Consider the following 57,671-nt stretch of genomic DNA (forward strand, 5'->3'; position numbering starts at 1 on the left):
CGAAATTGGCCAGCTCGCGCTTCATGTCGGTGTTGTGCAGGGTGGCGTAGCCTTCGCGGCCGCCCCAGAACACGTAGTGCTCGCCGCCCAGTTCGACCACCGCGTCGAGCACGGCCTTGACCTGCACCGCGGCGCGGGCAACGACGTTGAAGTCGGGGTTGGTGCCGGCGCCGTTCATGTAGCGCGGGTGCGAGAACAGGTTGGCGGTGCCCCACAGCAGCTTGACGCCGGTCGCCTGCTGGCGCTCCTTGGCCAGGCCGACCAGGTGCTTGAGGTTCTTCTCGTACTGGCCGATGTCCTCGGCGTCCGGAGCCATGTCCACGTCATGGAAGCAGTAGTACGGCACGTCGAGCTTGGTGAAGAACTCGAACGCGGCGTCGACCTTGGCTTCGGCGCTGGCCATCGCGCTGTCCTTTTCCCACGGGAAGCGGCGCGTGCCCGGGCCGAACGGGTCGGCGCCGGCGTTGCAGAAGGTGTGCCAGTAGCAGACCGCGAAGCGCAGGTGCTCGCGCATGGTCTTGCCGCCGATGACCTTGTTGGCGTCGTAGTGCTTGAACGCCAGCTGGTTGTCAGAACCGATGCCCTCGAAGGGGATCGAGCCGATGCCCGGGAAATACTCCTTGGCGCCGATGAATGCCTTGGTGCTCATGTGCGGATTCCGTCAGTGAAGTGGTGAGTCGGGAGGCGATGCGGTCAGGCAGCGTACAACGGCCGGATCGCGTCGAGGTGGGAAAGGAAACGCTGGTACTGCGCCGCGTAGGCGGCAGTCGCCTCGGCGTTGGGGTGTGCGGACAGGCGCGGGTCCAGGCGCACGTGCGCGGCGGCCAGGGCGGCCAGGTCGGTGCCCGGGTCGTTGGCACGCTGGTCGGCCCACAGTGCCTGCAGGGCGGCACCGAAGGCGGCGCCCTCGGCCTGTTCGGGCACGTCGACCGGCAGCCCGAACACATCGGCCACCATCTGCCGCCACACCGCGCTGTGGCTGCCGCCGCCGGTCAGGCGGATGGCCTCGAAACGCATGCCCGCGTCGACGAAGGCGTCGTAGCCGTTCTTCAGGCTGTATACCGCGCCTTCCATCGCCGCCCGGTACAGGTTGGCCGGGGTGAGGTTGGTGGCGGTCATGCCGAACAGGCTGCCCTTGCCGTTGGGCAGGTCCGGGGTGCGCTCGCCATTTAGGAACGGCAGCATCAGCAGGCCGCCGGCGCCGGGCCGGGTCCCGGCCAGCAGGGCGTCGCCCTCCTTGGTCGAGAAGCTGCACAGCTTGGCGACGGCTTCGGTGGCCACGGTGCAGTTCATGGTGCAGATCAGCGGCAGCCAGCCGCCGGTGGAATCGCAGAACGCGGCCCAGCGGCCCTGCGCGTCGACCATGGGCCGGTCCGAATACGCGAACAGGGTGCCGGAGGTGCCCAGGCTCATGCTCAGCACGCCCGGCGAGACGTTGCCGGTGCCGATGGCCGCCATCATGTTGTCGCCACCACCTGCCGAGACGCGCACCTCGCTGGACAGGCCCAGCTCGGCGGCGATGGCCGGGGCGATCGCGAACATGGTGTCGGCGTCCACCAGTGGCGGCAGGCACGGACGCAGGTCGCGGTCCTTGTCGGTGGCGGCGATCATCTGGTCGGACCAGCGACGGTTGCGCACGTCCAGCCAGCCGGTGCCGGAGGCGTCGCCGTGTTCCATCCACTTCTCGCCGGTGAGCCAGAAGTTCACGTAATCGTGCGGCAGCAGGATGGTGGCCAGTTGCGCATACACCTGCGAGCGATGGCGCCGGGTCCAGGGCAGCTTGGAGGCGGTGTAGCCCACCAGGATCGGGTTGCCGGCCACCTCGATGCTGCGCTGCGCGCCGCCGACCGCATCCATGATCTGTCCGCACTCGGCCGAGGTGCTGGTGTCGCACCACAGCTTGGCCGGCGCCAGCACGTTGCCGGCGCGGTCCAGCGGCACGAAGCCGTGCTGCTGGCCGGACACGCCGATGGCGCGGATCCTCGCCCGCACGCCCGGGTCCAGCGCGGCAAAGCTGGCGCGGATGGCCTCGATCCACCATTCGGCGCGCTGCTCGCGGCTGCCGTCGTCGCCGGCGGCAAGATCCAGCGGATGGCCGGTCGTGGCCACCACCTGGCGGGTATCGGGGTCGTAGGCGACCAGCTTGACGCTCTGGGTGCCCACGTCCAGGCCGGCGTACAGGCTCATGCGCCGCACTCCTCACGGCCGCATGCGGCGAAGGAACGGTTGGCAGACACGGTCATATGGATTCCCCTTGCGCGAAATGCTTGTGGACAAGTTTTCGGCCCGCCGGCTTGCTGCGCCGCAACAAACCCTTCAGCCACAACGACTTCCGACCAGGGTTCACTCCCGGGCCGGGAAAAGTTAGCGGTACCATACGGCTTTTCTAGCACGTAAGTCCCCCGGATGCATGTTGCGTAGCGCCATGCCTGCCAGCCCCGGACCCCGGGCGCGCGCGGCCGGCCTGCCGGACCGATCCGGACCCCGAAGCTTACCCATCCGCAGCCCGCGTCGCGAATGCACCGCGCAAGGCAGGCCGCTCGGCGGCGCACGGATGCGGGAAGTCGCGCCCGTGCGAGCCGCTACACTGGCGCACCTCCATCATTCCGGTCCACGCATGCGTCTTACCGCCTCCCGTGCCCCCCTGCCGGCCCGTGCTGCCGCCCCGAGCCGGCGTGCAAGCGCAGCGCGCGTCCGGGTGATTGCGTGCGGCGTACGGGAGTCGACGCCGTGAGCCGGCCGCCGCTGCAACTGACCGACACCGAGCGGCTGATCTTTGCCCTGGACGTGCCCGACCGGGCGCAGGCGCTGGCCTGGATCGACCGCCTGGGCCAGACCGTGCAGTTCTACAAGATCGGCATGGAACTGCTGGCCTCGGGCGAATACTTCCAGGTGCTGGACGCGCTGGCCGCACGCGGCAAGAAGGTGTTCGTGGACCTGAAGTTCTTCGATATCCCCGCCACCGTGGCCGGCGTGGTCGCCGGGCTGGGGCGCTGGCCGGTGAGCTACTGCACCATCCACGGCTGGCACCCGGCGATGATGCAGGCCGCCGCCGCGGCCAATGGCGGCGACATGCGCCTGCTTGCGGTCACCGTGCTCACCTCGATGGACGGCAGCGACCTGCGCTCGATGGGCATCGACGCCGACCCGGAGCGGATCGTGGTCGAACGTGCGCTGGCCGCCCAGGCGGCCGGCGTGGACGGCGTGATCGCATCCGGGCTGGAGGCCGGCCCGATCCGGCGGGCCACCGGTGCCGGCTTCTCCATCGTGTGCCCGGGCATCCGTCCCGCAGGCCCGGTCGGCGACGACCAGAAACGCAGCGTCGGCGTGGCCCGCGCGCTGGCCGATGGCGCCGACGCCCTGGTGATTGGCCGGCCGATCCGCAATGCCCCCGACCCGGCGGCGGCGGCGGCGGCGATCCAGGCCGAAATTGCACTGGCTATGTCTGAAAAATCAAAGGCTTGATGGCTGCAACCTCATGTGTTGCCTAAAGTTCTGCCCGGCGTTAGCATGACCCCGTCCGGCCCGGCCGGAGCCATGCCACAACACGATGTCCTCCAGCTTCGGCTGGTTTTCGGGGAGGCCAGGCGCCTCCCCTTTTTGTGCCTGGGGTCCGGACGGGCCCTGTCGTGCCCGCCCCCGGCGCGGGTTGCCCGGCCCGGCACCAGCGGCCACACTCGGGCCGGGAACCCGACCCGGGGAACGGCTGCATGCATCCACCGCGCTTCCACGCGCCCGCGCAAGGCCGATCGAGGCTGGGCGCGGGCCTGCTGCTGCTGGCCATGCTGGGCGGTTGCGGCAAACCTGCCGCGCCGGAACTGCCCGGCGCTGCCAGCGAGCCGGCCGGCGCGGTCCGCCAGCTGGTCACCCACCTGGGCAACAACGACCTGGCCGCCTTCGCCCGCGACGCCCTGCCGCCCGATATGCATGCCGGCCTGGCCCAGGCCTGGCGCGACGACCGCAGCCGCTGGCCGCTGTCGGAGTTGCCGCTGGACAGCCAGTTGCAGCCAGCCCTGGCGGCGCTGGCCAGGCCCGGCGCCGAGCAGGCACTCGGGCAAGCGTACGACCGCCAGTTCGCCGGCCAGGGGGTGGCCCTGCGCGATGCCGCCCGCTCCCTGGCCCTGTTCGGCGCCCAGTACCTGGAACAACAGGGGCACTACAGCGCCGAGGAACGCGGCCACTACACCCAGGTCGTTGCCGCGCTCGGGGCCTGGGCCGTGCGGGCGCCACTGGGTGACCGCAAGCGCGCCCATGCGGCGATCGGCCAGCTGACGGCTGCCGCACGCGCCACCGGCCTGGACGCCGAGGACAGCCTGCGCGAGGCCGGCATGGAAGAAAGCCTGCGCAGGCTGGGGCCATTCCTGGCCGCGACAAAAGCGGTGATCGCCGGGTACGGGCTGGACCTGGATGCCAGCCTGGCCGAACTGCGCACCGGCCTGGTGCAGGAGGATGGCGACCAGGCCAGCGTGCGCATCCAGTACGCATTGGGCAGCACCGAGATCGACACCGTGGTCAGCCTGACCCGGCGTGGCGGCCACTGGTACCTCAGCGATTACCTGGCCCAGGCCGATGCCCTGCTGGCCGCTGCCGCCGCGCAGGCCATCGCCGAGTTGCCGGGGCTGCCGGAGCCGCCACCGGCCCCGGAACAGGATCCACCGGCACCTGCGCGATAATCGCCCCATGCCCGAACAGAATCCCCTGCCGTTCCCGGAGCCCGCGCCGGGCGATCCTTCGGCGTCCCCGGCTCCGGACCAGGCCACTTCCGCGCCGGCACCCGCCGTTGCGGGCGACGGCGCTGTCCCCCCGGAGTCCGCTGTCCCCCCGGAGTCCGCTGGCGCTGCGGCCCCGACGACGGCCACCGCCCGGCCCCCGGCGCAGGCCAAGCGCCCGCTGTGGGCGCGGCTGCTGGGCTGGCTGTCCGATCCGTGGCTGGACCTGAAGCTGGAGCCGGGTGACCGGCCGCTGGACGACGGCGACCCGCGCCCGCTGTGCTACGTGCTGGAAGACTACGGCCTGTCCAACGCGCTGATCCTGGACAAGGCCTGCCGCCAGGCCGGCCTGCCCTCGCCGCTGGTGCCGCTGGCCGGCGATCCCACCGGCCGCAAGCGCGCCTACCTGGCGCTGTCGCGACGCAACGCCGCGCCGCTGATCCCCGACCAGCGCCCGGCCGCACGCACCCATTCGGACTCGCTGGCGCGGCTGCTGCAGGCCCATCGCGCCGACCCGGCGCTGGACGTGCGCCTGGTGCCGGTATCGATCTTCGTCGGCCGCGCCCCGGACCGGCACAGTGGCTGGTTCTCGGTGCTGTTCTCGGAAAACTGGGCCATCGTCGGCCGCTTCCGCCGGCTGCTGGCGATCCTGCTCAATGGCCGCGACACCCTGGTCCGCTTCGCCACACCGGTGTCGCTACGCGAAACCGTGGCCGAAGGGCTGCCGCCGGAACGCACCGTGCGCAAGCTGCAGCGCGTGCTGCGCGCCCACTTCCGCCGTATCCGCGCGGCGATCATCGGCCCGGACCTGTCCACTCGGCGGCTGCTGGTTAACAAGGTGCTGGCCGCCGAGAGCGTGCGCGAGACCATCGCCAACCAGGCCCGCCGCGATGGCAGCAAGACCGCCGAGGCGTGGCGCAAGGCGCATGCCTACGCCTGGGAAATCGCCGCCGACTACTCGCACCCGGTGGTGCGCTCGGCCAGCTTCGTCCTGACTCCCATCTGGAACCGGATCTACCGCGGCGTGCTGGTCCATCACCTGGACAGGCTGAAGGAGGCCGCGCCCGGCCACGAGGTGGTCTACGTGCCCTGCCATCGCAGCCACATGGACTACCTGCTGTTGTCCTACCTGCTGTACGAGCGCGGCATCGTGCCGCCGCATATTGCAGCCGGCATCAACCTCAACCTGCCGGTGGTGGGCACGATCCTGCGCAAGGGCGGTGCGTTCTTCATGCGCCGCAGCTTCCGCGGCAACCCGCTGTATTCGGCGGTGTTCACCGAGTACGTGGCCCAACTGGTCTCCGGCGGCTACTCGCTGGAGTACTTCATCGAGGGCGGGCGCTCGCGCACCGGCCGGCTGCTGCAGCCCAAGGGCGGCATGATCGCCATGACCGTGCGCGCGTACCTGCGCCAGCCCACCCGCCCGGTGCTGTTCCAGCCGGTGTACATCGGCTACGAAAAGCTGATGGAGGGCAACAGCTACCTGGACGAGCTGTCGGGCAAGCCCAAGGAAAAGGAATCGATCTGGTCGCTGCTGTGGGGGATTCCCAAGGTGCTGCGCAGCAACTACGGCCAGGTGGTGGTCAATTTCGGCGAACCGATCCGGCTGGACGACATGCTGGCCGAGCGCGCCCCGGGCTGGGACGGACGTCCGCTCGGCGAAGAGGAGAAGCCGGCCTGGCTGGCCGACGCGGTCGACGCCCTGGCCCAGAAGATCCAGGTCCAGATCAACTGCGCCGCGGACGTCAACCCGATCAACCTGCTGGCCCTGGCCCTGCTGTCCACGCCCAAGCACGCCATGGGCGAGGGCGACCTGCGCGCGCAGATCTGGCTGTCCAAGACCCTGCTGGAGGAGCTGCCGTACTCGGACCGCTGCACGGTCACCCCGCATGCGCCGGAGGAGATCATCGCCCACGGCGAGGAGATCGGCGTGCTCAACCGCACCCCGCACCCGCTGGGCGACGTGCTCAGCGTGCATGGCGATACCGCGGTGCTGCTGTCGTACTTCCGCAACAACGTGGTGCACCTGTTCACCGCATCGTCGTGGATCGCCTGCTGCTTCCAGCACAACCGGCGCATGAGCCGGCGCACCCTGGTGCGGCTGGGGCGCACGCTGTACCCGTTCCTGCAGGCCGAGCTGTTCCTGCCCTGGAGCGAGGACGAATTCGCCCAGCGGGTGGAGCGCAACGCGGATGTGTTCGTGCGCGAGGGACTGCTGCTGCAGGAAGGCGAGGACGAGGACCGCATCCTGTACCGCAACCAGGGCCAGAGCGACGAGGTGTTCCGCCTGCGCGCCATCGGCCACACCCTGCAGCAGGCATTCGAGCGCTACTACATCGCCATCTCGGTGCTGGTGAAGAACGGGCCGGGCACCTTGGGCACGGCCGAGCTGGAAAGCCTTTGCCAACTGGCCGCCCAGCGCCTGAGCCTGCTGTATGCCCCGGCTGCACCGGAGTTCTTCGACAAGAGCCTGTTCCGCGGCTTCATCCAGAAGCTGCGCGAGATGCGCGTGGTCTGGCCGGACCAGAACAGCAAGCTGATGTTCGACGACCGCCTGGACGTGTGGGCCAAGGACGCCAAGCTGATCCTCGGGCGCGAGCTGCGGCACACGATCGAGCGGGTCAGCCCGGAGGCGGCCAAGCCCGTGCAGGAACCCGCGCCGGCCGACTGACCCGCGCCGGCCTGCTCAGGCCGGCTCGTCCGGGATCAGCAGGCTCTCCAGCTGGGCGATGCAGTCCTTGAGCTGCAGCTTGCGCCGCTTCAGGCGCTTGGCCTCCAGATCGTCCACCGGATTGGCTGCCAGCAGATGGATGCGCGCGTCCAGCGCGCGGTGCTCGGCGCGCAGCGCGTGCAGGCGCTCGGTGATGGCAGCGGGGTCGGAGGCTTCCACGCCGGCCAGCTTACACCGGCCCCGGTGCGCGCCGACATGCGCGGCCGTGCGCGGCCGTGCATCAGCCGGCCCCGGTAGAATGCGCGATCCATGAGTGTCGTCCTGCCATTGCCCGAACCCGTCTCCCGCCGCATCGGCCCGCGCGCGGTCCAGCGCGGGCAGGTGAAACTGGCCAGGCGGTTGCGCCGCCAGGTCGGCCAGGCCATCGCCGACTTCGGCATGATCGAGGCTGGCGACAAGGTCATGGTGTGCCTGTCCGGCGGCAAGGACAGCTACACCCTGCTGCACATCCTGCTGCAGTTGCAGCGCAAGGCGCCGGTGCCGTTCGAGCTGGTGGCGGTGAACCTGGACCAGAAGCAGCCCGGCTTCCCGGAGCACGTGCTGCCCGACTACCTGCGCCGGCTGGGCGTGCCGTTCCACATCATCGAGCAGGACACCTACTCGGTGGTCACCCGCGTGGTGCCGGAGGGCAAGACCATGTGCTCGCTGTGCTCGCGCATGCGCCGCGGCGCGCTGTACACCTACGCGGCCGAGCACGGCTTCACCAAGATCGCGCTGGGCCACCACCGCGACGACATGGTGGCCACGTTCTTCCTCAACCTGTTCCACCACGCCAAGCTGTCGGGCATGCCGCCCAAGCTGCTGTCCGACGACGGCCGCCACGTGGTGATCCGGCCACTGGCCTACGTGCGCGAGGCCGACATCGTCGAGTACGCGACGGCGATGGAGTTCCCGATCATCCCGTGCAACCTGTGCGGCAGCCAGGAGAACCTGCAGCGCAAGCAGGTCGGGCTGATGATGCAGCAGTGGGAACGCCAGTGGCCCGGACGGATCGAGACCATCGCCCGCGCCCTGGGCGACATCCGTCCCTCGCAGCTGGCCGACCCGGCGCTGTTCGACTTCCAGGCCCTGGGCCACCGCGAGGGCGCGACCACTGCCGACGCCCACGACTGGCTGGCCGGGGAGCCGGCCGGCGAAGGCGCCTGAACGCAACCCGGCATCGGCAGTGGCGGGCCGCGCACCGCAGCGCGGCAAGGTCATCCCCGATCAGGGATGACCCGCGGGCCGCAGCCTGGCGCACTCTGGTGCCGCCGGCGAGGCGCTAGGAGGAACCTGGATGGAGCTGCAGAAGGCCGTGTTGCTGGTCGCCATCAGCCTGAGCGGGTGGAGCGTGCTGGCCCTGCTGGTGGACCGCCGCGGCCACCCGGGCATCCATCGCGCGTTCGCCCTGCTGCTGGCTTCGATGTGCGTGACCCTGGGCTACTTCTACTCGCGGCTGGTGGTGCCCGGCGGCGTGCCGCTGCTCGGTGCCGGCGCGCAGGCAGCGCTGTGGCTCAAGGGTCCGCTGCTGTGGTGGATGGTCCGGCTGGCCGCCGGCCGGCCACCGGCCAGGCCGGGCCTGCACCTGGTGCCGTTCGCCGTGGTCCTGACCACGCTGCTCGCGCGCCCGTCCACCGGCCTGGTCCTGCAAGCGCTGGGATGCCTGCATGCACTGGGCTACCTGGTGGCATCCGGCCGTGGCCTGGCTGCTGCGCGCCCGCGCCTGGCGCGGATCTGGCGCGGCCATCCCAATACGGCCTACTACTGGCTGCTGTGGCTGCTGGCCGGGGTGGTGGCCATGGTGGCGGCCGACCTAGCCTTGATCGTGCCGGGCCTGTTCCGGGGCCAGGTGCCGATCGCGGCGCTGGAACGGGTCGCCTGGCCGATCAGCGCCTGGCTGCTGGCCGTGGCCTGGGCGCTGCTGTACCGCCCTCCGCGTTTCCGTGGCGGGGCCGCGACGACCAATGCCGGGCCCGGGGACGAGGCTGCCGGCACGGTGCCGGACGATGCGGGGCCAACCGCCACGGGCCCGGCCAACTGGCGCGAGCTGGACGAAGGCCTGGCCTGCGCCCTGGCCGGTCAGTTGGACCGGCTGATGGACGAACAACAGCTCTACCGCGACGGCGACCTGTCGCTGCCGCGCCTGGCCGGCCAGCTGGGAATCAGCACGCACCAGACTTCCGAGCTGCTGAACGTGCACCTGGGCATCGGCTTCTACGAGTACCTGGCCCGGCAGCGCCTGGCCCACGCCTGCCGCCTGCTGCGCGACCCGGACTGCGAGTGGCGGGTGATCGACATCGCCTTCGAGTCCGGGTTCGGCAACAAGAACTCGTTCTACCGCCAGTTCCGCGAGGCGCTGGACATGACCCCGGTCCAGTACCGGCAACGGCACCAGGCCGGGGCCACCACGGCCTGAACTCAGTCCCAGGCGCCGAGGCGGTACCACTCCAGCCGTTCCACGCCCTGCTGGAAATCCTCCTGCCGGGCAAGGAACTGCGCATCGCCCGGATACTGGTCGATGGCCTCACGCGAGGCCCAGCGCACCAGCACCACCAGGTCCGGCGGCCGGACCTCGCCGTCGGTGAGCGTCTCGTACCGGTGCGCCGGCAGCATCAGCACCGTGCGTGCGCCCAGGCGCTCGCGCAATGCCGCGGTCCCGGCGTAGTAGCGGTCGTAGGCAGCCCGGTCGCGCAGCCACAGCAGGGCCAGGGTATGTGGCTGGCCGCGGTCGATGTCGATGGCCTGCGGCGCGGCCACATCCATCTCCACGGCCTGGAGCTGCTCCCACCCTGCGCTTCGCAGTGGGCCGTAGTCGGCCAGGTAGCGGGGATTGGCGCGGGCCCCTGCCGCCGCCTCCCTGCCCGGCCATGCGTACAAGCCCACGCCTTGCGGCGCGCCATCCCCCAGCAGCACTTTCTCCACCCGCAGGCTCGCGAGCTCGCGCATCCCGGCCTCCTGCGAAAGCGGGAACGCGCCCTGGAAGTAGGTGGCGCGGGCGTCCTCGCCGCCGGCCCGTTCCTCGGCCAGCACCAGGGTCAGCACCTGGCCTGCCGCGACGGGGGTGGCGGCCAGGGCCTGGGAACATGCGCACAGCAGGGCAATGGCCAGCAGGCCACGCAGTGATCGACGGGTCGGGTCCATGGCGTCCTCCGGTGGTAAGGCCGCCAGTGGAGCGCACGGGTGCGGTCCGGGCGTCCCTCCCGAACGGGAATGACCACCGCCGGCGCGCCCACCGTCCCCGTGCACGGGGACACCCGCGGGCCGACTTGTTACCCTGAGCATCCTGCGTCGCCTTCGTCGGCCCGGCCATCCCGGCATGCCGCGCGGCCGCGCCTCCCAGCTGCCCTTCCCGCTGCCGACCGCCCGCGCCGGCCGGTCGCGGCCGCGTCCATCCTGCCATCGACACCGACATGTTCTTCCGCAACCTCACTTTCTTCCGCTTCCCCGCTTCGCATGACTTCTCCACGCTCGACGACCTGCTTCCCGAAGCCGCACTCAAGCCGGTTGGCCCGCTCGAGCTGTCATCCAGCGGCTTCATCGCGCCGTTCGGCCGCGGCGAGGAAGCGCTCTCGCACCGCGTCGGCGCTGCGGTCTGGCTGACGGTCGGCAGCGAGAACAAGATCCTGCCCGGCTCGGTGGTCAATGACCTGCTGGCGCAGAAGGTGCTGGAAATCGAGGACAAGGAAGGACGCAAGCTTGGCGGCCGCGCACGCAAGCGGCTCAAGGACGACCTGCTGCACGAGCTGTTGCCGCGCGCCTTCGTCAAGAGCGGGCGCACCGATGCGCTGCTGGACCTGGAGCACGGCTTCCTGGCCGTGGACACGTCCTCGCGCAAGAACGGCGAGGCCGTCGCTTCGGAAATCCGGCGCGCGATGGGCAGCTTCCCGGCGATCCCGCCGAATGCGGAAGTGGCCCCGCGCAGCGTCCTGACCGGCTGGATCGCCGGCGAGCCGCTGCCGGAGGGGCTGTCGCTGGGCGAGGAATGCGAACTGAAGGACGCGATGGATGGCGGCGCCGTGGTCAAGGCGCAGAACCAGGAACTGCTCAGCGACGAGATCGCCAAGCACCTGGAGGCCGGCAAGCAGGTGACCAGGCTGGCACTGGTGCTGGATGACCACGTCTCCTTCGTCCTGGGCGAGGACCTGGTGGTGCGCAAGCTCAAGTTCCTGGAAGGCGCGGTGGACCAGCTGGAAAGCACCGAGCGCGACGACCTGCGCGCCGAACTGGACGCGCGTTTCGCCCTGCTGGCCGGCGAAGTGCGGCGCCTGTTCCTGGTACTGGAATCGGCACTGAAGCTGAGCAAGGCCGATGCCTGACCGGCACGGCGGCCAGGCGCCGCATCGGCAGGCCGCCACATCGACGATCCGGCCGTTCCGCGTGCAGGAGCACGCGCGGCGCCGGCAGCCGCAACCGGCATCCGATCCGGCCTAGAATCGGCGCATGTCCTCGCCGCTCCACCGCCTGGTCTCACGCACGCCGCAGCGCGTGCAACGCGACACCCTGGAGCTGGCGCTGGACGATGGCCGCCAGATCACCGTGCAGCGCGTGCGCGACCCGCGGGCGCTGCGGATCAAGCTCAGCGTGGACGAACGCGGCGCGCGCCTGACCCTGCCGCTGCGCGCCAGCCTGGTTTCCGGCGAGCGCTTCCTGCACGAACACCGCGGCTGGCTGGCGGCGCAGATCGAGCGCCACCTGCCCACCGATGGCGCCCCCGAAGCCCTGGTGCCCTGGACCAGCACCCAGCTTCCCCTGCGCGGCGCACTGCTGCCGCTGCAGTGGCAGGAAGGCCGCTACCTGCGGATCGAGCGCGACCCGGCAGAAGGCGTGCGCGTGCAATGGCCGGTGCGTGCCGGCGATGCCGCGCTGCGGCGTGCGCTGCGCACCTTCTACGAAGCCGAAGCGCGCGCCGACATCGGCCGCTGGCTGCCGGCCTACCTGCCCGGCCTGCCGCGCCCGCCACGCTGCGTGCGCCTGAAGACGATGTCCTCGCAATGGGGCTCGCTGGCACCGGACAGCAGCATGTCGCTGGACCTGGCGCTGGTGCTGGCCCGGCCATCGGCCTTCGAGTACGTGCTGGTCCACGAGCTGTGCCACCTGCTGCAGGCCAACCATTCGCCTGCATTCTGGCGCGAGGTGGAAGCGCGGATGCCCGCATGGCGCGCCGAACGCGAGTACTTCCACCGCGAGGGACGCCCGCTCAAGGCCACGCTGCGCGCACTGCTGGCGAACTGAGCCGGCCGTGCACCATGCGCCCGCGTTCCGGCTGTGCACCGCGGCACGCTAGGATGGCGCCCGACCCATCACCGGAACCTGCCGATGCGCCTCTCGACCCGTACCCTCCTGTCCACCGCCGTGCTCGCGGTCCTGCTGGCCGCTTGCCAGGGCGATGCCGACGCACCGGTCGCCACCGATGACGCAGCGGCCGTTGCGCCGGCTGGTGACGACAACGTGGCCGATCCCGTCGCCCAGGCATTCGCCTGCCCGGCCGATCCGGGCACCGCGCCCAGTGGCGAGCTGACCGCCACGCGCATCCCCGCCGCAGACGGTGACGGTGCCGGCGGCCTGTACGAGGGTCCGGTATGGACCGGTGGCGCGCTGTACTTCTCCGATTTCCGTTTCAGCGAGGGCTTCCCGTCCAGGATCCGCCGGCTCACCGCCGATGGCGTGCTGGAAACGGCGATCGATCCGGGCGGCAGCAACGGCCTGGCCCTGGGCCGCGACGGCGCACTGGTCGCCGCGACCCACGACCGCAAGGAACTGTCGCGCTACGACCTGGTGGATGGTTCGCGCATGCGCATCGTGGGTGAGTACGAGGGGCTGCCGTTCAATTCGCCCAATGACCTGGTGGTGTCTGCCGACGGCACGATCTGGTTCACCGACCCGGACTTCCAGCGCGGCGACGCGCAGGGGCAGGAAAAGACCCGGGTGTACCGCGTCGGCACCGACGGCACGGTCAGCGTGGTCGACGACACCATCGCCAATCCCAACGGCATTGCCCTGTCCCCGACCGGCGACGTGCTGTACGTGGCCGGCGGCGGCGAGGAGGGCGTGCTGCGCGCCTATCCGCTGGTCGACGGCCAGGCCCAGGCCGGGCGCGACCTCACCTCCACCACCGTCCCGGACGGCCTGGCGGTCGACTGCCTGGGCAACATCTACCTCACCGAACACACGCGTCGGCGCGTGCGGGTGGTGTCGCCGGAGGGCCAGGACGTGGCCCTCATCACGGTCGATGCCAACATCACCAACGCCACCTTCGGCGGGCCGCAGCGGCGCACGCTGTACCTGACCGGTGCCGGCTCGGTGTGGTCGCTTGACCTGGACGTGACCGGCCTGCCGTACTGACCTTGCCGGCAGCCCCGGCGCACCGGGCCTGCTGCATCGCGCACCCGCGCAAAAGGAAAGGCCCCGCAATGCGGGGCCTTTCCGTGTCGCGGACCGGCTGGACTCAGAACCGGTACTGCGCGGCGATACCGAAGATGTCCACGCCGCCGTCGTAGACGCCGGTCAGGCGCGAGCGGCTGGACGAGAGCAGGTCGACCTGCGGGTCGTCGGCCAGGTCCACCCGCACGTAGCTGGCGCTGATCTCCAGGTTCGGGGTCGCCGCCCAGGTGGCACCGATCGAGTACCAGTTGCGGTCCTGGTCGGGCATGCGCGGGGTGCGGTGCGCGTAGCTCACCGGCGACTCGTCGCGGGCCACGCCGGCGCGCAGGGTGAACCGGTCGTTGAGCGCATACTCGCCGCCGACCGTGTAGAACCAGCTCTCTCCCCAGCTGTAGTCCTCGGCCGAATCGGCCTGCACCGGGTTGTCGAACTGGATGCGGATCTCCTTGAGCGAGCGCCAGTCGGTGCGCGAGGCCTCGGCCATCAGGGCCAAGCGGTCGCTGGCCTGCCAGGTGGCGCTGAAGGTGTCCACGCTGGGCGTGGTCAGCTTGGCCAGCGCGCCGGTATCCACGTACTGGCCGGTGGCCGACAGCACCGTGGCCACGTTGCCCGGCACGCTGAAGTCGGCGGTGCCGGTCAGCTCATGGTCGATTTCCGAGCGGTGCATGTAGCCCAGCGACAGGGTGTCGGTCGGCCGCCAGTTCAGGCCGACGATCCAGCCCAGGCTGTTGTCGGTGCCGTGCACGCTCACCGTGCCGTCGTTCTTCTGCGGGCCGAACGGGCCGGTCACCGGGTTGGGCATGAAGCACAGCGCCTGGGTCTGCGGATTGGCGCACAGCGCCGAACCGAAGTCGATCGCGTTGGACAGGGTGACGTCGGCATGCTCGTAGATCGCGCCCAGGCCCACCGAGAAGCGGTCGCCCAGGTCGATCGAAGCAGCCAGGGTGAGGTCGATGATCTGCACGTCCGAGTTCAGGGCGTGGTAGCGGCCCTCCCAGCCATCGTCGTAGTCGGTCTTCAGGCCGAACGGGGCGCTGACCATGGCACCGAGGGTGACGTACTCGAAGCGGTCGCTGAGCGGCATCACGAACGACATCGCCGGCACCGCGGCCAGGGCGCCGGCGTCACCGCCGTCGCCGCCGGTCAGCGGCTGCTGCAGGGGGGTGCCGGCGGCGGCCGAGCCACCGCCCTCGAACCGGAACGACAGGTCGATGGCACTGACGTCGGCCTGCACCGTGGTGCGCTCGAACGTGGACATCAATGCGGGATTGTTCACCACCACGGAGGTGTCGCCCTTGGCCGATGCCGAGCCGGCCATCGCGCGACCCTGGGCCTTGATGCTGTTCTCCTTCAACTGGAAGGCGGCGGCGGCCGCATGGCCGCTGGCCAGCACCCCGGCAATGCCGAGAACCAGGGCGGAGACACGGATGAGGGTAGGGGTGTAATGCATGTTGCGGTTCTCCATGACGATTGAGGGGACGCCAGCGCCCGGCGGGCGCCCGCCCGGCCGCCCGCCGCCGTCGGACTCCCCTCCCGACATACGACGCCGTATGTAGTATGACCGCTCTGGTTTAACGGGACAATAACGGGGGTACGGACACCGCCGGTCCCGCCTTCCTTCGCACCGGTGGCAGACGCAGCCAGCGTGTTCGGCGATAGTGGCGGCATGTTCGTCTCACTCCCGTCACGCCGGAAGCCGTCGCTGCGCTGGGCCACCCCGTTGCTGTTCGCGGCGCTGTGGCTGGCCTTCATGTGGATGCTGGGGCGCCCGGACGAGGCCCGGACCAGCCTGTGGCTGGCCTGGGGTGCGCTGGGGCGCGGCCTGGCCGGCGGTGAGACCTGGCTGGCCGTGCTGCGCGATGGCAGCGCGTTGCGCCTGTTCACCGCGCTGTTCCTGCACGCGGACTGGGCGCACCTGCTGGGCAACCTGGTGTTCCTGCTGATCTTCGGCCTGCCCGCCGAGCGGGCGATGGGGCCATGGCGGTTCCTGCTGCTGTTCCTGTGTGGCGGCGCGATGGCCAACCTGGTGGCGGTGATCGCCATCGCCAGCCCGGACCGGGTGGTGATCGGCGCCAGTGGCGCGGTGTCGGCGGTGATCGGCGCCTACCTGGCGCTGTTTCCCGGTGCGCGCCTGGGCGTGGTGCTGCCGCTGGGGCTGTTCCTGGAATTCGTGCGCGCCCCGGCGTTCCTGCTGATCGGCATCTGGGCCGCGCTGCAGGTGGTGTTCGCCTACATCGGCCCGGCCTTCGGTGCGGTGGCCTGGGCCGCGCACGTGGCAGGGTTCCTGTTCGGAGTGGCGTTCGCACTGGTGCTGCGCGCCGGAATCGCGCGCAGGCTGCGCCGGCAGAAGGGATACTGAGCCGGCCGCAGCGCCCCGCCCACCCTTGGAAACCGATCCTGCGCGCCCCATCCTTGGGCAACACGCATGCGCGCGAAAACACCATGGCAAAGCCGCTCTACAAGGTCACGTTCCTCAACCACGGCAAGATCTACGAGCTGTACGCCCGGCACGTGGGCGGCAGTTCGCTGTGGGGTTTCACCGAAGTGGGCGAGTTGGTATTCGACCTCCACGAAGGCCTGGTGGTCGACCCCACCGAGGAACGCCTGCGCGACGAATTCGGCACCACGCGCATGCTGCACCTGCCGATGCAGAGCATCGTCCGGGTCGAGGAGGTGGAGCGGAAGGGCCAGTCGGCCATCCGCGATGCGACCACCGGCGAGAAAGTGGTGACGCCGTTCCCGATGCCTGCCAAGCCGCCGCGCTGAACGCACCGGCCCCGACTGACCGACCCCAATGCCACGGCCGCGCCGCACCGTAACGCGATGCGCAGCAGCGCTGCCTACTCGGCGGCGGCCGGCGCTGCCGTCACCAGTGACTTAAGTTCGGCCAGCGCCGCAGTGATGGGCTTGTCTCCCGGCAGCGCAGACCCGGCACGGTAGTCGCGCCCCTCTTCATCCCCCCGCAGGTGCCCTGGCAATACCGCCTCGGTGATGCTGGCCGCACCGGCCGGGGCATCGGGATGGAGCAGTGCCGGGTCCGGCTGCAGTTCGACGTCGGGCACGATGCCGCTGGCCTGGATCGAGCGCCCGCTGGGCGTGTAGTAGCGCGCGGTGGTCAGCTTCACCGAATCACCGTTGTCCAGCGGCAACACGGTCTGCACCGACCCCTTGCCAAAGGTGCGGCTGCCGACCAGGCGCGCGCGGCCATTGTCGTGCAGGGCCCCTGCCAGAACTTCCGAGGCGCTGGCCGAGCCTGCATCCACCAGCACCACGATCGGCGCGCCCTGCAGGCGGTCACCCGGGGTGGCATCGAAGCGGGTGTCGCTGACCGGGATGCGCCCGCGGGTGGAGACGATGCCGCCGCGCTCGAGCAGTTCGTCGGCCACCTGCACCGCCGAGGTCAGCAGTCCGCCGGGATTGCTGCGCAGGTCCAGCACCAGGCCGTGGACGCGCCCGCCGGCGCGCTCCTGCAATTGCTCCACATGGCGCCGGAAGTCGTTGCCGGTATCGGCCTGGAAGGTGCTGATCCGCACGTATGCATAACCGGGCTCGAGCATGCGGCTGCGCACGCTGGTGATGCGGATGGTCTCGCGGACCAGCGCCACGTCGAACGGCTTGTCCCGGCCTGCACGCACAAGGGTGACGGTGACCGTGCTGCCGGGCGCGCCGCGCAGCGGCTCCATGCCCTCCACCTGGGCGATCGGCTTGCCGTCGATGGCCACGATGGTGTCGCCGGCCAGCACGCCGCCGCGCGCGGCCGGAGTGCCATCGATCGGCGCGATCACCTTGAGCGTGTTGTCCGGCTGCTGCAGCAGTTCCACGCCGATGCCGTCATAGGCGCCGCTGGTCTGCTGCTCGAAGGTTTCGCTCTGCTTCTTGTCCAGATAGGCGCTGTGCGGATCCAGGTCCAGCAGCAGGCCTTCGATCGCCGATTGCATCAGGGTGCGATCATCCACCGGGTCGACGTAGGCCTCCTTGATCGCCCTGTACACCGCCACGTAGCGACGGATCTCGGCCAGCGGCACCTTGGAGTCGTGCACGTCGGTCGCGTCGGGATCGTCGCTGGCCGCAACCGGTGCATCGATATCATCGGTGACCTGCTCGTCGGCCTGCTCGTCAGTGTGTTCGTCGGTCGCGTCCTGCACGGGTTCGGCCGGAGGATCGACCGGTGCCTGCATCGGCGGCCCGGCGCCGTCGGATTGCGCGGACGCGGACAACGGCGCCACGGCCAGCAGGACCGACAGCAGCAGGATCGTGGACGGGCGGCGCATCGCTGACTCCGGGGCGCGCGGACGCGCGAGGCTCGATTATGCGATGGTCCGGCCGATGCCGCTTGGTCGCCGTGGCCTCAACGCCGCTGCAGCCAGGACGCCGGATCCACCGGCTGGCCACTGCGGCGCAACTCGAAATAGAGCGCCGCCCGCCCGTGCCCGCCGGAACTGCCGACCCGGGCGATGGCGTCGCCGCGGCGCACCCTCTCCCCGGCATCGCGCAACAAGGTGTCGTTGTGCGCGTACAGGCTCATGTAGCCATTGCCATGGTCCACGATCAGGATCAGCCCGTAGCCGGTCATCCAGTCGGAAAACACGACCATGCCGTCCGCGACCGCGGTCACCGGGCTGCCGACCGCCGCGCCGATCAGCACGCCGTCGCTGCGTCGCCCGTCCGGAAGCCGCCCGCCGAACTGGGCCAGCAGGTCGCCGCTGGCCGGCCAGCCCAAACCTCCGACCTTCGGTGCTGGCGCGGCCGCGGCCACCCGCGGCGGCACCTTGCCGCCGGCCGATGGCGCGGAATCGGCGGGCTGCCGGGCCGCCCGGCGGGCCGCGGCGCGGCGCTCGGCCTCGGCCCGTGCCGCAGCGGCGCGCAACCGCGACAGCAGCGCCTCGAGGGACTTGGCGTCCTGGCCCAATGCAGTCTCGCGCTGCTTGCGGTCCTGGTAGCGCTGGTCCAGGTCGCCCACCAGGGCGGCGCGCTGCCGGCGATCGCGCTGGGTGGCCTCCAGCCGCTGCCGCTGTTCGTCACGCAGCGCTGCCAATGTGCGGGTGCGCTCGCCAATCCGGGTTTCGGTGACCTCCAGCTCGCGCAGCGAGCCGCTCATCTCGGCAACCTGCCGGGCATGGGCCTGCTGGGCATAGCGGTAGTAGGCAAGCGTGCGCTGTGCATCGGACATGCGGTCCTGCGCCAGCAACAGCTTCAGCGGTACCTGCGGACCCAGGGCATACGAGGCGCGCAACAATCCGGCCAGGCGTTCACGCCGTTGCTGCAGGTCGCGCTGGATCCGCACGCGCTGCACGCGCAGGTCGTCGAGCGCCCGTTGCTCGCGCAGCAGCGCCGCCTCGGTCTGGGCCAGCTCCCGGGTCGTGCGCCCGAGTTGCTCGTCGGCCCTGCGCAGGCGCACGGCGGCATCCCCGCGCTGGGATTCCAGGCGGCGGCGCTCGCGCGCGATCTCCTGCAGCTCGACTTTGACCTTGCGCAGTTCACGCTCGGTGCTGCCGGCATCGCGCCGGTCCTGGGCGGCCGCAGCGATCGCCATGGCCATGGCCGTGGCCCCCAGCAACAAGGCGCACGCCGCACGCCGGCACCGGACGGGCCAGCGGGGCGGGCAGCATTCGCGCGGATCGGGCACGCCGGAGCTCCCGGTGACTTCAGACAGATGCGGATTGTAGCCAGCCGTGCTCCGATACAGGCTTACCGGCATTCGCCTGGAGGTCGCCCATGTCCCATTCCGTCCGCTTGTCCGTGTTCATGCTGTGCCTGGCCCTCGCCGCACCGGCATGGGCCGCGGAGGATGTCAGCAAGGTCAACGGCAGCATCGAGGCCAGGGCAGGCAGCCCATACGGCGACCTGGACACGGTCAATGGCGCCATCCACATCGATGATACGGCGCAGGTGGGGGCGGCCAGCACGGTGAACGGCAACATCGCCCTGGGCCAGGGTGCCCATGCCCGGAGCCTTGAGACCGTCAACGGCTCGATCAGGGTCGAGCGCGAGGCCCAGGTCACCGGCGGTGTGGCGACGGTCAATGGCGGCGTGTTCGTCGACCGTGGCAGCCAGATCGGCGGCGATGTCGAGACGGTCAACGGCGCCATCGGACTGGTGGACACCCGCGTGGCCGGCCACGTGCGCACCGTCAATGGCGACATCACCGTTGGCGTCGGCTCACACGTCCGCGGAGGAGTCACGGTCGAGCGCTCCAACAGCTGGTTCCAGGCCGTGCCGCGGCGGCGTCTCCGCGTGGTGATCGGCCCGGATGCGGTGGTGGAAGGGCCTTTGGTGTTCAAGCGCGAGGTCGACCTGCTGGTTCATCGCAGCGCGCGCCTGGGCCCCGTCACCGGCGCCGAGGCGGTGGTTTTCGATTCCAGGAAGGCGCCGCGAGACTGAGATCCGGGCCGCACTTGCCGTGCGGATCGACATGGCGAGCCGGCAATGCCTGCCGGTGCGGCTAGAATCAGCCCAACCTCGTCGATACCGGAGCTTCGATGTCACGCGAGATCCTGGTTGGCATCGTTGCCGCCACGCTGGCCATGGCCGGCTGCGTACAGCAGGCCCCGCCCGCCGCCGGTCCCGGTGACGGTGCGGCTTCGGCAGTCCCTGCACCGGCTTCCACTCACCAGTTCCAGCCGGCGATCGATGCCGACGATTTCGCGGAGATGGTCCGCACGCTGGCGTCCGATGAGTTCGAAGGCCGCGCGCCCGGGTCGGTGGGCGAGGAGCTCACCATCGAGTACATCCGCGCGCAGATGCAGCGGATAGGCCTGCAGCCAGGCAATGGCGACAGCTATTTCCAGGACGTGCCGATGGTGGAGACCACGGCCACCACCGCCACCGTGGCCATCGCTGCCGATGGCCCGCCGATGGAACTGACCCTGGGCACCGACGTGGTCATCGGCACCCGTAGCGGGCAGCCCGAGGTGAACGTGGAAGCCAGCCAGATGGTGTTCGTCGGCTACGGCGTGGATGCACCCGAGCGCGGCTGGAACGATTACGCCGGCCAGGACTGGACCGGCAAGACCGTGGTCATGTTCGTCAACGACCCGGGCTTCCATGGCAATGACGAAAGCCTGTTCGACGGCCGCAAGATGACCTATTACGGCCGCTGGACCTACAAGTTCGAGGAAGCCGCGCGCAAGGGCGCCGCTGCCGCACTGATCGTCCATGACACCGCTGGCGCCAGTTACGGCTGGGACGTGGTGAAGAATTCCTGGTCCGGCCCGCAGTACGACCTGCCGGCAGCCGACGATCCCGAACCGCGGCTGCCGGTGCAGGGCTGGATCAGCGCCGACGTGGCCACGCAATTGTTCGCCAGCGCAGGACTGGAACTGGACGAGGCCTACCGCATGGCCGGGACACCCGGGTTCGTGCCAATGCCGCTGCAGGCGACGCTCTCGGTGGAACTGTCCAGCACGATCGCGCACAAGGCCTCGCGCAACGTGGTGGGCGTGCTGCCCGGTGCCAGCCGCGCCGACGAGGCGGTGCTGTACATGGCGCACTGGGACCACCTGGGCAACCATGAGGGCGAGGGCGACCAGATCTACAACGGCGCGGTGGACAACGCGACCGGCGTGGCCGGGATCCTGGAGATTGCCGAAGCGTTTGCACACCAGCCGCAGCGACCCGACCGGTCGGTGGTGTTCCTGGCGGTGACCCTGGAAGAGTCCGGGCTGCTGGGATCCAGGTATTACGTGACCCACCCCACCTTCCCGCTGGAGAAGATCGCAGGCGTGGTCAATCTGGATGCCATGTCGGTGGCCGGGCGCTCCCGCGACATGGTGGTCACCGGCATCGGCAACTCGCAGCTGGAGGACATCCTGGCGCCGATCGCCGCCGAGCAGGGGCGCCGGCTGGCAGGCGAGACAGCGGTGGAAAGCGGCTTCTACTTCCGCTCGGACCATTTCAATTTCGCCAAGGCAGGCGTGCCCGCACTCTATGCCAAGGGCGGGAGTGACCTGGTCGACGGCGGAACCCAGGCTGGCAAGATCGCAAGTGCCGAATATGCCAGCCGCTACCACCGCCCCAGCGACGAGATCCACGACGGCTGGCGCTACGACGGAATCGTCGAAGACCTGCAGGCGCTCTACCAGGTCGGACAGGCCCTGTCGGCCGAAGGAACCTGGCCGGACTGGTACGAAGGCAATCCCTTCAAGGCCGCGCGCGAAGCGCAGCGGGCGGGACAGCCCTGAGCGGGTGACCGCGAGGAGCGGAAGGCCACCCAAGGACGGGAGCAGAAGGGCGCCCAAGGGCAGGACTCCTTCACCCAAGTGTGCGGAAGATCCGGGCGCAATGCTGCGGCGCTTCGCGCGTGCTGCGCCGTTGCAGGAGCGCCCTTGGGTGCCCTGTACCTGTGTAGGAGCCGGTCTTGCCGGCGACCGGCCCGCATGCATGGGGCCCCGGTCGCCGGCAAGACCGGGGCTCCTACACATGCGGCGGCCGATGACCGGGGACGATGTGGTGCGATCCCGCGACGAAACCTCCCGTTCACCGGTTCCGCGTCAAGGCGGCGCCCCTTCACCGGGGGAGAAGAGCCAAAAGAAAGAACCCCCAGCCTGACGGCTGGGGGTTCCGGATAAAGACCCTGACGATGACCTACTCTCGCATGGGAAACCCACACTACCATCGGCGCTGTTGCGTTTCACTTCCGAGTTCGGGATGGGATCGGGTGGTTCCACAACGCTAATTTCATCAGGGAGACGGTTGGAGCGTGCTGGTGAACAAGATCGCCCGCAAGGGACCGACCGTGCATACCGCACCGTCTCGCATAGTTCTTGGGATGTAGTGAGCGGCGGATGGCTATCGACGTCATCGTCGAGTCCAAGGCCACTTGAGGTTATATGGTCAAGCCACACGGATCATTAGTATCAGTTAGCTCAACGCATTGCTGCGCTTACACACCTGACCTATCAACCACCTAGTCTTGATGGTTCCTTCAGGGGACTTGTGTCCCGGGAGATCTCATCTTGAGGCGCGCTTCCCGCTTAGATGCTTTCAGCGGTTATCGCTTCCGAACGTAGCTACCCGGCAATGCCACTGGCGTGACAACCGGAACACCAGAGGTTCGTCCACTCCGGTCCTCTCGTACTAGGAGCAGCCCCTCTCAAATCTCCAACGCCCATGGCAGATAGGGACCGAACTGTCTCACGACGTTCTGAACCCAGCTCGCGTACCACTTTAAATGGCGAACAGCCATACCCTTGGGACCGACTACAGCCCCAGGATGTGATGAGCCGACATCGAGGTGCCAAACACCGCCGTCGATATGAACTCTTGGGCGGTATCAGCCTGTTATCCCCGGAGTACCTTTTATCCGTTGAGCGATGGCCCTTCCATACAGAACCACCGGATCACTAAGTCCTAGTTTCCTACCTGCTTGATCCGTCGATCTTGCAGTCAAGCACGCTTATGCCTTTGCACACAGTGCGCGATGTCCGACCGCGCTGAGCGTACCTTCGAGCTCCTCCGTTACTCTTTAGGAGGAGACCGCCCCAGTCAAACTACCCACCACACACGGTCCCCGACCCGGATTACGGGCCTAGGTTAGAACGTCAAGCACGACAGGGTGGTATTTCAAGGATGGCTCCACCCCAGCTAGCGCCAGGGTTTCACAGCCTCCCACCTATCCTACACAGACGAACTCAACGTTCAGTGTGAAGCTATAGTAAAGGTTCACGGGGTCTTTCCGTCTTGCCACGGGAACGCTGCATCTTCACAGCGATTTCAATTTCACTGAGTCTCGGGTGGAGACAGCGCCGCTGTCGTTACGCCATTCGTGCAGGTCGGAACTTACCCGACAAGGAATTTCGCTACCTTAGGACCGTTATAGTTACGGCCGCCGTTTACCGGGGCTTCGATCAAGAGCTTCGCCTTGCGGTTGACCCCATCAATTAACCTTCCGGCACCGGGCAGGCGTCACACCCTATACGTCCACTTTCGTGTTTGCAGAGTGCTGTGTTTTTGATAAACAGTCGCAGCGGCCTGGTTACTGCGGCCCTCTTCAGCTATAGCTCGCATGAGCCACCAAAAAGGGCGCACCTTCTCCCGAAGTTACGGTGCCATGTTGCCTAGTTCCTTCACCCGAGTTCTCTCAAGCGCCTGAGAATTCTCATCCTACCCACCTGTGTCGGTTTACGGTACGGTCTGCGTGAGCTGAAGCTTAGGGGCTTTTCCTGGAAGCGTGGTATCAGTCACTTCGCCCTAATGGGCTCGTCTCGGTGCTCGGTGTTGACCTCCCGGATTTGCCTAAGAGATCCACCTACCGCCTTTCCCCGGGACAACCAACGCCCGGTAGACCTAACCTTCTCCGTCCCCCCATCGCACTCACGCGAGGTGCTGGAATATTAACCAGCTTCCCATCGACTACGGCTTTCGCCCTCGCCTTAGGGGCCGACTCACCCTGCGCCGATTAACGTTGCGCAAGGAAACCTTGGGCTTTCGGCGTGCGGGTTTTTCACCCGCATTATCGTTACTCATGTCAGCATTCGCACTTCCGATACCTCCAGCAGACTTCTCAATCCACCTTCGCAGGCTTACGGAACGCTCCTCTACCGCGCATCACAAAGTGATGCACCCCAAGCTTCGGTTTACCGCTTAGCCCCGTTAAATCTTCCGCGCAGACCGACTCGACCAGTGAGCTATTACGCTTTCTTTAAAGGGTGGCTGCTTCTAAGCCAACCTCCTGGCTGTCTGTGCCTTTCCACCTCGTTTCCCACTTAGCGGTAATTTGGGACCTTAGCTGTGGGTCTGGGTTGTTTCCCTTTTCACGACGGACGTTAGCACCCGCCGTGTGTCTCCCATACAGTCCGTCTCGGTATTCGGAGTTTGCAATGGTTTGGTAAGTCGCGATGACCCCCTAGCCATAACAGTGCTCTACCCCCGAGAGGATACATATGAGGCGCTACCTAAATAGCTTTCGAGGAGAACCAGCTATCTCCGGGTTCGATTAGCTTTTCACTCCTAATCACACCTCATCCCCTACCTTTGCAACGGGAGTGGGTTCGGGCCTCCAGTACCTGTTACGGTACCTTCACCCTGGGCATGACTAGATCACCCGGTTTCGGGTCTACAGCCCGCGACTATGCGCCCTATTCAGACTCGGTTTCCCTTCGCCTCCCCTATACGGTTAAGCTTGCCACGAACTGTAAGTCGCTGACCCATTATACAAAAGGTACGCAGTCACCCTTGCGGGCTCCTACTGCTTGTACGCACACGGTTTCAGGGTCTATTTCACTCCCCTCTCCGGGGTTCTTTTCGCCTTTCCCTCACGGTACTGGTTCACTATCGGTCGGTCAGGAGTATTTAGCCTTGGAGGATGGTCCCCCCATGTTCAGACAGGGTTTCACGTGCCCCGCCCTACTCGTCTTCACTGGAATGGCCCTTTCGAATACAGGGCTATCACCTTCTATGGCCAACCTTTCCAGGTTGTTTTTCTAAAGCCATACCAGCTTAAGGGCTAGTCCCCGTTCGCTCGTCGCTACTTAGGGAATCTCGGTTGATTTCTTTTCCTCCGGTTACTTAGATATTTCAGTTCACCGGGTTCGCCTCCAGCAGCTATGTATTCACTGCAGGATACTGCCGAAGCAGTGGGTTTCCCCATTCGGACATCGCGGGATCAAAGCATATTGCCAGCTCCCCCGCGCTTTTCGCAGGCTGTCACGTCCTTCATCGCCTCTGACCGCCAAGGCATCCACCGTGTGCGCTTATTCGCTTGACCATATAACCCCAAGTCGCCTCGGAGCTAGATGACGTGCTGCCGGGGTACAAAGCCGGCAACGCGAACATACGACTCAATTTTTAGGGGCTCGAAGCCCCCGCCTTAGCCTCAACGACACGTCGAGATAGACATCTCAAACGCTCGCTACATCCCAAGTTTTAAAAGAGCACGGACCAGGCCTCATCGCCTGATGCGTAAATTGAAAATGTGTGCGCTTGCTTACATTCAGAGTGGTGGGTCTGGGAGGACTCGAACCACCGACCTCACCCTTATCAGGGGTGCGCTCTAACCACCTGAGCTACAGACCCAAAAGTCAAACTCAATTGGTGGAGCCTGTCGGGATCGAACCGACGACCCCCTGCTTGCAAAGCAGGTGCTCTCCCAGCTGAGCTAAGGCCCCGCGTAGGGACTTGCCTGACGCGGCTTGGCCGGATCAGGAACTCTGAATGCAGGTCACTTGTGAGGACGCCCGACAGGACGATGCTGTCATGCTCAAAAGGAGGTGATCCAGCCGCACCTTCCGATACGGCTACCTTGTTACGACTTCACCCCAGTCATTGGCCACACCGTGGCAAGCGCCCTCCCGAAGGTTAAGCTACCTGCTTCTGGTGCAACAAACTCCCATGGTGTGACGGGCGGTGTGTACAAGGCCCGGGAACGTATTCACCGCAGCAATGCTGATCTGCGATTACTAGCGATTCCGACTTCACGGAGTCGAGTTGCAGACTCCGATCCGGACTGAGATGGGGTTTCTGGGATTGGCTTGCCCTCGCGGGTTTGCAGCCCTCTGTCCCCACCATTGTAGTACGTGTGTAGCCCTGGTCGTAAGGGCCATGATGACTTGACGTCATCCCCACCTTCCTCCGGTTTGTCACCGGCGGTCTCCTTAGAGTTCCCACCATTACGTGCTGGCAACTAAGGACAAGGGTTGCGCTCGTTGCGGGACTTAACCCAACATCTCACGACACGAGCTGACGACAGCCATGCAGCACCTGTCTCACGGTTCCCGAAGGCACCAATCCATCTCTGGAAAGTTCCGTGGATGTCAAGACCAGGTAAGGTTCTTCGCGTTGCATCGAATTAAACCACATACTCCACCGCTTGTGCGGGCCCCCGTCAATTCCTTTGAGTTTCAGTCTTGCGACCGTACTCCCCAGGCGGCGAACTTAACGCGTTAGCTTCGATACTGGGTTCCAAGTTGAACCCAACATCCAGTTCGCATCGTTTAGGGCGTGGACTACCAGGGTATCTAATCCTGTTTGCTCCCCACGCTTTCGTGCCTCAGTGTCAGTGTTGGCCCAGGTGGCCGCCTTCGCCACGGATGTTCCTCCCGATCTCTACGCATTTCACTGCTACACCGGGAATTCCGCCACCCTCTACCACACTCTAGTGATCCAGTATCCACTGCAATTCCCAGGTTGAGCCCAGGGCTTTCACAACAGACTTAAACCACCACCTACGCACGCTTTACGCCCAGTAATTCCGAGTAACGCTTGCACCCTTCGTATTACCGCGGCTGCTGGCACGAAGTTAGCCGGTGCTTATTCTTTGGGTACCGTCATCCCTGCCGAGTATTAATCAACAGGATTTCTTTCCCAACAAAAGGGCTTTACAACCCGAAGGCCTTCTTCACCCACGCGGTATGGCTGGATCAGGCTTGCGCCCATTGTCCAATATTCCCCACTGCTGCCTCCCGTAGGAGTCTGGACCGTGTCTCAGTTCCAGTGTGGCTGATCATCCTCTCAGACCAGCTACGGATCGTCGCCTTGGTGGGCCTTTACCCCGCCAACTAGCTAATCCGACATCGGCTCATTCAGTCGCGTGAGGCCCGAAGGTCCCCCACTTTCACCCGTAGGTCGTATGCGGTATTAGCGTAAGTTTCCCTACGTTATCCCCCACGACAGAGTAGATTCCGATGTATTCCTCACCCGTCCGCCACTCGCCACCCAGAGAGCAAGCTCTCCTGTGCTGCCGTTCGACTTGCATGTGTTAGGCCTACCGCCAGCGTTCACTCTGAGCCAGGATCAAACTCTTCACTTAAAACTGCAATGCCCGAAGGCATAAAGCTTTTAGCTGCAGAAGTTCTACCCAGCCACGTATCGCTTGCTTAAAGCATTTGACTTGTTGCTGTTAAAACGTCTGCAAGATGGACAGTCATCCTTCCTGCAGGCGTCCGCACAAGTTACCTGCGCACACTTTCAAAGAGCGTCGGAATCGGCCTCAGCGCCTTCATCCGTGTCCCGACGTTTCCGTCGAGTCGAGCCGCACATTGTGCCGGCTCGTTTTGGAAGTGTCAACCCCGCATCGCAGGATTTTCATCTTCCCCTCATCGTTGGCGGCGGACCGCTTCCGGTGAGGTGAGCCGCGCATTGTGCCGGCTCGTTTCGGTTCCGTCAACACTTCGTGAAGAAGTTGTTTTCCGAACCGCCCTGGCTGGCACCGGATCAAATCCGTTCCCGCCGAGGGAGCCGCCCATTATAGGGGGCTTCCGGGGAACTGCAACACCTTTGTTGAAGGAGTTTTGGTTCCCGGCCCTTGCCGCGCGTTGCTGCCTGATGGCGCGCCGCCGCTGCAAGGGGGGCGCATTGTGCATGGTCCCGGCCGGCTTGGGAAGCCCCTGTTGGCTACGCCCGATCCAACCCCACCGAAGGCACGTCGCGGCAGCTGATGGAAGCCTGCCCGCAGGCCGCCAGGATGCGGGCGCAGGCCCCTTTGGCCGACGCCGTGCCGGCGTGCATGTAGACGACGCGTTCACCCGCGCGGGCGCGCTCCAGCACCCGGGCGTCCTCGTCTCCGGGCAGCGCGGTGACATGGGTCGCGTCGCGGCGGGCGGGCTCGAGCGCGTCGCGCGCGACATCCGGCGCCAGGACGATCACATCGGCCTCGTTGAGTATGCGCAGTGCACGCAGGGTATAGAGGTCCGGTGCGGCGGCCGCAGCGACCAGCGCGACCGTGCCTGGCGCCGGTCGTGATGCCCAGTCCGGGGCGTGATCGAGTTCTCCCAGGAACGCAGTCTCCAACCCGGCGCTGCCAGCGCCGGCCTGCGCCTGCTCCAGCCGGCCGTCGAGCATGCGCTCGAACCAGCGCCGCCGCAGCTTCATTTCGGGCAGGGCCGCGCGGATGCGCTCGCGGTGGCGCCCGAACATCGCCGCCAGCGGCCCCAGCCCCGGATCGAGCATCGTTTCAAGGCGCTCACGGATGCGCCGCGCCAGCATCGGCGCCATGCCGCCGGAGGAAATGGCGACCACCAGCGGCGAGCGGTCCACTACCGCCGGCACCTGGAACGTGGACAGTGCGGCGTCGTCGACCACATTGATCAGGCGCCTGCGCCTGCCCGCCTCGGCAGCCAGCTGCGCATTGAATGCATTGTCATCGGTGGCGGCGACCACCAGCCAGGCCGCGTCCAGCCAGGCCGGGTCGAACTCGCCGGACAGGCGCTCGAGGCGATCGTCCGCCAACGCCTGGGCCACGTCCGCATGCAGGATCTCGCGCGCGTACAGGCGAACCTGCGCGCGCGCTTTGAGCAGGGCGGCGATCTTGCGTGCGGCCACTTCGCCACCGCCGACCACGAGCACCTCCCGACCTTCCAGGTCGGCAAACAATGGATACAGCGCCATGCCAATCGGTCTCCGCGAGCAATGCAGCCTCAATCGTGTCGCCTGCAGTGCCGGTTGTCGACGCCGGGCGCGGCCCGGCGGCGATGCGGCGGCTCAGTCGCTCCCGGCCGCGCAACGGGCCAGGCGCGCGAGCGCCTCGGCGTGTGCATCCGAATCGTTGAGGCAGGGGACGTAGCGCAAGGTGCCGCCCTTGGCGCGAAAGTGCTCGGCCAGGGCCAGCTCCACTTCCTCCAGGGTCTCGATGCAGTCCACCGCGAATCCGGGGCAGACCACGTCGATCCGGCGCACGCCGGCGGCGGCCAGGCGGTCGAGTTCGCCAAGGGTGGCCGGCTCGAGCCAGCGCTCGCGGCCAAACCGGGACTGGTAGGACAACGACCAGGCGGCCGGCTCCAGGCCCAGCCTGGCCACCACCGCGGCGGCGCTGTCCTGGCAGCGCCGCGGATACGGGTCGCCGGCGTCGGCCACGCGCTGCGGCAAGCCATGGAACGAAAACAGCAGGTGCTCGCCCTGGCCATGCTCGCGCCGGAAGGCGACGATCGAGTCGGCCACTGCCGCCACCCAGCCGGCGTCGGTGGAGTAGTCCTCGATCAGGGTCACATCCATGCCCTGGGTTTCCTCGGCCACCAGGTCGGCCACCGAGGCGGTGGTGGTGGTGGAGTACTGCGGGTACAGCGGCAGCACCACCAGCCGGCGCACGCCGTCCTCGCGCAACGTGCGCAGCGCGGCGCGCAGCGCTGGCTGGCCGTAGCGCATGGCAGTCAGCACCCGCCAGTCGGGCAGCTTGACCTGCAGTGCGGCACCCAGGCGCCGGGTATGGACCAGCAGGGGCGAGCCTTCGTCCATCCACACCTTGGCGTAGTTGGCGGCCGAACGCGGCGCACGCAACGGGAGGATCACCCCGTGCAGCAGCGGCTTCCACAGCAATGGCGGGATCGACACCACCCGCGGGTCGCCGAGGAACTCGGCCAGGTAGCGGCGCACGGCCGGCGCGGTCGGTGCCTCGGGGGTCCCCAGGTTGACCGCAAGCAGCGCGGTATCGGCAGTTGGATGCATGCCGCCATTCTGACAGACCACGCCGGCCGCTTGCGCCGCGCGCGGGCGCCGCGCGCCGGCCTCAGGCCCGATTCATCGCCGCGCCACTAAGTTCGGGGACACCTGCGGTCGCGCGGCCGCCATCCCCGTACGTGTACTGGAGTTCGAGCATGTCGATGTGGCGCCTGTCGAAGATCCTGCTGCCGCTGGCCCTGCTGGCCACGGCCGGGCACGCAATCGCCGGTCCCGAGGAGGACGAGCGCGCCCGCAACGCGGTGCGGGTGCTGGACGAGATCCAGCAGATCCCCGAGCAGGCCATCCCGGACAAGCTGCTGGACGAGGCGCTCGGGATCGTGGTGATTCCCGACACGATCAAGGCCGGCCTGGTGCTGGGCGGGCGCCGTGGACACGGGCTGATGTCGGTCAAGACTGCCGACGGCACCTGGTCCAACCCGGTGTTCATCAAGCTCACCGGTGCCAGCATCGGCTTCCAGGTCGGGGTGCAGTCCTCCGATGTGGTGCTGGTGTTCCGCAACGACCGCAGCCTGGACAATATCGTCAACGGCAAGTTCACCCTGGGCGCCGATGCCAGCGTGGCCGCCGGCCCGGTGGGCCGCAATGCGGCGGCCGCTACCGACGGCCAGCTCAAGGCCGAGATCTGGTCCTGGTCACGGGCCCGCGGCCTGTTCGCCGGCGTGGCCCTGGACGGCGCGGCACTGCAGATCGACCGCGAGGCCCAGGCCGCTGTCTATGGCAGCAGCACGACCCCGCGCATGGTCTTGGAAGGCCGTCAGGACACCGCCCCGTCGGCTCCGATCGTAGCCTTCCGCGACCAGCTCGAGGAAGCCACCCACGGGGCCCGGGTCAACCGTGGCACCGCCACCACCGTGAGCGCCCCGGTCTCCGGGCCGGTGTTGGCCCAGCCTGCCAATACGGTCACCTCGCCGACGGCAGCCGAGCCGGTCGGCCCGGCGCCGAGCCAGGGCTTCGAGCCAGTGGACAACACCGTGCACAGCGAACCTCTGCCCTGAGCCGGCAGACGCGGGCATGCATGCCCGCGTCGCCCAGGCCCACCTGCGCTATCCTGTGGGCTTGTTCATCAATCGAGTGAGTGTGCCATGGGCGGTCTGAGCATCTGGCATTGGATTATCGTGCTGGTGGTGGTGCTGCTGGTTTTCGGCACCAAGCGCCTGCGCAGTGCCGGCCGAGACCTGGGCGAGGCCGTGAAGGGCTTCAAGGAAGGCATGCACGACCCGGACAAGGACAAGCCGGCCGGCCAGCTCGGCAACGAGCGCAGCGCCGAATCGTCGCAGAACGAGTCCGAGCGCGATCGCGCCCAACGCTGATCCCGCGGCGACTGCACGCGGATGTTCGATATCGGCTTCGGCGAGTTGCTGCTGATCGCAGTGCTCGCACTGGTGGTGCTTGGTCCGGAGCGGTTGCCCAAGGCAGCCCGCTTCGTCGGGCTGTGGGTGCGGCGCGCGCGCGCGCAGTGGCATTCGGTCAAGGCCGAACTGGAGCGCGAACTGCAGGCCGATGAACTCAAGCGCAGCCTGGAAGAAACCCAGGCCCAGCTGCGCCAGGCCCATGCCGCGCTGCGCGAGGAGGCCGACGGCGTCCGCGAGGGCCTGTACACGATGCGCCACGAGATCGAGGACGTCGACGGGCAGGCGGCTGGCGATGCGCCGCCGCAGGGCGTGATCCCGCCGCAAGGCACGGAAGGCGAGGACGGTCATGACCAGCGCCAGCCCTGAGCCTGAAACCGAAAGCAGCCTGATCGAGCACTTGCTGGAGCTGCGCACGCGGCTGATGTGGGCGCTGGCCGGGATGGTGGTGGTGCTGCTGGCGCTGCTGCCGTTTGCCAACCGCCTCTACGCCTGGCTGGCTGCGCCGCTGCTGGACAAGCTGCCTGCCGGTGGCCAGCTGATTGCGGTGGAAGTGGCCTCTCCGTTTTTCACCCCGATCAAGCTCGCCTTCTTCGCCACCCTGCTGGTGTCGGCGCCCTGGCTCCTGTACCAGGCCTGGTCATTCGTGGCCCCCGGGTTGTACCGGCGCGAGAAGCGGCTGGCGATGCCGCTGCTGGTGTCGGCCGTGGCGCTGTTCTACATCGGCTGCGCGTTCGCCTTTTTCGTGGTGCTGCCGTCGGTGTTCGGCTTCCTGGCCGCGATCAAGCCCGAAGGCGTGGCGATCATGACCGACATCAACGCCTACCTGGACTTCGTGCTGGTGATCTTCCTGGCCTTCGGGGTCAGCTTCGAACTGCCGGTGGCGCTGGTGATCCTGGTCCTGCTGGGCTGGGTGACACCGGCCCAGCTCAGGGCCGGGCGCGGTTACGCGGTCGTCGGGATCTTCGTGCTGGCCGCCATCATCACGCCGCCGGACGTGATCTCGCAGCTGTTGCTGGCGATTCCGATGTGCCTGCTGTACGAGGCGGGCATCCTGGTCGCCAAGCTGGTGGTGCCGAAGGACGAGTGAGCCGCCCGGCTCAGGCCTCGAGGCGGCCCGAAACGTCCACCCCTGCGGGCTGCGCGGGGTGAGTGCCGCCGAACAGCTGGCTCCAGGCGGTGAGTACCGCGCCGGCCAGCAGCGGCATGACCCCGGCCATCAGCAACAACTGCGCAAGCCAGGCCGCCAGCAGCGGCCCGGCCAGCGCCTGGATCACCAGCACCACCAGCATCACCGCGAAATAGATCGCCATCAGCGCAATCCAGGCGAGCAGGAAGAACACCAGCATCGCCGGCAGGTTGAGCATGCACGCACGCAGGCTGTCGCCCATCGCCGCCAGCCCGCCACGGCCATCGAACACGATCCGCGGCACCGACACGAACACGGTCATCGCCACCAGGATCGCGGTGGCCACGCCCAGCAGCAGCCACAGCAGGATGCGGCCTGCAGGCAGCCCGGACACCAGCGCCTGGACCTGCTCGGGCGAGGGCTGGGCACCGGAACTGGCCAGGGCGTTGAGCTCCTCGCTGGCGGCATACAGGGCCTGCAGCTGCTGCGGCCCGACCATCACCAGCAGCAACACGCCCAGCACCAGGCCGGCAGCCAGTTGCGGCAGCAGGGTGACCAGCAGCCGCGGCGCACGATCGGCCTGCAGGCCCTGCAGCAGGTGCGCCGGTTGCGCAGGCCGCGTTTGCGCCACCTCGCGCACCGCCCACACCAGGCCGGCGAACAGCAGCGGCCCGGCCAGCGCCAGCAGGAACTGCAGCGCGGCGGCCAGCGCCGGGACCGCCAGCGCCACGCCCAGCACCAGCGAGCCGAGCAGGCCCCACAGCGCACCCAGCATGCCCAGCGCCAGGGGTGCCTGCCGCAACAGGGCGAAGCCGCCCAGCAGCCATTCCGCGCCGGCCGAAGCCGGCAGCCTGCGAATCGTGTCCATTCCGGTTCCGGGTGGTGCGCCGCTGATCCAGGCGCGAGGGGTTGTGGAGGCGTGCCGGCACCGGCCGGCTGCGGGATTATCGGCGATCCATGCCGGCAGCGTTCACGTCACCTCGGCTGCTGTGGATGTGTGCGCGCATGCTGGACGAAACGGCGCAGCAACTGGCGCGCCTGCGGGGCGGCACTGACCTCGCGCGCCACCGTGCGCGGGCAGCGCCCGTGGCGGCGCAGGCAATCCGCGCGCGCATTGACGTAGCCGCGCATGTGGTGGGTGGCGAACTCCGGATGGAACTGCATGCCCCATGCATTGGCACCCCAGCGGAAGGCGTGGCACTGGTCCTGCTCGGAACGGGCCAGCACGGTGGCGCCGGCCGGCGGCCGCAGCACCGTCTGCAGGTGGGTGGCATGGGCCGCGAACCGCGCCGGCATGGCCGCGAACAGCGGATCCTCGAACGCCGGCGGGTGCAGGTCGATGAACACCGTGCCCGACTCGCGGCCGGCCGGGTTGTAGTCCACCTGCCCGCCCAGGGCATGGGCCAGCAACTGGTGGCCGTAGCAGATGCCCAGCAGTGGCGTGCCTTCCTCGGCCGCCTGGCGCAGCCAGTCGGCGGTGCGCTCGCTCCAGGGCGCGCGGTCGGTGACGAACGCCGCCGAGCCGGTGACGATCACCCCGGCCAGCCCTTGGGCGGCCGGCAGCAGCTGGCCACCCTCGGCATTGACCTCCACCACCTCGCGCGCGGACAGCCCGGCGGCCACCCGGATCCAGTGCGGGAAACGGCCGTAGCGCTTGAGGCTGTCCACCGGCTGGCCGGTCTCGACGATCAGGAAAGGCGCGCGGCGGGCGGCGTTCACGGGGCGGTGCAGAACCTGCAGTAGGGCGGAAACCCGCATGGCGCGGGGCTGCGTCCTATACTAGCCCGCTTTTCCGCACTGCAAAAACACCATGACAGGTCCGACCTTCCAGGGATTGATCCAGGCGCTCAACAGCTACTGGGCCGAGCAGGGCTGCGTGCTGATCCAGCCGCTGGACCTGGAGGTCGGGGCCGGCACCTTCCATCCGGCCACGTTCCTGCGCGCGCTCGGCCCCGAGCCGTGGAACGCAGCCTACGTGCAGCCATCGCGCCGTCCCACCGACGGCCGCTACGGCGACAACCCCAACCGCCTGCAGCGCTACTACCAGTACCAGGTGGTGATGAAGCCCAATCCGGACAACATCCAGGAGCTGTACCTGGGTTCGCTGGAAGCGCTGGGCATCGACCCGCGCGTGCACGACCTGCGCTTCGTCGAGGACAACTGGGAATCGCCGACCCTGGGCGCCTGGGGCCTGGGCTGGGAGGTGTGGCTCAACGGCATGGAGGTGACCCAGTTCACCTACTTCCAGCAGGCCGGCGGCCTGGAGTGCCGCCCGGTGCTGGGCGAGATCACCTACGGCCTGGAACGGCTGTGCATGTACCTGCAGAACGTGGACAACGTGTACGACCTCATCTGGACGGTCGGCCCGCAGGGTCCGGTGACCTACGGCGACGTGTACCACCAGAACGAAGTGGAGCAGAGCACCTACAACTTCGAGCATGCCGACGTGGCCGAACTGTTCCATCGCTTCGACGCCTGCGAAGCCGAGGCGGTGAAGCTGGTCGAGGCCGGCCTGCCGCTGCCGGCGTACGAGCAGGTGTGCAAGGCCAGCCACAGCTTCAACCTGCTCGATGCCCGGCGCGCGATCTCGGTGACCGAACGCCAGCGCTACATCCTGCGCGTGCGCGCCCTGGCCCAGGCCGTGGCCCAGGCCTACCACGCCCAGCGCGAGAAGCTTGGCTTCCCGGGCCTGAAGTCCGGCGCATGAGTGCGCCCTGGACCCCGGCAGCCGCACCACACACAGGAACATCCATGAGCACGCAACTCCCCCTGCTGATCGAACTTGGTACCGAAGAGCTGCCGGTCAAGGCGCTGCCGGGCCTGGCCCGGGCCTTCTTCGATGGCGTGGTGGCCGCACTGGAAAAGCGCGGCGTGGCCCTGCAGGTTGGCGACGCGCACCCGCTGTACACGCCGCGACGGCTGGTGGTGCTGCTGCCGGGGGTCGCCACCGAACAGCCGGAGCAGCGAGCGGAAGTGCTGGGGCCTTACCTGAACATTGCGCTGGACGCCGACGGCAAGCCCACCCGCGCGCTGGAAGGCTTCGCCGCCAAGGCCGGGGTGGCGTGGACCGCCCTGGAGCGCACCAGCGACGCCAAGGGCGAGCGCTTCGTGCACCGCTCGGTGAAGCCGGGCGCGCGCACCGCCGAGTTGTTGCCGGAGGTGCTGGCCGAGGCCATTGCCGGCATGCCCGTACCCAAGCCCATGCGCTGGGGCGACCACGACTACGCGTTCGCGCGGCCGGTGCACTGGCTGGTGCTGCTGCTGGGCGATGAGGTGGTGCCGGCGCAGGTGCTGGGCGTGGCGTCGGGCCGCAGCAGCCGCGGCCATCGTTTCGAACACCACCAGCCGGTGCAGATCGACTCGCCCAGCCACTACGTGGACGCGCTGCGCGCGGCGCGGGTGCTGGTCGATCCGGCCGAACGCCGCGAGCGCATCGTCGCCCAGGCCGGGGAGGCCGCGCGCCAGGCCGGCGGCAGCGCGCGCATCACCGAGGACAACCTCGAACAGGTGGTGTGCCTGACCGAATGGCCGGCGGCGGTCCTGTGCAGCTTCGAGCGCGACTTCCTGGCGGTGCCGCAGGAAGCGCTGATCGAGACCATGGAGATCAACCAGAAGTTCTTCCCGGTGCTGGACGCGGCCGGCACGTTGACCGAGCACTTCATCGGCATCGCCAACATCGAGTCACGCGACGTGGCCGAGGTCAGCAAGGGCTACGAGCGGGTGATTCGTCCGCGCTTCGCCGACGCGCGCTTCTTCTTCGACGAGGACCTCAAGCAGGGCCTGGTGTCGATGGGCGAGGGCCTGCGCACGGTGACCTACCAGGCCAGGCTGGGCACCGTAGCCGACAAGGTGGCGCGGGTCGCGGCCCTGGCCGAGGCCGTCGCCCAGCAGGCCGGGGTCGATCCGGCGCAGGCGCGGCGCGCGGCTGAGCTGTCCAAGAACGACCTGCAGTCGCGCATGGTCAACGAGTTCCCCGAACTGCAGGGCATCGCCGGCCGGCACTACGCGCTGGCCGCCGGCGAGCCGCAGGACGTGGCCTTGGCGATCGACGAGGCCTACCGCCCACGCTTCGCACGCGACGCCATCGCCTCCTCGCCGCTGGGCCAGGTGCTGGCCGTGGCCGAGCGCCTGGACACCCTGGCCGGTGGTTTTGCCGCAGGCCTCAAGCCCACCGGCAACAAGGACCCGTTCGCGCTGCGGCGCAATGCGCTGGGGCTTGCGCGCACGATGATCGAGAGCGGCCTGGACCTTGCGCTGGACGACCTGCTGGCCCGCGCGATTGCCCGGGTCGGCGCGCTGCCGGCGGGCAAGGCCGGCGCCACCGCCACCGCCGACGCCGACGACCTGTACGACTTCATCCTCGACCGCCTGCGCGGCTACTACGCCGACAAGGGCGTGCCGGCCGCGCATTTCACCGCGGTGGCGGAGCTGCGCCCGTCGTCGCTGGCCGATTTCGACACCCGCATCGCCGCGATCGGCACCTTCGCCGCGCTGCCGGAGGCCGAGGCACTGGCCGCGGCCAACAAGCGCATCGGCAACATCCTGAAAAAGGCCGACATCGCGATCCCGGCGCAAGCCGACCCGGCGCTGTTCTCCGAACCGGCCGAACGCGCGCTGGGCGAGGCGGTGGCTGCAGCGCTGGCCGACACCAGCGGGCCGCTCCAGCAGCACGATTACGTGCAGGTGCTCGAGCGCCTGTCCCGGGTGCGGCCGCAGGTGGACGCGTTCTTCGACCAGGTGATGGTCAACGCCGACGACCCGGCGGTGCGCGCAAACCGCCTGGCCCTGATTGGATGCCTGGCCGACCGCTTCCGCGCGGTGGCGGCAGTGGAGCACCTGTCGGGCTGACGCCTGCCACTCAGGCGGCCGCCGAGACCCCTTGCAACGGCAACAGGATCCGGAACGTGGCGCCCTGCCCCGGGGCGCTGTCCGCCTCCAGTCTCCCGCCGACGGCCGCCACGACCTGGCGCGCCACCGCCAGGCCCAGGCCGGTACCGGCGCCGGGTGGCTTGGTGGTGAAGAACGGCTCCATGCAGCGGGCCAGCACATCCGGCGTCATCCCAGCGCCGCTATCGCTCGCCTCGATGCACACCCAGCGGCCAGTCCCCTCCGGCGCGCGCACGTCCTGCCGCAAGGCCAGGGTGAACCGGCCGCCGTTGGGCATTGCCTGGTCCGCATTGCTGGCCAGGGTCAGCACCACCAGTTCCAGTTGCCCGGGATCGAACCGGACCGGCAGGCGTTCCCCACCCTCGCCGGCATCGACGCTGACCACCACCCCGGGATGGAATAGCGGGCGCACCATCGATTCCATGCGCAGCAGCGCCGCGCGCAGGTCAAACACCACCAGGTGGGCAGGCTCGTAACGGCTGAAATCCAGCAGCCTGCGACTGACCTCGCCCGCGCGCCGGGCGGCCGATTCGACGCCCTGCAGTGCGTGCAGCAACTGCTCGGGGTCGCGGTTGCGCTGTCCGCGCTGCGCATGGCTCAGGATCAGCCCGAGCAGGTGGTTCATGTCATGGGTGACGCCGCTGGCGAGCCGTCCGACCGCTTCCAGTTTCTGCGCATGCACCAGTTGCTGGCGCGATGCCTCCTTCTCCTCCATCTCCAACTGCAGGCGGTCGCGCGCCTGGGCCAGGAGTTCGTTGCGGCGGCGCAGCGCCGTCAGGCTCTCGCGATGCCCGGTGACCGTGCGGTCCAGGAGGGCCGCCACCGCAGTCAAGCCGACCCCGGTGAGCATGGCCAGGCCTGCAATCTGCCTGCCCATCACCGGGTCGAAGAAGAACCGCGCCGCCTCACGCCATGCCCCCAGGGCGATGACGGTCATCGTCGCGCCTGTCACCAGCCACAGCGCGCGGCGCCCCAGCAACAGCCCGGCCACCAGGACCGGAAGGATGTGCACCAGTTGCGAGCCCAGGTGGATGGTCAGGCCCCAGCGCAGGTACAGATGCGCCAGCACCGACAGGCTGGTGACGATGAAACCCAGCGCGGCCATGCGGAACTGGCCGAGCCGCGCAGCCACCAGGAACACCACGATCAGGGCGGTGTTCAACAGGCTCACGATCATGCCGGTGCGATCGCTGGCAAAGCCCGCCTGGACACCGAAGACACCCAGCAGCATCAGCGGGTGGTACACCGCCATGATCAGCAGCACGATGCCCAGCGTCGCTGCATCGCCGCGTTCGACCAGCGTACCCGGCGGCTGCATCGCCTGGCCCAGGGTGCTCCGGAAATTGTGCAGGCGGGACCAGATGCTCATAGATCAGGGAAGAAAGCCATTGCGGGAAAGGCGCGGATCAGTCGGTTCTGGGCGGCAACAGGCAGAGTAATGCGAAACTGCTGGATCTGTCGGTGCGCAACGTGCGTGTGCACCGCCCCCCTGGCGCAATGGAGAACGCGATGTCCAGGCTGATGTTGGTGGTGGCGATGGTCCTGGCATGGCAGTCACCGGTAGCTGCGCAGACCTTGCCCGGGATGAGCCCGCAGATGACCGAAATGCAGCACTGCAGGGCGCTGCTCGAGCGGGCGCCGGCGCAGGCGCTGGCATTGGCCGACACCATCCAGGCACGCGCCCCCGGCAACCAGGAGGTCCTGGCCGGGGCACTGGGTTGCCGGATGCTGGCGTACATGTTCACCGGCAATCCCGAGCGCGTGGCAGCCACCGCCACCGAACTGGAAGCACTCCTCGACAAACCGGGCTTGCCCGACACCGGACGGGTCAATGCCCTGCTCGAACTCGCCCGGGCGACGGATTTCCTCGGCCAGCCGCAACGTTCAACCCTGCACCTGGAAGAAGCCCTGGCGCTGGGCGAGGCCATGCAGGCACCGACCGTGCGCCTCAACGCGCTGGTCCACCTGTCCACCACCCACGCCACGCTCCTGCGCGATCCGGCCGGGGCCGAGCCCTACCTGCAGGAAGCCATCGCCATCGTCGGCAGCCTGCGGCGGCCGGCACTGCCGCCAGACGTGGGCCTGCACCTCGGCTACGCCAGCATCCTGCTGGAACTGCAGCGGCCCGACGAGGCGCGCGTGCAGGTCGAGCACGCCGGACGCATCGTGCGCTCGCTTCCGGATGCCGAAGCACTGCGGTCGCGCGTGGTCGGCACGCGCGGCCTGGTGGAACTGGAAAGCGGCCAGCATGCATTGGCGCGCCAGCACCTCCAGGAGGCGCTCCGGATCCAGCAACGCCTGGGCGATCGTCTCGGCGAAGTCGCCACCCTCCTGTTCCTGGCCAAGGTCGAACTGCGTGCCGGCAAGCCCGAGCTGGCACTTGCGGGAACCACACAGGCGCTGGAGGCTGCCGAGCAGGGCCAGGGCGGCCCGCAGTTGCTCGACCAGGCACTGACGCAGATGATCGAGGTGCAGCGTGCGCTCGGCAATGAGGCCGAGGCCGCGCAACTGCAGCAGCGCTTCGACGCGATCTCCGCACGCAACGCAGCCGCGCTGGAAGCACCCGTCGAGCGCATGCGCCAGCGCGCCACGGCTGCCCCGAGCCGGACCGAAGACCTTGCCTGGCACCAGCGCGAGTTCGCCCGCAACAGCCTGCTGATGGTGCTTGGCGTGGCCGTGCTGGCCTGCGTCATCGCGCTGGCCCGGCTGCGTCGCCGCCAGCGCGGGCTGGCCGAGCTGGGCGGCATCGATCCACTGACCGGCCTGCTCAACCGCCGCGCCGCCACCCAGCGCATCCAGGCCCTGGCGCCGGCCTCCGGTGAGCGCCGGCATGCCCTGCTGCTGGTGGACGTGGACCGGTTCAAGGCCATCAACGACCGCCAGGGCCACGTGGCCGGCGACGGGATCCTGGTGCGCATCGCCAACGTGCTGCGCGGGGCCTGCGACGAGGACGACATCGTGGCCCGCTGGGGCGGCGAGGAGTTCCTGGTGGTCCGGCCGCACACCAGCCAGAGCGCGGCCTTCGCCCTGGCCGAACACCTGCGCGACCGGATCCAGCGGGCCGAGGGGCTGGCCGACGATGCCGGACTGGTCGTGACCGCATCCCTGGGCCTGGCCCCGTTTCCGTTTTTCCCCGATGCGGGCCAGGGCGACTGGCAGGATGCCTTGCGCCTGGCCGACCGCGCCCTGTACGTGGCCAAGCACGCAGGACGCAATGCCTGGGCGGCCATGTGGGGCTTGCCCGAAGGCTGTGGCGTGGACCTGCACGACGTGCGCGGGAATCCGGAGGCAGCGCTGGCGCAGGGGTGGATCGCGATTGGCGGCAACCGGCCGATGTCGTGGGCGCAACCGCGTACCACCAACGCCGACCCCGGCTCCGACGACAGGGCCGGGCTGGTGGGTGCGCCGGATCGGCGCGCGGGCCAGCGCCACGCGGGGTAATCCCGGGCCGCCAGGGCGCACGCACGCTCAGCGCACGATGAACCGCACCTCCACCCGGCGGTTGGGCAACAGGCATTCCAGCAATGCCGCCCGTGGCGTCACTCCGTCGCAGCGCTGGACCTGCTCGGTGTCGCCGCGGTAGCTGTGCGCGATCGTGTCGGCCTCGACGCCGCGCGCCAGCAGCAGCGCGCGCACCGTGCTGGCACGGCGCCCGGACAGGGCCTGGTTGTAGTCGAACCCCTGGCCCTGCAGGCGGTCGGCGTGGCCGACCAGTTCCACCCGTTCCAGCAGCAGGTTTTCGGCGGTGATCCGCTCCAGCGCGCGATCCAGGGTCTGCAGCGAATGGGCGCGGATGTCGCCCGCACCGTGGCGGTCGAACTCGAACAGCACGTTGGCCACCAGCGGCAGCACCGGTTGCGGCGCGGCATCGGCAGCCGGCGCCACTGCGCACTGCCGGGCGAGCGCCTCGGCATCGCCAACCCAGTCCTCGGCGATCTGGATGTAGGGCTTGGCGTGGCGCCACTGTTGCTGGTTGAACTCGTTGCCGGCGTGGACCAGTTCGACCTCGCCGCAGGCAACTGCCTGCTGTGCGCACTCGAACCCGGGCGTGCCGTGCAGCGCGCGCAGCCGCTTCCACAGGTCATCGCGCAGGTGGCGGGCATCATTCACCAGCGGCGTGTCGGTGGGCAGCGGCTCGGCACCTTCCTCCATGCCGGCGATCAACTGCACCGCCTGGTCAAGCGCCTGCTGCGGGAACGCGCTGCGGTCGTTGCGCGAGTATTCGTGGAAGGACACGTCCAGCCAGCACTGGGACTTGGACAGGTGATAGTCGCGCAGCGGCCGGCCGCCGTCGTTGAGCGCCTGGATCCGTGCCTGCGTGGCCTCGTACGCCAGCAGGTCGGCATGGATGGCAGCATCGCTGATCCGGTCCTGCGCGGGCGCCAGGCGCACGGAATCCGCGGCGTGGCCGGTAGCGGCCAGGGTGACAAGCAGCGCTGCGCACAGCAGGCGCATGCCGGGGTGGCGGATAACGGTCATGGTCATGGCCTTCATTCGGGGGTCGCCCCGTGGTGGACGGGGTCGCGGTAACGGGGCTGCTCCCTGCGGAACAGGTCCTCGTCGAACTTGAAGCGCAGCCTCAGGTAGGCGCCCTGCTCGGTGTATTCGTAGCCGGACAGGTCACGGTCGCCTGCGAAGCCGGTCCAGTTGTATCCGGCCGACAGCCACAGGTTCTGCCGCAGCAGGCGGCCGACCTCGGCACCGAAGGCGTACTGGTTGGCGCCGTGCTGGCCACGGAAGGTCGCCGCCATCAGCCCGACATCCCAGTTCTCGGTCACGTCGTACACCACCCGCCCGGACAGCAGCGTCGCGCTGAAGCGGTTGTCGACGTGGTTGCCGTCTGCCCAGGCAATGCGATCCTGCTGCCACTTGCCGGCAATCCGGCCGGTCAGCCACCACGGGCGCGACGGGTGCCAGTCGGCATGCATCGAGACGATGTGGGCGCGGCTGCGCACGTCCTGGCCGGCGACATCCACCACCCGGCCCTGGTCCAGGACCAGGCCGCTCTCGTCGCGCTCGAGCTTGTACTCGTAGCGGGCCAGGGCGTTGACTCGGTTGGTGTCGGTGTCGCGGAACGCCAGGCCGACCTGGAAGCGGTCCTGCAGCACGTCGCCCCTGTCGCGATAGTCGGTCGCCAGCAGGTAGTTGCGGGCCAGCAGGGTCCAGTCGCGGCCCAGCTTGCGCGCGGCCAGCAGCTGCACCAGGGTCGTGTCGAAGGCTTCATCCGGGTCGGTGCCGGCCACGTCGCCGGAGATCCGGTGCTCGACCCGTGCGCTGCCACGCCACAACGGGTTGGCGGTGTAATCCAGGCCGAAGGCCAGCCCGGTGGCGTCACCGGTGCTGCCGTCGTACACCTTCACGTGTTCGGCCGAACTGCTCAGGCGCAGGCCCGGGGCGACATCCCAGGTATGGCGGATGCCGGAGGCGGCCTGCAGGTCGCGCCCGTTCACCGCGTCGCGCATGCGGTACTCGCTGAACACCTGGGTGTCCTTGATGTAGCTGGTATCCACGCCGAACACGAATGCATCGGCCTGGCGGCCGGCCTCGGTGATGCCATAGGCGCTGGTCAGGCCGGTCTGCTTCTCGTAGCGGCCATAGATGCGGCTGCGCTCGAACGCCTGCCAGTCCAGCCCCACGGCCAGGCGATTGCGGTCTTCGCCGCGGATCTCCTGTTCCACTTCGGCGCCCACGGAAAGCCGCTCGCTCACCCGGTACCCCAGGCCGATGCGCGCGGTGTCCGATTCCAGTTCGGTTCCGACCGGCAGGCTGCTGGTCCATTCACCCTGTGCACCATGGCTGCCAAGCACCGGCAGGCCGGTCAGCGGATCCAGCGGCTGCGCGCCATAGCCCAGCGCGCCTCCACCGCTGCCCGTGGCCCAGCCGCCGGTCAGGCCGCCGGCATTGCCGAACGGCACCGCGGCCGACCATGGCGAGTAGGCGCCCACGGTCTCGCGGATGCTGCGCAGGCCCAGGTCCACGGTAAGCCTGTCGGTGGCGCCGATGCGCACGCCAAGGCCCCCGGCGTCGCGCTCGCCACCGTCGGGGTTGCGGTCCTCGCTGCGCAGCATCTCGACGTAGGGCTCGAAACGCGCGTTCACCTTCCAGGCCAGGCGTGCACTGTATTCGCCGCGGCCGCCATAGAGCGGCGAGGCCGGGTTGTTGAACGCCGGATCGGTGCGCGCGGCAAACAGGCGTGCATCCAGTGCCTGCCCCTCGTGGCCGAACTCCACCCGCCATGCGTCGCCCTCGACCTGGCCGCTCATGCCTGCCAGCCCGGGGGTGGCGAGCTGGTTGACCGGGTTGCTGTTGATGTCGCTGCGGGTGCGCGCAATCTCGGCGGCCACGAACGTGTTGTCACCGAAGCGGTAACCGGCATTGGCGCTGGCCATCCGGAACGCCGCGAACGGGTTGCGGTCATCGACCACCGCGGCACCGACCTCCAGCCGGTCGGTCAGCTTGAGCTGGGCATCGGCACCCAGGGTCCAGAACTTCTCCGTGCCCAGGTCCATCTCGTAGGTGATGCGCAGCGAGACCGGGTTGAGGTCGGCGTCGAAGGCCGGCATGAACTGGTTGAGCAGGATCCGCCCGGAGAACGGCTCGAAGCTGTAATCCACCAGTCGCGCCAGCGGGCGCACCTCGATGATGCGCGAGGGCTGGTGCCGGTCACGCACCACCACCTCCACCCGCTCGCTGCCCTCCAGCACGGCGTTGTTGCGCAGCGCATACGGGCCGCTGCCCTGGCTGGCGAACTCTTCGATCACCTGGCGCAACGAGTCATGGATGGCAAACGTGTTGCCGCGTACCCGCTCGCTTTCGAAATGCCAGCCCAGGCCGGTGGCGGTGCGGTTGTACGTGCCCAGGCTGCGCTGCGGGATCGGCCCGCTGCCGCCCACGCCGCCCACGCCGCTGGTGGTTGCCAGGGATTCGCCGGTCTGGAAATCGCCGTACAGCAGGTAGCTGCGGCCGTGGTCCACGCGCACGTACAGGCGCTCGGCCGAACGCGCATCGAAGCCGCGCAGCGACGCGTCGCCATAGACCGGGTAGAACTCCTCCGGGCGCACGTCGCGCAGCAGGCGCGAGCGCACTTCCTTGTCCGAATCGTAGGCGGCGGTGAGCAGGTACTCGCCCTTGATCCGGCCCTTGACGAAGAACGCCGTGCGCGCCGAGGCACTGGCCTTGCCGTTGCTGAACTGCCGGTGCCAGCGCCGGATCTCGCGCTCGAAGGCGTCACCGCGCTCGACCGGGGCGATCAGGTCGCGGTTGCCCTTGCGGCCGACGTTGATGATGCCCTCGATCAGGCCAGTGGCCAGCAGCTCGCGCATTTCCGGCAGGAAGCCGACCATGCCTTCGGCCGACTGGCCGCCGGCAGTGATCCGCAGCAGCACGTCCTGCGGATCGTGCGGTGCAACCAGGTCGAACTCGGCAACGCCATTGTCCACCGCCAGCTGGATGCCGGGGGTGACCCGGTCCGCGTCGGAGGCGCCCGGGCCGAATTCGTCCGTGCGCGAGCCGGGCAGGCGGATGCGGCCACCACTGTGCTCGATGGTCGCAAAGGCCTGGCCGGCCAAGGGCAGCCCATCGGCGCCCAGCAGGTGCATGCGCACGTGGACGCTGGACTGGCCGTCGGCCGGCACGCCGTCCCGGTCCAGCTCCACCCGGATCAGCGACACGGCACGGTTGGCGCTGTAGTCCACGGCCCCGGCGCGGGCATCCACCACCCGCGGTGCGGTATCGGCCGTGGTCGGCGAACGGGGGTACAAGGCATCGGCGCCACCCAGCACCGGCGTGAAGCGGGCACTGCCCGACACGTCCTGGCCGAGCGCCGGCAGGGCAATCGCCAAGGCGCAAGCCAGCGCACTCATCTGCCGCAAGGGCATGTGGACGCGGCTCATGGCTGCGCCTCCTGCCGGCCTGCGGCGGGCGTCACGGGTCGGGGATCCACGATCGGTCTCTGGTTGGCCGAATCGGTGGCCTGCTGCGGGCTGCGCGCCGACTTGCTCTCGAAGCGCAGTGCCGGCTGGCCGGGTTCGGTCTCGGGGGCACGCACCTCGCCCTGGGTGCGGCGGGCCTTGACCTGCTCGAGCACCGGGTTGGAACAGCTGCCCTCGATGAAATCGGCGCGGTGCAACTCGCCGTTCTTCAGATCGATGAACAGGCTGTCCGCATCGCCGAGGTTGCGGTTGCTGCTGGTGGTCAGGCGTGCACCGGCCGGCAGGGTGGACGGGTCCACCTTGAGCGTGTGGCTGTTGGGCGGCAGGCCGCAGTAGCTGTAATTGCCCTCCGAATCGGACACCATCCAGGTGCCGTCCTCGAAGTACATGCGCACGCCGGGGATGCCGAGCTCCTCGTGGTCCTGCACATGGTTTCGGTTGCAGTCCACGAAGATCTTGCCCAGCACGCAGCCCTCGCTGGCAAACACGCCGCCGCGCACGATGACGCGGTACTCGGCGGTGTTGGACGGCACGCTTCCGGGCAGCGGCGCGGCACCTTCCATGCAGCTGCCAACGCGCTGGCAGCCATGCGCCCGGGCCCGGTTGACGCCGTTGCCCTGGTCGGCGCCAACGCCCACGCGCAGCCGGTAGCTCAGGGTCTTCTGGCCCTGGGCCGGCAGCGGCCCTGCATCGAACACCAGCAACGGGCCGGGTGTCCCGGTCGGATCGGCGATGGCCACGCCATCCACGCGCGCGCTGCCACCGATGTAGGTGAAGCCGCGCGGCAGCCGGTCGAGCACGTCGACCTGGCGCAACCCGCCTCCGGATACGTGGCGGATGTCGATGGTGTACAGGACCATGTCGCCGATCTCGGCCACCGAGCGGTCGCCACGCTTGGCGATGCTCAGCACCGCCGCTTCCTGCGCCGGCAGTACTTCGTTGGGCACCCGGCACAGGTTCTGGCTGATCGCCGGGTCGCACTCGTCGAGCTCGTGCGGCCGCTGTTCGAAGGTGTCGCGCTCGCCGGGCGTGGGCGTGCGCGGGCTGTCCTCGCCACCGCCGGCCACGACCACGGCATTGTTCACCGGGCCATCGCCCAGTGCTTCGGGGAGCACGTCCACGGGCACGCGGATGGTGCCGGGGTGGCTTTCCCCGGCCGCCAGCTCGCGGTTGCTGATGCACTCCAAGCGCGTGGCGCCGGCAGCGCCTGTGCACGTCCAGCCGTCACCGGCCGGGGCTGCGGCAAGCACGATGCCGGCCGGCAGGCGGTCCTCGACCCGATAATCCGCATCGGTGGCACGCTCGCCGATGTTGCGCACGCGAATCGTGTAGGAGGCCGGCTCGCCCACGGTGAACACCTGGGTGTCGGCACTCTTGCTGACCACCACGTCCGGCCACGCCACCACCACCTCGCTGGGCAGGCGGCAGGCGTTGTGAGTGATCGCCGGATCGCACACCGGCAGCTCCGGCACCCGGTTGTCGAATGCGTTGCGCTCGCCGGCCGTCGGCAACGCCGGCTCAGGTTCGCCGCCGCCCTCCACCAGCACCGCGTTGTGCACCATGCCGGCCTCGCCGGCGGCTGCGCCGACCCTGACCGCGACGCTGATCACCGTGGAGGTGGCGCCTGCTGCCAGGACCGCGTCGCTGCGGCAGGTGAAATCGGACGCGCCGGTGTCCCCGGTGCAGTTCCAGCCTTCGCCGCCGGGCACGCCGGCCAGGACCACGCCGGTCGGCAGGCGGTCGCTGACCACGTACTGGCCGCTGGACGCGGCCTGTCCGGCGTTGCGCACCACTACGCTGTAGCTGGCCTGGGTGCCGGTGTACAGCACCGCCGGGGTGACCGACTTGCTGACCCGCATGTCCGGCGTATCGCCGATCTCGCCGAAATTGTTCTCCAGCGATTCACCGCCCGGGGGCAGCACGATGCCGCTGATGGCCGATGGCGTGGTGGACTTTGGAGTCGCATCGCCACCGAGGCTGCCGGGCGTGGTCAGGCCATTGAGCGTCTGTGGCGGCTGGGTCGGCTCGGTCACCGTGTAGGTGCCCGGGCGCAGGCCGTCGAAACGGTAGCGGCCCTCGCGGTCGGTCACGGTACTGATGCGCACCTGCGCACCGGTGTCGTCGGTGCCGGTCAGCACGACTTCCACCCCGGGGATGCCGGTCTCGCCCGGATCGACCTGGCCGTTGTCGTTGCGGTCGTTGTACACGCGGCCGGCGATGACGCCGCCACCGATCTCGCCGAAGTTGTTGGCGGTGGAATGCTGGTTGGGGCCCAGCAGGATGCCGCTGATCCGCGATACCGGGTTGGTGACCGGCGTGGCCGTGCCGCCGACGCTGCCGGCGACGGTCTGGCCGTTGCTGGTGCCCGGCGGTTGCTCCGGTTCGGTCACCGTGTAGTTGCCCGGCAACAGCCCGCCGAAGCGGTAGGCGCCCAGTGCATCGGTGACGATCTCGCGGGTGACGGCATTGCCGGCAGCGTCGATGCCGTTCAGGCGGATGGTCACACCGGGGATGCCCTGCTCGCCCGGGTCGATCACCCCGTTGTCGTTCAGGTCCAGCCACACCACGCCCGAGATCGAACTCTCGACCGGGATCTCGCCGAAGTTGTTTTCAACCGAATGCTGGTTGACGCCCAGCACGATGCCGGCGACGGCCGACGGCACGGTAGACCGCGGCGTGGCGGTGCCGGTGACGGTGCCCGCGATATTGCCGGCGACCGTTTCGCCATTGATGGTGCCCAGCGGCTGCACCGGCTCGGTGACCGTGTAGGTGCCCGGCGCGAGGTTGGTGAATGCGTAGCGGCCGATCGCATCGGTGGTCGTGGTCAGGGACACCACGTTGCCTGCGGCGTCCACGCCATCCAGGCGCACGCTGACGCCGCGGATGCCCTGTTCGCCGGCGTCGATCAGGCCGTCGTCGTCCGCATCCATCCAGACCTGGCCGATGATCGAGCTATTGGTCGGGATCTCGGCAAACAGGTTGTCGATGGACGCGCTGCCCGGCGCGGTGAGATCGATCGTGGCGATCGCGCTGGGCACGGTGGCCACCGGCGTGGCCGTGCCACTGGGCGTGCCGCCGACGCTGCCGGCGGTGGTGATGCCGTTGATGGTGCCGACCGGCTGGGTCGGCTCGGTCAGGGTGTAGGTGCCCGGACGCAGGTTGTCGAACGAGAAGCTGCCATCGGCCGCGGTGGTGGTGGTGTCGTTGACCGGGTTGCCCAGGTCGTCGGTACCGGACAGGCGGATCTCGACCCCGTCGATGCCCACGTCGGCCAGCACGTTCTGGCTGCCGTCGTTGTCGGTGTCGAAGAACACCACGCCGGACACGGATACCGGCACGGTCTCGCCGAAGTTGAACTGGGTGCCGTTGCCGGCCACCAGCTGGATGTCGTAGATCCGGTCGGTAGCGGCCGCATCACCGGCCGCGCCGGTCTGCACCTGGCAGGCGGGGCTGCAGGGCACGCCCGCGATCTGGCCGGGGGCGATGGCGCTGGGCAGGTTCAGGTAGCCCGCAGGCAGCAGCTGGCGCAGCGCATACGTGGCCGACGGACGCAGGCCCTCGAACCGGTAGCTGCCATCGGCACCGGTGAGCTGCACCGTGCCGCCATCGAGCGGGACATAGCCTGCAGCGACCGGATCCCATACCAGCAACTCCACCGAGGCACCCGGGATCGGCGTGTCCAGGGTGGCGATGTCGAACACGTCATCGCGGGTGTAGTCGGCGAACACGAAGCCCGACAGCGACACGCCCTGGTACTCGGGGAAATCGAACTGCACCGCGTCGGCGCCGTTGGCCAGCACGATGCCGGCGATGGTGCTGGTGGTGGCGGTGTTGGCCACCGCATAGGCACCACCGGCTGCGCTGGTGTTCACGCTGGCGCCATTGCGCACCGGCCGTGGCGTGTTGGGCTGGGGCTGGCCGTTGTCGTAGGCGGCGGGCTGCGCCTGCTCGATGGTGTAGCCGGCCGCATCCGAGGGCGGCAGGCCCACGAACTGGTAGTCGCCGGCTGCGTTGCTGGTCGTGGTCAGGCTGACCGCATTGCCGTGCGCATCGGTGCCGGTCAGGGTCAGGGTGACGCCGGCGATGCCGGTATCGCCCGGGTCCACATCGCCATTGTCGTTCGGGTCGAAGAACACCCGGCCACCCAGGCGCGCGGCTGCAGCCACCTGGATCGGCGAATCGTCGGTGTTGTTGGCCGGATTCGAGTCAATCGACACCTCGTTGCCGGTGGCATCGCGCCCGGGCTGCACTTCGGCATCATTGAGCCGGTCCACGCTGAACGGCGCGGCCGCCGAGCCGTCGTACACGCCGGGAACCGGACGCGCCCACAGGCTCACCGTCACCGTGTTGCCGGTGGCAAAACCTTCTCCAGGGCCGGTGGTACTGCCCAGGTCGCAAGTCACGGTCTGGCGCTGCGCAGGCGCGGTCACGCTGGCGGGACCGGCCGAGATCCAGCACACGTTGTCGGTGCCCGCCGGCGGCGCCGCCGCGGCCACGGACAGCGGCCCGGACAGGGTTGCGCCGGTGGCGACCGCCGTGGGCAGGTGGACGCCACTGTCCAGCCACTCGAAGCCCGGCGGCAACACGTCCACCAGGCGCATCTTCTGCACCGTGCCGGTGCCGTTGTTGGTCAGCACCACCTGGTATTGCACCGGCTGGCCCACGTCCACCGGCCCGGCGGTGAGCGTGGTCTTGGCCACGCCCAGGTCGGCGGTGGGGAAGATCGTGTTGTTGACCGAGGCCAGGTTGTTGGCGGCCTGGGCCGGATCCGGGTCGCACCTGCCCGAGGATTCGTAGACGTTGGTCTCGTCGGCGCAGACGTAGGCGCGGTTGCCGAACACCACCGGGCCGGTGGCGGTGCCGGTCATGGTCAGCTCCAGCTCGAAGCGGACCATCTGCCCGGCGTCCAGCCAGCTCTGGCCCAGGGCCGGGTCGAGCTGGCAGACCACATTGCTGTTGGCGCCGCCGGGCTGGGAGCAGCTCACGTTCTTGGCGACGAAGGCGAAACCGGCGTCCGGGCCGCCGGAGTTCAGGTTCTTCGGCGCGGTGGTGCCACTGTCCACCAGGGCGAAGCTGAAGCCGGCCGGGATCGGATCGAGGATGTCCGTCATCACGATCTCCTCGGCGCGCGAGGGACCGGCGTTGCGCACGGTGAAGCGGTAGCGCAGGGTGTCGCCCAGCAGGAACTGGGTCTGGCCGCCCGGGAATACCGCGGTCTTGGCCTGCTGCAGGTCGATCGCCGGCACTTCCACCGGGAAGGTGACGCTGCGCTGGTTGTTAGACAGCGCCGCGGCGTCGTCGCAGGCAGTCGAGACACCGACCGGCACGGTGCTGGTCTCGGTGCGGTATTCGCAGTGGGCCGCGCCCAGTTCCACCCACGCGGTGTTGCTCGCCGCCGGATACAGCACCGAGCCTGCCGCGCCGAGACTGCCGCTGGGCTTCTTGATGCGCGCGCGCACGGTGACGGTGCGGACCTGGTAGCGCTGCACCGGCTGGGTGTTCACGCACGAAACCCGGGTGATGTCGCCGGGCTGGGCGCTGGTGGAGCACGTCATCAGCGCCGCGTTGGACGGTGTCGCGCTCTCGAACTCATAGGCCGGCGTGGCCAGCGTAGGCGTGCCGGTGAACAGGTCGTCGACGATGGTGAAGTCGCCGGCCGGGATGACGCCCGGGCCCAGGTTCTGCGCGGTCAGGGTGAACTGGACGATCTCGCCGACCTTGGGCGTGGCCGGGACCACCGTCTTGGTGGTCATCGCCACGTCCAGGCGCGGCTCCACGTCCACCGCCGCGTCGTCGCTCATGGTTCCCGACAGGATCGCGTTGGGCGAGGTGAGGGTCGCGGTGTTGGTCAGGCGAGCGGCGCTGCCCAGCAGCGGCCGTGACACGTCCAGGCCGATGACGATGGTCTCGCCCGGATCGACGTTGCTGAAGCTGCAATTCAGGGCGCTGGTGCCGGCGGTGATCGTGGCCGGGCAACCGCTGGCGCCGGCTACGCCGCCACGGGTGACGGTGACCTGGATGTCCGGGGTGATGAAGCTCTGTGCGGGCGCACCGGGCGCGGTGACGTTGAGGATGCCTGGCAGGTTGTCGGTGAGGTTGAGGGTCGGGATGCGTCGCTGGCTCGCGTTCGTGGCCAGGTCCGGGGTGGCGACGGTGATCCGCCAGTGCATCTGGTTGTCGGTCGCGGCCAGGATCGGTGCGTCGGCCACCAGGTCGTGCCAGGCGATGTTGTCGACCGAGGATTCCTTGACGATGTCCACCGCTGCATAGCCGGAGACCACCGGCGTGGCCACCAGGCTGTCGCCGGCACCGGCGCAGTCGTTGTTGCCGTTGGGATTGGGGTCGGCCGGCAAAGGACCACCGCCGCCGAGCATGTTCAGTGCAGTGGCACCGGTGCAGGCCCAGTTGCTCAGGGTCACCGGAGCGCCGACGGCATCGATGGTGGTGGTGAAGGCAACCTGGCGCGAGGCGCCGACCGCCAGCGCACCGGCGACGGTGCTGGTGCAGACGATCTCCTTGGTACGACCATCGTTGGTGTACGGCGGATGGTTGGCCACGCCCGGGGAGACCGCGCAGCTCCAGCCCGGGGTGGAGCCGGACACCGTGACCACGTCGCCGGCCACTTCCTCCGGGCGGACGTAGTCCACGACCCGCAACGGGTTGGCGCCGGTGTCGTAGGTGGCCGCCGCCAGGCTGCCGACGTCGTTGGTCACGGTCAGGGTGGTGGTGATCGCGGTACCCGGTGCCCGCGGACCGCTGCCGGGCGACTTGCTCTTGGCCAGGCGCAGGTCGGCAAACGGCTCGGCGACCTGGTAGGGCAGCAGGATGGCGTTGTTGCCCGGGTTGGATTCGGCCATGCCCGCAGGCGGCGCGACCACCACCGGGAAGTTGCCGGCGGTGGCGGCGGCCGGCATGGTCAACGGCAGGGTGAAGCCCTGGGTGGCGCCGCTGGCGACCGCACCGGTGGTGCAGGTGACCCGGGTGCCGCTGACGGTGGTGGCGCCGACGGTCAGTGAGCCCGGTGCCTGGCTGCAGCCCGGTGGCAGAGCGCCGAGCACGAAACCGGCCGGGATGACGGTGTCGATGGTGCCGCCGGTAGCGGCCAGCGGGCCGTTGTTGCGATAGGTCAGGACCAGGTCCTGGCTGCCGTTGACCGGCTGGTAGGTGCTGGGGAAGCTGCCCTGCGCCTGCAGGTCGGTACCCGGCAGGGCGTTGTAGTTGACCAGGGCCAGGTTGTTGCCGGTGTCGCGGTCGAAGTAGCTGGTGTTGCCCGAGGCGATCGCCGCTTCGTTGGTGAAGGTGCCGTTGGCGTTCTGGGTGCCGGTGACGGTGATCGTGCTGGCGTTGAGCTGGGCGGGGGTGAACGGGCCGCTGTAGGTGCAGGTCAGGGTGCGGGTGCTGTTGGCGTTGGCAACCGTGTTGCAGCTGGGGGTCAGCCCGGAGAAGGTGCGGCTGGTGAGGGTGAAGTGCGAGGCGTTGCCGGGCAGGTTGTCGGTCACCACCACCGTGGCACCGGCGGGCACGTTGTTGCCGCCGGCGGCGATGTCCGGCGAGAGCACGAACACCACCGGGCTGCCGGCCACCGCGTCGCCGGCCGGCGTGGTCTTGGCCTTGCCGACGGTCAGGTCGCCACTGTTGCGGACGTTGGCCGAGACCGACGCTGCGGTCGGGATGGGCGTGTTGTTGCCGGTCGCGGTCAGGTTGAAGCCGCCAACCGCTGCACCGACCAGGTCGACGCTGACGTTGCCGCTGGCGCCCACGCCGCCGTCCGGAACCACGCAGGTGACGACCCGGGTCCCGCCGTCGTAGCTGCAGCCGCCCGGCAGGGTGCCGAGCACCACGTCGAGCTGGGCCGGGATCGCCAGGGTGAAGCTGTCGCCGCTGCCGGCCTGCACCCGCGACCAGTTGACGGTCGCCGGCACGGTCAGGCCCATGCCGATGTCCGGGGGCAGGTTGACCGAGTTCGGGACGATGCCCGCCTGCGCGGCCAGCGGCGCCAGTGCGGCCAGCAGGACCAAGATGCGGGCGCGGATCGCGCCGATTCGACCATGCGACATGCGCGCAGGCGAAAGGCTGCCCTGCGCCGTGGCCGGCGCCCTGTCGTGCTGCTTGTCCACGCTGATTCCCCTTGGCCCGCACGCACCCGGCACGTTCCGGGGCAGGCATGATTCGAAACCGCCGCGCACGGGACGAAGGCCCATGCACACGTCCGCGGCCTGATGGCCGCGGCTGCGAGGGGATTGTTGGCAGGCCGGGGCGCAAGGTCAGTAGCGGAAACTTGCGTTCGCTCACCGATGCTCAAACCCGGTGCGACTCAGCCGGGGTCGGGTACCCACAGGTAGCCGGCACCGCGCACCGCCCGCACCGGCAGCGGCGAGCCTGCGAGCCGGCGCACGCGCGCACGCAGGCGATGGACCAGCACTTCCAGCCGGTGCGGGTCGAAATCCCACGGGTCCGAGGTGATGCGGGAGATCAGCATTTCCCGGTCGACCGCCTGCCCGGGCGTGGAGATCAGCGTCTCGAGGAAGGCGCGTTCGGCCGCGCCCAGGTCCAGCATGCTGCCGTCGGGGGCCTGCAGTTGCCAGCCGCCGGCCTGCAGGCGCCAGCCCGTGGCCTGCGCAAGTGGGGTGGTTCCGGTGTCGGCGGCCGGCACTTCCAGCCGCCGGCGCAGGGAGGCCATCGCCGCGACCAGCACGCCCAGATCCACCGGCTTGACCAGGTACAGGTCGGCGCCGTCCTCCAGCCCGCGCGCCATGTCGCGTGCGCCGCCGCGGCCGGTCAGCATCACGATGCCCACCTGCGATGCCTGGCGCAGGTGCGCGGCCACCGAGTAGCCATCCTCGCCCGGCAGCATCAGGTCCAGCAGCACGATGTCGCAGGGGTGGACCGACAGGTGCCGGTAGAGCGCCTCGGCGCTGGGCAACCCGGCCACCGCGGCGCCATGGTCGGACAGTTCGGCCACGAGCAGGTGCCGCAACTCAGGATCGTCCTCCACCACCGCTATGCGCAGGCCCGTCAGCGCCGTGTCGTCGATGGCCTGTTCCAGAGACTGGTCCAATACCGCTTCCCGGGAGATATTTTCACACCGTCTTGATGCTAGCACGCAGCCATGCGCGCGCTTCAGCCCGCGTCGCATGTGTTTCGGTATGCTGCGCCGATGCTGCCAGGCCCCCTTGTCCGCAACTGTGCCGCCCTGCTGGTCCTGGCCACCTGCTGCGCCCCTGCGCTGGCACGCGGCACCATCGAACGGATCCACATCGTGGGCCTGGATGCGGACGCCGACGAGCCGATCGAACAGAACGTGCGCATCTCTCTGTCGCTGTCCGATGCGGTGGGCAAGCCGCAGGGCGAATCGCGCCTGGAATACCTGCTGCTGCGCGCGGAGAAGGAGGCGCGGCAGGCGCTGGAACCGTTCGGCTACTACTCCCCGACCATCGAGGTGGAGGCACCGCGCGGCGACGAGGAATCCTTCACCGTCACCGTTCGCATCGACAAGGGCGAGCCGGTACGCGTGCACGACGCGCACGTGGCCCTCATCGGCCCGGCCAGTGGCGACCGCTACATGCGCGAGGAGGTGGAGGCCTTCCGCCCGCGCGAAGGCGAGCTGTTCGAGCACCAGGTGTACGAAGCCAGCAAGGACGGCATCACCCGCCGCCTGGCCGAGCGCGGCTACTTCGACGCGGACTTCATGCAGCGCCAGGTGCGCGTGACCCGCGCCGCCGGCACCGCCGACATCGAACTGGTGTGGGACAGCGGCGCCCGCTACGACATGGGGCCCACCACCTTCCACCAGGATTACTTCCGCCCCGGCCTGCTGGACAAGCTGGTCACCTGGGAGGAAGGCAGCTACTTCCACCAGGGCAAGCTGGACCGGCTGCGCGAATCGCTGGTGCGGCTGGACTACTTCGGCGCGATCGACATCCAGGCCCATCCGGACCGCGCCACCGAGGACTACCGGGTGCCGGTGGACGTGAACCTGGTGCTGGCGCGGCGCAACGTCTACAGCGCCGGCCTCAGTTACGGCACCGAAAGCGGCACCGGCGTGCGCCTGGGCGTGGAGCGGCGCTACGTCAACGACAAGGGCCACAAGCTCAACTGGGACGTGGACTGGGCGCAGAAGCGCAAGAGCTTCCTTACCCAGTACCGGGTGCCGGCCTTCGCCTGGCTGGATGGCTGGTACGGGCTCTCGCTGGGTGCATACGACGAGCAGACCGACTACATCGACCTGCGCAACGCCAAGCTGGTGGCCAGCCGCAGCGGCGAGCTCAACGAGCAGTGGACCCTGGTGGCATCGCTCAACGCCCTGCGCGAGCGGTGGAGCTACGACATGGACCTGGACACCGGCCAGCGCCTGTACGCATACGCCACCCTGATGTACCCGGAGCTGGCCGCCACCTACGTGGGCGTGGACGACCGCCTGTTTCCGCGCCGCGGGGTCAGTGTCAACCTGTCCCTGCGCGGCGGCGTGGAGGGTGCCGGCTCCGATGCCACCTTCGGCCAGGCATGGGCCAACGCCACCTGGTACAAGGCGATTGCCGAAAACGACCGCCTGATCGTGCGTGGCGAAGCCGGCACCACCTGGACCGACGCGCTGGTGGCGATGCCCCCGAGCCTGCGCTTTTTCGCCGGTGGCGACCGCAGCATCCGCGGCTACGCCTGGCGCGAAGTGGGCCCGCGCACGCCGCCGCCGGACAACTATGCCCTGGGCGCCAAACACGTCGTCACCGCCTCGGTGGAGTACGAGCGTTACTTCGGCGGCGGCCCGTGGGGGGCGGCGGTATTCGTCGATGCCGGCGACGCCTTCGATGACCGCTTCAAGGCGCGCGTGGGCGTGGGCGTGGGCCTGCGCTGGATCTCGCCCGTCGGCCCGGTGCGGGTGGACCTGGCCCACGGCCTGGATGACGCCGACTCGCAGTTCCAGGTGTACCTGAGCCTGGGGGCGAACCTGTGAGTACCCCGGACCCTGCGCCGGGCACCGCGCCAGCGCCCGCGCCGCGGCGGCCGCGCTTCTACCGGCGACGCCGGTTCTGGGCATGGTCGGGGCTGGCTGCGCTGGCCGCGGCGGTGGCCGGCGCGACCCTGTTGTACTGGCTGCTGCAGACGGTGGCCGGGCGCGACGTGCTGTTGGCGCAGATCGTCTCGCGGCTGCCGGTGGACGCTTCGCTCAGCTGGGAACGCGCCGAAGGCCCGCTGGCCGGGCCGCTGACCCTGCACCAGCTGGATTTCCGCTACCAGGACTACCGCTTCACCGCGCGCCGCGCCTATCTGGACCCGGACATCCGGCCGCTGCTCGGGCGGCGCCTGCGGCTGGATGCCTTCGTGCTCGAGGACGCCACCCTCGACCTTGCGCCCAGCGACGAACCCTTCGAGCTGCCGCGCTGGCCCGACGTGCTGCCAGCCATCGAAATGCCGCTGGCGATCCAGGCCGACACCCTGGTGGTGGACGGACTGCGGGTGAGCAGCGGCGGCGAGCCGGTGATCGACATCCGCCGCCTGCGTGGCGGCATCGACATCGCCAATGGCCGGCTGCACGCAGAGCACCTGCAGGCGCACACCGACCTGGGGCTGTTCGCGGTGCATGGCCATTACCTGCCGGCCGAGGACTACCGCAGCGACCTGGAGGCGACCGCGGTATTCCCGGCTGCGCGTGGCCGCAGCGCGGCACGGGTGGGCCTGATCGCGCGCGGCGACCTGTCGCGGATGGACGTGGCCATCGGCGGGCGCGCGCCGGAACCGCTGCGCGCCACCCTGCGCCTGTCCGGGCGCCGCGATGCACCGCGCTGGCGCCTGCACGCGCACAGCGATGGCCTGGACCCGGCCCTGTTCACCGGCGGCGAGCCGATCGAGCAGGCGCCCGCGTTCGAGCTGCTCGCGCAGGGCACCGGTGGCGCGGCCCAGCTGTCGGGCCGGGTACACCATGCCGGCCACGACATCGTGCTGGCACCCTCGCGCCTGCGCCTGCAGGACCAGGTGCTGGAGGTGGCGCCGCTGACCCTGAGGCTCTACGACGGCCAGCTGCGGGTGCGCGGCCATGCCGATTTCACCGACCCGGCGGATGCCCGCTTCCGCGCCTCGCTGCTGGCACGCCGGATCCTGGTGCCGGGCGCTGATGCGGCGAGCCCGGCGGTGGAGATCGAACATGCCGCCATTGGCGTAGCCGGCAGCCTGGCGCGCTGGGCCACCCAC

General features: G+C 68.9%; 36 protein-coding genes, 2 tRNA genes, 3 rRNA genes and 1 pseudogene (2 of these 42 running past the window's edge). 21 read left to right on the forward strand and 21 right to left on the reverse strand.

Translation table 11 applies throughout. The annotated features are described in order from the left end of the window. Together xylA and xylB are read right to left on the reverse strand one after the other, a co-directional pair. Positions 1 to 649 carry the start of a xylose isomerase gene (xylA, locus tag ACEJ41_RS12520; RefSeq protein WP_374012589.1) on the reverse strand. Its footprint begins 686 nt before the window's first position, so 649 of the gene's 1,335 nt are visible here — the first part of the coding sequence; the start codon lies at positions 647 to 649; the stop codon falls past the left edge of the window. Positions 650 to 693: 44 nt separating this feature from the next. After that, on the reverse strand, positions 694 to 2,187 hold the full coding sequence (gene xylB / locus ACEJ41_RS12525; RefSeq protein ID WP_374012590.1) for a xylulokinase: 1,494 nt from the start codon (positions 2,185 to 2,187) through the stop codon (positions 694 to 696). A 543-nt stretch (positions 2,188 to 2,730) separates the two neighbouring features. Between xylB and pyrF the strand changes: the two genes are divergently transcribed. The 3 genes from pyrF to plsB all read left to right on the forward strand — a co-directional run bounded on the left by pyrF (position 2,731) and on the right by plsB (position 7,380). Next, complete coding sequence (gene pyrF, locus ACEJ41_RS12530) at positions 2,731 to 3,465, forward strand: orotidine-5'-phosphate decarboxylase (RefSeq protein ID WP_374012591.1); 735 nt, start codon at positions 2,731 to 2,733, stop codon at positions 3,463 to 3,465. Between the two features lie 245 nt (positions 3,466 to 3,710). Then, positions 3,711 to 4,673, forward strand: a complete 963-nt coding sequence (locus ACEJ41_RS12535) for a hypothetical protein (RefSeq protein ID WP_374012592.1) — start codon at positions 3,711 to 3,713, stop codon at positions 4,671 to 4,673. A 7-nt stretch (positions 4,674 to 4,680) separates the two neighbouring features. Further along, complete coding sequence (plsB, locus tag ACEJ41_RS12540; protein WP_374012593.1) at positions 4,681 to 7,380, forward strand: glycerol-3-phosphate 1-O-acyltransferase PlsB; 2,700 nt, start codon at positions 4,681 to 4,683, stop codon at positions 7,378 to 7,380. A 15-nt stretch (positions 7,381 to 7,395) separates the two neighbouring features. Here plsB and ACEJ41_RS12545 read toward each other — a convergent pair whose 3' ends face one another. Further along, positions 7,396 to 7,599 (reverse strand): YdcH family protein, encoded by a 204-nt coding sequence (locus ACEJ41_RS12545; protein ID WP_374012594.1) that lies wholly within the window; start codon positions 7,597 to 7,599, stop codon positions 7,396 to 7,398. Between the two features lie 90 nt (positions 7,600 to 7,689). Here ACEJ41_RS12545 and ttcA point away from each other — a divergent pair, with 90 nt between their 5' ends. Both ttcA and ACEJ41_RS12555 read left to right on the forward strand, forming a co-directional pair. Then, positions 7,690 to 8,586, forward strand: coding sequence for a tRNA 2-thiocytidine(32) synthetase TtcA (ttcA, locus tag ACEJ41_RS12550; RefSeq protein ID WP_374012595.1), 897 nt, complete (start codon positions 7,690 to 7,692; stop codon positions 8,584 to 8,586). Positions 8,587 to 8,716: 130 nt separating this feature from the next. Next, the gene (locus ACEJ41_RS12555) at positions 8,717 to 9,835 is read left to right on the forward strand and encodes a helix-turn-helix domain-containing protein (protein ID WP_374012596.1); all 1,119 of its coding nucleotides are present in this window, start codon (positions 8,717 to 8,719) and stop codon (positions 9,833 to 9,835) included. Between the two features lie 2 nt (positions 9,836 to 9,837). Here the strand turns inward: ACEJ41_RS12555 and ACEJ41_RS12560 are convergent, their stop codons facing one another. After that, positions 9,838 to 10,560, reverse strand: a complete 723-nt coding sequence (locus ACEJ41_RS12560; protein ID WP_374012597.1) for a hypothetical protein — start codon at positions 10,558 to 10,560, stop codon at positions 9,838 to 9,840. Between the two features lie 269 nt (positions 10,561 to 10,829). On the opposite strand from ACEJ41_RS12560, the gene ACEJ41_RS12565 reads away from it, so the two are divergent. The 3 genes from ACEJ41_RS12565 (at position 10,830) to ACEJ41_RS12575 (ending at position 13,761) form a co-directional block, all read left to right on the forward strand. After that, entirely contained in the window at positions 10,830 to 11,735 is a 906-nt protein-coding gene (locus ACEJ41_RS12565; RefSeq protein ID WP_374012598.1) for a recombination-associated protein RdgC, read from the forward strand. A gap of 124 nt (positions 11,736 to 11,859) precedes the next feature. After that, the gene (locus ACEJ41_RS12570; protein ID WP_374012599.1) at positions 11,860 to 12,651 is read left to right on the forward strand and encodes a SprT family zinc-dependent metalloprotease; all 792 of its coding nucleotides are present in this window, start codon (positions 11,860 to 11,862) and stop codon (positions 12,649 to 12,651) included. Positions 12,652 to 12,735: 84 nt separating this feature from the next. Further along, positions 12,736 to 13,761 carry an SMP-30/gluconolactonase/LRE family protein gene (locus ACEJ41_RS12575; RefSeq protein WP_374012600.1) on the forward strand — a complete coding sequence of 342 codons (1,026 nt, stop codon included), beginning with the start codon at positions 12,736 to 12,738 and terminating at the stop codon, positions 13,759 to 13,761. 103 nt (positions 13,762 to 13,864) lie between these two features. On the opposite strand, the gene ACEJ41_RS12580 is transcribed toward ACEJ41_RS12575, so the two are convergent. Next, positions 13,865 to 15,250, reverse strand: coding sequence for an OmpP1/FadL family transporter (locus ACEJ41_RS12580; RefSeq protein ID WP_374012601.1), 1,386 nt, complete (start codon positions 15,248 to 15,250; stop codon positions 13,865 to 13,867). Between the two features lie 216 nt (positions 15,251 to 15,466). On the opposite strand from ACEJ41_RS12580, the gene ACEJ41_RS12585 reads away from it, so the two are divergent. Next, positions 15,467 to 16,159 (forward strand): rhomboid family intramembrane serine protease, encoded by a 693-nt coding sequence (locus ACEJ41_RS12585; RefSeq protein ID WP_374012602.1) that lies wholly within the window; start codon positions 15,467 to 15,469, stop codon positions 16,157 to 16,159. An 83-nt stretch (positions 16,160 to 16,242) separates the two neighbouring features. Then, on the forward strand, positions 16,243 to 16,566 hold the full coding sequence (locus ACEJ41_RS12590; RefSeq protein ID WP_374012603.1) for a DUF1820 family protein: 324 nt from the start codon (positions 16,243 to 16,245) through the stop codon (positions 16,564 to 16,566). A gap of 74 nt (positions 16,567 to 16,640) precedes the next feature. On the opposite strand, the gene ACEJ41_RS12595 is transcribed toward ACEJ41_RS12590, so the two are convergent. Together ACEJ41_RS12595 and ACEJ41_RS12600 are read right to left on the reverse strand one after the other, a co-directional pair. Beyond that, complete coding sequence (locus tag ACEJ41_RS12595; protein ID WP_374012604.1) at positions 16,641 to 18,071, reverse strand: S41 family peptidase; 1,431 nt, start codon at positions 18,069 to 18,071, stop codon at positions 16,641 to 16,643. A gap of 77 nt (positions 18,072 to 18,148) precedes the next feature. Further along, positions 18,149 to 19,333, reverse strand: a complete 1,185-nt coding sequence (locus ACEJ41_RS12600; RefSeq protein ID WP_374012605.1) for a murein hydrolase activator EnvC — start codon at positions 19,331 to 19,333, stop codon at positions 18,149 to 18,151. Between the two features lie 182 nt (positions 19,334 to 19,515). Between ACEJ41_RS12600 and ACEJ41_RS12605 the strand changes: the two genes are divergently transcribed. After that, positions 19,516 to 20,181: a hypothetical protein gene (locus ACEJ41_RS12605; RefSeq protein WP_374012606.1), complete on the forward strand. Its 666-nt coding sequence runs from the start codon at positions 19,516 to 19,518 to the stop codon at positions 20,179 to 20,181. Between the two features lie 98 nt (positions 20,182 to 20,279). After that, positions 20,280 to 21,980: a M28 family metallopeptidase gene (locus ACEJ41_RS12610; RefSeq protein WP_374012607.1), complete on the forward strand. Its 1,701-nt coding sequence runs from the start codon at positions 20,280 to 20,282 to the stop codon at positions 21,978 to 21,980. A gap of 390 nt (positions 21,981 to 22,370) precedes the next feature. On the opposite strand, the gene rrf is transcribed toward ACEJ41_RS12610, so the two are convergent. The 7 genes from rrf to hemH all read right to left on the reverse strand — a co-directional run bounded on the left by rrf (position 22,371) and on the right by hemH (position 30,174). Then, positions 22,371 to 22,484 (reverse strand): 5S ribosomal RNA (gene rrf, locus ACEJ41_RS12615). Positions 22,485 to 22,628: 144 nt separating this feature from the next. Next, positions 22,629 to 25,504 (reverse strand): 23S ribosomal RNA (locus ACEJ41_RS12620). 231 nt (positions 25,505 to 25,735) lie between these two features. Continuing rightward, a tRNA-Ile gene (locus tag ACEJ41_RS12625) sits at positions 25,736 to 25,812 on the reverse strand. Positions 25,813 to 25,828: 16 nt separating this feature from the next. Beyond that, positions 25,829 to 25,904 (reverse strand) — tRNA-Ala (locus ACEJ41_RS12630). Positions 25,905 to 25,999: 95 nt separating this feature from the next. Further along, a 16S ribosomal RNA gene (locus tag ACEJ41_RS12635) occupies positions 26,000 to 27,544 on the reverse strand. Together the 16S, 23S and 5S rRNA genes with 2 tRNA genes alongside form the textbook arrangement of a ribosomal RNA operon. 584 nt (positions 27,545 to 28,128) lie before the next feature. Next, a complete protein-coding gene (locus ACEJ41_RS12640; RefSeq protein ID WP_374012608.1) occupies positions 28,129 to 29,121 on the reverse strand; it encodes a siroheme synthase in 993 nt (330 codons plus the stop codon). A gap of 93 nt (positions 29,122 to 29,214) precedes the next feature. Further along, positions 29,215 to 30,174 (reverse strand): ferrochelatase, encoded by a 960-nt coding sequence (gene hemH, locus ACEJ41_RS12645; RefSeq protein ID WP_374012609.1) that lies wholly within the window; start codon positions 30,172 to 30,174, stop codon positions 29,215 to 29,217. 155 nt (positions 30,175 to 30,329) lie between these two features. Here hemH and ACEJ41_RS12650 point away from each other — a divergent pair, with 155 nt between their 5' ends. The 4 genes and pseudogenes from ACEJ41_RS12650 (at position 30,330) to tatC (ending at position 32,628) form a co-directional block, all read left to right on the forward strand. Then, a complete protein-coding gene (locus ACEJ41_RS12650; RefSeq protein WP_374014150.1) occupies positions 30,330 to 31,184 on the forward strand; it encodes a lipid-binding SYLF domain-containing protein in 855 nt (284 codons plus the stop codon). Between the two features lie 87 nt (positions 31,185 to 31,271). Further along, on the forward strand, positions 31,272 to 31,499 hold the full coding sequence (gene tatA, locus ACEJ41_RS12655) for a Sec-independent protein translocase subunit TatA (RefSeq protein WP_374012610.1): 228 nt from the start codon (positions 31,272 to 31,274) through the stop codon (positions 31,497 to 31,499). A 21-nt stretch (positions 31,500 to 31,520) separates the two neighbouring features. Continuing rightward, a pseudogene (tatB, locus tag ACEJ41_RS12660) lies at positions 31,521 to 31,755 on the forward strand (Sec-independent protein translocase protein TatB); the annotation flags it as partial. Between the two features lie 132 nt (positions 31,756 to 31,887). Next, positions 31,888 to 32,628 (forward strand): twin-arginine translocase subunit TatC, encoded by a 741-nt coding sequence (tatC, locus tag ACEJ41_RS12665; protein WP_374012611.1) that lies wholly within the window; start codon positions 31,888 to 31,890, stop codon positions 32,626 to 32,628. Positions 32,629 to 32,638: 10 nt separating this feature from the next. Here the strand turns inward: tatC and ACEJ41_RS12670 are convergent, their stop codons facing one another. After that, positions 32,639 to 33,535 (reverse strand): BPSS1780 family membrane protein, encoded by an 897-nt coding sequence (locus ACEJ41_RS12670; protein WP_374012612.1) that lies wholly within the window; start codon positions 33,533 to 33,535, stop codon positions 32,639 to 32,641. Positions 33,536 to 33,642: 107 nt separating this feature from the next. Beyond that, positions 33,643 to 34,386 (reverse strand): glutamine amidotransferase, encoded by a 744-nt coding sequence (locus ACEJ41_RS12675; protein WP_374012613.1) that lies wholly within the window; start codon positions 34,384 to 34,386, stop codon positions 33,643 to 33,645. A 91-nt stretch (positions 34,387 to 34,477) separates the two neighbouring features. On the opposite strand from ACEJ41_RS12675, the gene glyQ reads away from it, so the two are divergent. Both glyQ and glyS read left to right on the forward strand, forming a co-directional pair. After that, the gene (glyQ, locus tag ACEJ41_RS12680; protein ID WP_374012614.1) at positions 34,478 to 35,374 is read left to right on the forward strand and encodes a glycine--tRNA ligase subunit alpha; all 897 of its coding nucleotides are present in this window, start codon (positions 34,478 to 34,480) and stop codon (positions 35,372 to 35,374) included. Positions 35,375 to 35,418: 44 nt separating this feature from the next. After that, positions 35,419 to 37,515, forward strand: a complete 2,097-nt coding sequence (glyS, locus tag ACEJ41_RS12685; RefSeq protein WP_374012615.1) for a glycine--tRNA ligase subunit beta — start codon at positions 35,419 to 35,421, stop codon at positions 37,513 to 37,515. A 10-nt stretch (positions 37,516 to 37,525) separates the two neighbouring features. On the opposite strand, the gene ACEJ41_RS12690 is transcribed toward glyS, so the two are convergent. Next, positions 37,526 to 38,923 carry a sensor histidine kinase gene (locus tag ACEJ41_RS12690; protein ID WP_374012616.1) on the reverse strand — a complete coding sequence of 466 codons (1,398 nt, stop codon included), beginning with the start codon at positions 38,921 to 38,923 and terminating at the stop codon, positions 37,526 to 37,528. 140 nt (positions 38,924 to 39,063) lie between these two features. Here ACEJ41_RS12690 and ACEJ41_RS12695 point away from each other — a divergent pair, with 140 nt between their 5' ends. Next, positions 39,064 to 40,995, forward strand: coding sequence for a diguanylate cyclase domain-containing protein (locus ACEJ41_RS12695; protein WP_374012617.1), 1,932 nt, complete (start codon positions 39,064 to 39,066; stop codon positions 40,993 to 40,995). 27 nt (positions 40,996 to 41,022) lie between these two features. Here the strand turns inward: ACEJ41_RS12695 and ACEJ41_RS12700 are convergent, their stop codons facing one another. From ACEJ41_RS12700 to ACEJ41_RS12715, 4 genes are all read right to left on the reverse strand, one after another. Then, a complete protein-coding gene (locus ACEJ41_RS12700; RefSeq protein ID WP_374012618.1) occupies positions 41,023 to 42,039 on the reverse strand; it encodes an OmpA family protein in 1,017 nt (338 codons plus the stop codon). A 5-nt stretch (positions 42,040 to 42,044) separates the two neighbouring features. Then, complete coding sequence (locus ACEJ41_RS12705) at positions 42,045 to 45,446, reverse strand: hypothetical protein (protein WP_374012619.1); 3,402 nt, start codon at positions 45,444 to 45,446, stop codon at positions 42,045 to 42,047. Continuing rightward, positions 45,443 to 53,602, reverse strand: a complete 8,160-nt coding sequence (locus ACEJ41_RS12710; protein WP_374012620.1) for an SdrD B-like domain-containing protein — start codon at positions 53,600 to 53,602, stop codon at positions 45,443 to 45,445. Before ACEJ41_RS12710 ends, ACEJ41_RS12705 begins: the two co-directional genes overlap by 4 nt. Positions 53,603 to 53,799: 197 nt before the next feature. Beyond that, positions 53,800 to 54,543, reverse strand: coding sequence for a response regulator transcription factor (locus tag ACEJ41_RS12715; protein ID WP_374012621.1), 744 nt, complete (start codon positions 54,541 to 54,543; stop codon positions 53,800 to 53,802). 99 nt (positions 54,544 to 54,642) lie between these two features. Here ACEJ41_RS12715 and ACEJ41_RS12720 point away from each other — a divergent pair, with 99 nt between their 5' ends. Together ACEJ41_RS12720 and ACEJ41_RS12725 are read left to right on the forward strand one after the other, a co-directional pair. Continuing rightward, positions 54,643 to 56,436 carry an autotransporter assembly complex family protein gene (locus ACEJ41_RS12720; RefSeq protein ID WP_374012622.1) on the forward strand — a complete coding sequence of 598 codons (1,794 nt, stop codon included), beginning with the start codon at positions 54,643 to 54,645 and terminating at the stop codon, positions 56,434 to 56,436. Next, a protein-coding gene (locus ACEJ41_RS12725; protein WP_374012623.1) for a translocation/assembly module TamB domain-containing protein crosses the window boundary here: on the forward strand, positions 56,433 to 57,671 show its start. The gene runs 2,577 nt beyond the window's last position; the window shows 1,239 of its 3,816 coding nt (coding positions 1-1,239); it begins with the start codon at positions 56,433 to 56,435; the stop codon falls past the right edge of the window. The genes ACEJ41_RS12720 and ACEJ41_RS12725 overlap by 4 nt, the downstream gene beginning before the upstream one ends.

Origin of the sequence: Pseudoxanthomonas koreensis (assembly GCF_041890415.1) — a bacterium.
GTDB classification, from domain to species: domain Bacteria; phylum Pseudomonadota; class Gammaproteobacteria; order Xanthomonadales; family Xanthomonadaceae; genus Pseudoxanthomonas; species Pseudoxanthomonas koreensis_A.

What these genes read in the sequence shown, in the direction of transcription:
- ACEJ41_RS12555 (WP_374012596.1), top strand. Translation starts at nt 8,717, where the DNA reads ATGGAGCTGCAGAAGGCCGTGTTGCTGGTCGCCATCAGCCTGAGCGGG.
- ACEJ41_RS12570 (WP_374012599.1), top strand. Translation starts at nt 11,860, where the DNA reads ATGTCCTCGCCGCTCCACCGCCTGGTCTCACGCACGCCGCAGCGCGTG.
- ACEJ41_RS12565 (WP_374012598.1), top strand. Translation starts at nt 10,830, where the DNA reads ATGTTCTTCCGCAACCTCACTTTCTTCCGCTTCCCCGCTTCGCATGAC.
- glyQ (WP_374012614.1), top strand. Translation starts at nt 34,478, where the DNA reads ATGACAGGTCCGACCTTCCAGGGATTGATCCAGGCGCTCAACAGCTAC.
- ACEJ41_RS12585 (WP_374012602.1), top strand. Translation starts at nt 15,467, where the DNA reads ATGTTCGTCTCACTCCCGTCACGCCGGAAGCCGTCGCTGCGCTGGGCC.
- ACEJ41_RS12595 (WP_374012604.1), bottom strand. Translation starts at nt 18,071, where the DNA reads ATGCGCCGCCCGTCCACGATCCTGCTGCTGTCGGTCCTGCTGGCCGTG.
- glyS (WP_374012615.1), top strand. Translation starts at nt 35,419, where the DNA reads ATGAGCACGCAACTCCCCCTGCTGATCGAACTTGGTACCGAAGAGCTG.
- ACEJ41_RS12580 (WP_374012601.1), bottom strand. Translation starts at nt 15,250, where the DNA reads ATGCATTACACCCCTACCCTCATCCGTGTCTCCGCCCTGGTTCTCGGC.
- ACEJ41_RS12610 (WP_374012607.1), top strand. Translation starts at nt 20,280, where the DNA reads ATGTCACGCGAGATCCTGGTTGGCATCGTTGCCGCCACGCTGGCCATG.
- ACEJ41_RS12720 (WP_374012622.1), top strand. Translation starts at nt 54,643, where the DNA reads ATGCTGCCAGGCCCCCTTGTCCGCAACTGTGCCGCCCTGCTGGTCCTG.
- ACEJ41_RS12560 (WP_374012597.1), bottom strand. Translation starts at nt 10,560, where the DNA reads ATGGACCCGACCCGTCGATCACTGCGTGGCCTGCTGGCCATTGCCCTG.
- ACEJ41_RS12640 (WP_374012608.1), bottom strand. Translation starts at nt 29,121, where the DNA reads ATGGCGCTGTATCCATTGTTTGCCGACCTGGAAGGTCGGGAGGTGCTC.
- plsB (WP_374012593.1), top strand. Translation starts at nt 4,681, where the DNA reads ATGCCCGAACAGAATCCCCTGCCGTTCCCGGAGCCCGCGCCGGGCGAT.
- ACEJ41_RS12590 (WP_374012603.1), top strand. Translation starts at nt 16,243, where the DNA reads ATGGCAAAGCCGCTCTACAAGGTCACGTTCCTCAACCACGGCAAGATC.
- ACEJ41_RS12535 (WP_374012592.1), top strand. Translation starts at nt 3,711, where the DNA reads ATGCATCCACCGCGCTTCCACGCGCCCGCGCAAGGCCGATCGAGGCTG.
- ACEJ41_RS12670 (WP_374012612.1), bottom strand. Translation starts at nt 33,535, where the DNA reads ATGGACACGATTCGCAGGCTGCCGGCTTCGGCCGGCGCGGAATGGCTG.
- xylB (WP_374012590.1), bottom strand. Translation starts at nt 2,187, where the DNA reads ATGAGCCTGTACGCCGGCCTGGACGTGGGCACCCAGAGCGTCAAGCTG.
- hemH (WP_374012609.1), bottom strand. Translation starts at nt 30,174, where the DNA reads ATGCATCCAACTGCCGATACCGCGCTGCTTGCGGTCAACCTGGGGACC.
- ACEJ41_RS12700 (WP_374012618.1), bottom strand. Translation starts at nt 42,039, where the DNA reads ATGACCATGACCGTTATCCGCCACCCCGGCATGCGCCTGCTGTGCGCA.
- ACEJ41_RS12690 (WP_374012616.1), bottom strand. Translation starts at nt 38,923, where the DNA reads ATGAGCATCTGGTCCCGCCTGCACAATTTCCGGAGCACCCTGGGCCAG.
- ACEJ41_RS12650 (WP_374014150.1), top strand. Translation starts at nt 30,330, where the DNA reads ATGTGGCGCCTGTCGAAGATCCTGCTGCCGCTGGCCCTGCTGGCCACG.
- ACEJ41_RS12600 (WP_374012605.1), bottom strand. Translation starts at nt 19,333, where the DNA reads ATGGCGATCGCTGCGGCCGCCCAGGACCGGCGCGATGCCGGCAGCACC.
- ACEJ41_RS12575 (WP_374012600.1), top strand. Translation starts at nt 12,736, where the DNA reads ATGCGCCTCTCGACCCGTACCCTCCTGTCCACCGCCGTGCTCGCGGTC.
- ACEJ41_RS12695 (WP_374012617.1), top strand. Translation starts at nt 39,064, where the DNA reads ATGTCCAGGCTGATGTTGGTGGTGGCGATGGTCCTGGCATGGCAGTCA.
- tatC (WP_374012611.1), top strand. Translation starts at nt 31,888, where the DNA reads ATGACCAGCGCCAGCCCTGAGCCTGAAACCGAAAGCAGCCTGATCGAG.
- tatA (WP_374012610.1), top strand. Translation starts at nt 31,272, where the DNA reads ATGGGCGGTCTGAGCATCTGGCATTGGATTATCGTGCTGGTGGTGGTG.
- ttcA (WP_374012595.1), top strand. Translation starts at nt 7,690, where the DNA reads ATGAGTGTCGTCCTGCCATTGCCCGAACCCGTCTCCCGCCGCATCGGC.
- ACEJ41_RS12605 (WP_374012606.1), top strand. Translation starts at nt 19,516, where the DNA reads ATGTCCCATTCCGTCCGCTTGTCCGTGTTCATGCTGTGCCTGGCCCTC.
- ACEJ41_RS12705 (WP_374012619.1), bottom strand. Translation starts at nt 45,446, where the DNA reads ATGAGCCGCGTCCACATGCCCTTGCGGCAGATGAGTGCGCTGGCTTGC.